General features: G+C 55.1%; 55 protein-coding genes (2 of these 55 only partly in view). 17 read left to right on the top strand and 38 right to left on the bottom strand.

The window, feature by feature from the left end; genetic code table 11:
• Window positions 1-2: a 2-nt sliver of a galactonate dehydratase gene (gene dgoD / locus K5Y32_RS20590; RefSeq protein WP_007893527.1), read on the bottom strand. 1147 nt of this gene lie to the left of the window's left edge; just 2 of its 1149 coding nucleotides fall inside the window; the start codon is cut by the window's left edge — 2 of its three bases fall inside, at window positions 1-2; its stop codon lies off the left edge, out of view.
• Window positions 1-616, bottom strand: partial view of a 2-dehydro-3-deoxy-6-phosphogalactonate aldolase gene (locus K5Y32_RS20585; protein ID WP_061719996.1) — the 5' portion only. Its footprint begins 2 nt before the window's first position; 616 of the gene's 618 nt are visible here — the first part of the coding sequence; it begins with the start codon at window positions 614-616; only part of the stop codon is in view: it crosses the left edge, with 1 base visible at window position 1. Before K5Y32_RS20585 ends, dgoD begins: the two co-directional genes overlap by 4 nt.
• Window positions 600-1478, bottom strand: coding sequence for a 2-dehydro-3-deoxygalactonokinase (locus K5Y32_RS20580; RefSeq protein ID WP_222185628.1), 879 nt, complete (start codon window positions 1476-1478; stop codon window positions 600-602). Before K5Y32_RS20580 ends, K5Y32_RS20585 begins: the two co-directional genes overlap by 17 nt.
• Entirely contained in the window at window positions 1475-2173 is a 699-nt protein-coding gene (locus K5Y32_RS20575; RefSeq protein ID WP_101763893.1) for a FadR/GntR family transcriptional regulator, read from the bottom strand. The genes K5Y32_RS20580 and K5Y32_RS20575 overlap by 4 nt, the downstream gene beginning before the upstream one ends.
• A gap of 287 nt (window positions 2174-2460) precedes the next feature.
• Window positions 2461-3270, bottom strand: a complete 810-nt coding sequence (yidA, locus tag K5Y32_RS20570; RefSeq protein ID WP_222185627.1) for a sugar-phosphatase — start codon at window positions 3268-3270, stop codon at window positions 2461-2463.
• Window positions 3271-3440: 170 nt separating this feature from the next.
• A complete protein-coding gene (gene gyrB / locus K5Y32_RS20565) occupies window positions 3441-5846 on the bottom strand; it encodes a DNA topoisomerase (ATP-hydrolyzing) subunit B (RefSeq protein ID WP_101763895.1) in 2406 nt (801 codons plus the stop codon).
• A gap of 17 nt (window positions 5847-5863) precedes the next feature.
• Window positions 5864-6949, bottom strand: a complete 1086-nt coding sequence (recF, locus tag K5Y32_RS20560) for a DNA replication/repair protein RecF (protein ID WP_222185626.1) — start codon at window positions 6947-6949, stop codon at window positions 5864-5866.
• A gap of 167 nt (window positions 6950-7116) precedes the next feature.
• On the bottom strand, window positions 7117-8217 hold the full coding sequence (gene dnaN / locus K5Y32_RS20555; protein ID WP_222185625.1) for a DNA polymerase III subunit beta: 1101 nt from the start codon (window positions 8215-8217) through the stop codon (window positions 7117-7119).
• Between the two features lie 5 nt (window positions 8218-8222).
• On the bottom strand, window positions 8223-9623 hold the full coding sequence (gene dnaA / locus K5Y32_RS20550) for a chromosomal replication initiator protein DnaA (protein ID WP_101763897.1): 1401 nt from the start codon (window positions 9621-9623) through the stop codon (window positions 8223-8225).
• A gap of 602 nt (window positions 9624-10225) precedes the next feature.
• Here dnaA and rpmH point away from each other — a divergent pair.
• From rpmH to K5Y32_RS20520, 6 genes are all read left to right on the top strand, one after another.
• Complete coding sequence (gene rpmH / locus K5Y32_RS20545; RefSeq protein WP_003849659.1) at window positions 10226-10366, top strand: 50S ribosomal protein L34; 141 nt, start codon at window positions 10226-10228, stop codon at window positions 10364-10366.
• Between the two features lie 14 nt (window positions 10367-10380).
• Window positions 10381-10740: a ribonuclease P protein component gene (gene rnpA / locus K5Y32_RS20540; protein ID WP_036648555.1), complete on the top strand. Its 360-nt coding sequence runs from the start codon at window positions 10381-10383 to the stop codon at window positions 10738-10740.
• Window positions 10704-10961 carry a membrane protein insertion efficiency factor YidD gene (gene yidD, locus K5Y32_RS20535; RefSeq protein ID WP_007893564.1) on the top strand — a complete coding sequence of 86 codons (258 nt, stop codon included), beginning with the start codon at window positions 10704-10706 and terminating at the stop codon, window positions 10959-10961. The genes rnpA and yidD overlap by 37 nt, the downstream gene beginning before the upstream one ends.
• Window positions 10962-10963: 2 nt before the next feature.
• On the top strand, window positions 10964-12610 hold the full coding sequence (gene yidC, locus K5Y32_RS20530) for a membrane protein insertase YidC (protein WP_101763898.1): 1647 nt from the start codon (window positions 10964-10966) through the stop codon (window positions 12608-12610).
• A 96-nt stretch (window positions 12611-12706) separates the two neighbouring features.
• A complete protein-coding gene (gene mnmE, locus K5Y32_RS20525; RefSeq protein WP_222185624.1) occupies window positions 12707-14071 on the top strand; it encodes a tRNA uridine-5-carboxymethylaminomethyl(34) synthesis GTPase MnmE in 1365 nt (454 codons plus the stop codon).
• Between the two features lie 192 nt (window positions 14072-14263).
• Complete coding sequence (locus K5Y32_RS20520) at window positions 14264-14854, top strand: malonic semialdehyde reductase (protein ID WP_222185623.1); 591 nt, start codon at window positions 14264-14266, stop codon at window positions 14852-14854.
• Window positions 14855-14900: 46 nt separating this feature from the next.
• On the opposite strand, the gene K5Y32_RS20515 is transcribed toward K5Y32_RS20520, so the two are convergent.
• Window positions 14901-15410 carry a flavin reductase family protein gene (locus K5Y32_RS20515; RefSeq protein WP_101763900.1) on the bottom strand — a complete coding sequence of 170 codons (510 nt, stop codon included), beginning with the start codon at window positions 15408-15410 and terminating at the stop codon, window positions 14901-14903.
• Between the two features lie 294 nt (window positions 15411-15704).
• On the opposite strand from K5Y32_RS20515, the gene K5Y32_RS20510 reads away from it, so the two are divergent.
• Complete coding sequence (locus tag K5Y32_RS20510; protein WP_222185622.1) at window positions 15705-16451, top strand: 4'-phosphopantetheinyl transferase superfamily protein; 747 nt, start codon at window positions 15705-15707, stop codon at window positions 16449-16451.
• Window positions 16452-16479: 28 nt separating this feature from the next.
• Here the strand turns inward: K5Y32_RS20510 and K5Y32_RS20505 are convergent, their stop codons facing one another.
• Window positions 16480-17793, bottom strand: coding sequence for an NCS2 family permease (locus K5Y32_RS20505; protein WP_101763902.1), 1314 nt, complete (start codon window positions 17791-17793; stop codon window positions 16480-16482).
• A 151-nt stretch (window positions 17794-17944) separates the two neighbouring features.
• Between K5Y32_RS20505 and yieH the strand changes: the two genes are divergently transcribed.
• Complete coding sequence (yieH, locus tag K5Y32_RS20500; protein ID WP_222185621.1) at window positions 17945-18607, top strand: 6-phosphogluconate phosphatase; 663 nt, start codon at window positions 17945-17947, stop codon at window positions 18605-18607.
• 172 nt (window positions 18608-18779) lie between these two features.
• Here the strand turns inward: yieH and K5Y32_RS20495 are convergent, their stop codons facing one another.
• From K5Y32_RS20495 to ravA, 24 genes are all read right to left on the bottom strand, one after another.
• The gene (locus K5Y32_RS20495; RefSeq protein ID WP_101763904.1) at window positions 18780-20018 is read right to left on the bottom strand and encodes an MFS transporter; all 1239 of its coding nucleotides are present in this window, start codon (window positions 20016-20018) and stop codon (window positions 18780-18782) included.
• A 119-nt stretch (window positions 20019-20137) separates the two neighbouring features.
• Window positions 20138-20872, bottom strand: a complete 735-nt coding sequence (gene phoU / locus K5Y32_RS20490; protein WP_007893583.1) for a phosphate signaling complex protein PhoU — start codon at window positions 20870-20872, stop codon at window positions 20138-20140.
• A gap of 14 nt (window positions 20873-20886) precedes the next feature.
• Window positions 20887-21660, bottom strand: coding sequence for a phosphate ABC transporter ATP-binding protein PstB (gene pstB / locus K5Y32_RS20485; protein ID WP_101763905.1), 774 nt, complete (start codon window positions 21658-21660; stop codon window positions 20887-20889).
• 43 nt (window positions 21661-21703) lie between these two features.
• Complete coding sequence (pstA, locus tag K5Y32_RS20480; RefSeq protein WP_101763906.1) at window positions 21704-22591, bottom strand: phosphate ABC transporter permease PstA; 888 nt, start codon at window positions 22589-22591, stop codon at window positions 21704-21706.
• Complete coding sequence (gene pstC, locus K5Y32_RS20475; RefSeq protein ID WP_101763907.1) at window positions 22588-23550, bottom strand: phosphate ABC transporter permease PstC; 963 nt, start codon at window positions 23548-23550, stop codon at window positions 22588-22590. Before pstC ends, pstA begins: the two co-directional genes overlap by 4 nt.
• An 89-nt stretch (window positions 23551-23639) precedes the next feature.
• Complete coding sequence (gene pstS / locus K5Y32_RS20470) at window positions 23640-24683, bottom strand: phosphate ABC transporter substrate-binding protein PstS (protein ID WP_049852409.1); 1044 nt, start codon at window positions 24681-24683, stop codon at window positions 23640-23642.
• A gap of 176 nt (window positions 24684-24859) precedes the next feature.
• On the bottom strand, window positions 24860-26689 hold the full coding sequence (glmS, locus tag K5Y32_RS20465) for a glutamine--fructose-6-phosphate transaminase (isomerizing) (protein ID WP_222185620.1): 1830 nt from the start codon (window positions 26687-26689) through the stop codon (window positions 24860-24862).
• A 130-nt stretch (window positions 26690-26819) separates the two neighbouring features.
• Entirely contained in the window at window positions 26820-28190 is a 1371-nt protein-coding gene (glmU, locus tag K5Y32_RS20460; protein WP_222185619.1) for a bifunctional UDP-N-acetylglucosamine diphosphorylase/glucosamine-1-phosphate N-acetyltransferase GlmU, read from the bottom strand.
• 163 nt (window positions 28191-28353) lie between these two features.
• On the bottom strand, window positions 28354-28773 hold the full coding sequence (locus K5Y32_RS20455; protein WP_008106717.1) for a F0F1 ATP synthase subunit epsilon: 420 nt from the start codon (window positions 28771-28773) through the stop codon (window positions 28354-28356).
• Window positions 28774-28797: 24 nt separating this feature from the next.
• The gene (gene atpD / locus K5Y32_RS20450; protein ID WP_008106718.1) at window positions 28798-30195 is read right to left on the bottom strand and encodes a F0F1 ATP synthase subunit beta; all 1398 of its coding nucleotides are present in this window, start codon (window positions 30193-30195) and stop codon (window positions 28798-28800) included.
• A gap of 63 nt (window positions 30196-30258) precedes the next feature.
• Window positions 30259-31125 carry a F0F1 ATP synthase subunit gamma gene (gene atpG, locus K5Y32_RS20445; protein WP_007893596.1) on the bottom strand — a complete coding sequence of 289 codons (867 nt, stop codon included), beginning with the start codon at window positions 31123-31125 and terminating at the stop codon, window positions 30259-30261.
• 52 nt (window positions 31126-31177) lie between these two features.
• Entirely contained in the window at window positions 31178-32719 is a 1542-nt protein-coding gene (gene atpA, locus K5Y32_RS20440) for a F0F1 ATP synthase subunit alpha (protein ID WP_008106721.1), read from the bottom strand.
• 14 nt (window positions 32720-32733) lie between these two features.
• Window positions 32734-33267, bottom strand: a complete 534-nt coding sequence (gene atpH, locus K5Y32_RS20435; RefSeq protein WP_222185618.1) for a F0F1 ATP synthase subunit delta — start codon at window positions 33265-33267, stop codon at window positions 32734-32736.
• 14 nt (window positions 33268-33281) lie between these two features.
• Window positions 33282-33752 (bottom strand): F0F1 ATP synthase subunit B, encoded by a 471-nt coding sequence (gene atpF, locus K5Y32_RS20430; RefSeq protein ID WP_007893603.1) that lies wholly within the window; start codon window positions 33750-33752, stop codon window positions 33282-33284.
• 107 nt (window positions 33753-33859) lie between these two features.
• Entirely contained in the window at window positions 33860-34099 is a 240-nt protein-coding gene (gene atpE, locus K5Y32_RS20425; protein WP_003849523.1) for a F0F1 ATP synthase subunit C, read from the bottom strand.
• A 49-nt stretch (window positions 34100-34148) separates the two neighbouring features.
• Window positions 34149-34967: a F0F1 ATP synthase subunit A gene (gene atpB, locus K5Y32_RS20420; RefSeq protein WP_007893608.1), complete on the bottom strand. Its 819-nt coding sequence runs from the start codon at window positions 34965-34967 to the stop codon at window positions 34149-34151.
• 8 nt (window positions 34968-34975) lie between these two features.
• Window positions 34976-35356 (bottom strand): F0F1 ATP synthase subunit I, encoded by a 381-nt coding sequence (gene atpI / locus K5Y32_RS20415; RefSeq protein WP_222185617.1) that lies wholly within the window; start codon window positions 35354-35356, stop codon window positions 34976-34978.
• Window positions 35357-36069: 713 nt separating this feature from the next.
• Window positions 36070-36687 carry a 16S rRNA (guanine(527)-N(7))-methyltransferase RsmG gene (gene rsmG, locus K5Y32_RS20410; RefSeq protein WP_110868235.1) on the bottom strand — a complete coding sequence of 206 codons (618 nt, stop codon included), beginning with the start codon at window positions 36685-36687 and terminating at the stop codon, window positions 36070-36072.
• Window positions 36688-36734: 47 nt separating this feature from the next.
• Window positions 36735-38624, bottom strand: coding sequence for a tRNA uridine-5-carboxymethylaminomethyl(34) synthesis enzyme MnmG (gene mnmG, locus K5Y32_RS20405; RefSeq protein WP_192236794.1), 1890 nt, complete (start codon window positions 38622-38624; stop codon window positions 36735-36737).
• A gap of 442 nt (window positions 38625-39066) precedes the next feature.
• Complete coding sequence (mioC, locus tag K5Y32_RS20400; RefSeq protein WP_222185616.1) at window positions 39067-39507, bottom strand: FMN-binding protein MioC; 441 nt, start codon at window positions 39505-39507, stop codon at window positions 39067-39069.
• A 154-nt stretch (window positions 39508-39661) separates the two neighbouring features.
• Window positions 39662-40123, bottom strand: a complete 462-nt coding sequence (gene asnC, locus K5Y32_RS20395) for a transcriptional regulator AsnC (RefSeq protein ID WP_008106733.1) — start codon at window positions 40121-40123, stop codon at window positions 39662-39664.
• 106 nt (window positions 40124-40229) lie between these two features.
• The gene (gene ovoA, locus K5Y32_RS20390) at window positions 40230-42356 is read right to left on the bottom strand and encodes a 5-histidylcysteine sulfoxide synthase (protein WP_222185615.1); all 2127 of its coding nucleotides are present in this window, start codon (window positions 42354-42356) and stop codon (window positions 40230-40232) included.
• A gap of 67 nt (window positions 42357-42423) precedes the next feature.
• Window positions 42424-43884, bottom strand: coding sequence for an ATPase RavA stimulator ViaA (viaA, locus tag K5Y32_RS20385; RefSeq protein ID WP_222185614.1), 1461 nt, complete (start codon window positions 43882-43884; stop codon window positions 42424-42426).
• The gene (ravA, locus tag K5Y32_RS20380) at window positions 43881-45377 is read right to left on the bottom strand and encodes an ATPase RavA (protein WP_101763937.1); all 1497 of its coding nucleotides are present in this window, start codon (window positions 45375-45377) and stop codon (window positions 43881-43883) included. The genes viaA and ravA overlap by 4 nt, the downstream gene beginning before the upstream one ends.
• A 297-nt stretch (window positions 45378-45674) precedes the next feature.
• Here ravA and kup point away from each other — a divergent pair, with 297 nt between their 5' ends.
• Entirely contained in the window at window positions 45675-47543 is a 1869-nt protein-coding gene (kup, locus tag K5Y32_RS20375) for a low affinity potassium transporter Kup (RefSeq protein WP_101763918.1), read from the top strand.
• Window positions 47544-47554: 11 nt separating this feature from the next.
• Here the strand turns inward: kup and qseC are convergent, their stop codons facing one another.
• Together qseC and qseB are read right to left on the bottom strand one after the other, a co-directional pair.
• A complete protein-coding gene (qseC, locus tag K5Y32_RS20370) occupies window positions 47555-48886 on the bottom strand; it encodes a quorum sensing histidine kinase QseC (RefSeq protein ID WP_222185613.1) in 1332 nt (443 codons plus the stop codon).
• Window positions 48883-49545, bottom strand: coding sequence for a quorum sensing response regulator transcription factor QseB (gene qseB, locus K5Y32_RS20365; protein ID WP_222185612.1), 663 nt, complete (start codon window positions 49543-49545; stop codon window positions 48883-48885). Before qseB ends, qseC begins: the two co-directional genes overlap by 4 nt.
• A 180-nt stretch (window positions 49546-49725) precedes the next feature.
• Between qseB and K5Y32_RS20360 the strand changes: the two genes are divergently transcribed.
• From K5Y32_RS20360 to rbsR, 7 genes are all read left to right on the top strand, one after another.
• Window positions 49726-50121: a YgiW/YdeI family stress tolerance OB fold protein gene (locus K5Y32_RS20360; RefSeq protein ID WP_176973313.1), complete on the top strand. Its 396-nt coding sequence runs from the start codon at window positions 49726-49728 to the stop codon at window positions 50119-50121.
• Window positions 50122-50293: 172 nt separating this feature from the next.
• Window positions 50294-50713, top strand: coding sequence for a D-ribose pyranase (gene rbsD, locus K5Y32_RS20355; RefSeq protein WP_008106751.1), 420 nt, complete (start codon window positions 50294-50296; stop codon window positions 50711-50713).
• Between the two features lie 7 nt (window positions 50714-50720).
• Complete coding sequence (rbsA, locus tag K5Y32_RS20350; protein ID WP_222185611.1) at window positions 50721-52229, top strand: ribose ABC transporter ATP-binding protein RbsA; 1509 nt, start codon at window positions 50721-50723, stop codon at window positions 52227-52229.
• Window positions 52226-53197, top strand: a complete 972-nt coding sequence (rbsC, locus tag K5Y32_RS20345) for a ribose ABC transporter permease (protein ID WP_008106756.1) — start codon at window positions 52226-52228, stop codon at window positions 53195-53197. The genes rbsA and rbsC overlap by 4 nt, the downstream gene beginning before the upstream one ends.
• A gap of 26 nt (window positions 53198-53223) precedes the next feature.
• On the top strand, window positions 53224-54099 hold the full coding sequence (gene rbsB / locus K5Y32_RS20340) for a ribose ABC transporter substrate-binding protein RbsB (RefSeq protein ID WP_008106759.1): 876 nt from the start codon (window positions 53224-53226) through the stop codon (window positions 54097-54099).
• A 64-nt stretch (window positions 54100-54163) separates the two neighbouring features.
• Complete coding sequence (gene rbsK, locus K5Y32_RS20335; protein ID WP_222185610.1) at window positions 54164-55093, top strand: ribokinase; 930 nt, start codon at window positions 54164-54166, stop codon at window positions 55091-55093.
• A gap of 4 nt (window positions 55094-55097) precedes the next feature.
• Window positions 55098-56090 carry a ribose operon transcriptional repressor RbsR gene (gene rbsR / locus K5Y32_RS20330; RefSeq protein WP_368734931.1) on the top strand — a complete coding sequence of 331 codons (993 nt, stop codon included), beginning with the start codon at window positions 55098-55100 and terminating at the stop codon, window positions 56088-56090.
• Here the strand turns inward: rbsR and mdtD are convergent.
• Window positions 56087-57490, bottom strand: a complete 1404-nt coding sequence (gene mdtD / locus K5Y32_RS20325; RefSeq protein ID WP_222185609.1) for a multidrug transporter subunit MdtD — start codon at window positions 57488-57490, stop codon at window positions 56087-56089. The genes rbsR and mdtD overlap by 4 nt on opposite strands.
• Here mdtD and K5Y32_RS20320 point away from each other — a divergent pair.
• Complete coding sequence (locus tag K5Y32_RS20320; RefSeq protein ID WP_222185735.1) at window positions 57429-57641, top strand: hypothetical protein; 213 nt, start codon at window positions 57429-57431, stop codon at window positions 57639-57641. The genes mdtD and K5Y32_RS20320 overlap by 62 nt on opposite strands.
• Window positions 57642-57671: the final 30 nt, after the last annotated feature.

Below are 57671 nucleotides of genomic sequence, written 5' to 3'. Positions count from 1 at the left end.
ATCGTACAGCGTCCTTATATGCAGCAATAAATGCGCGAGCTTGTTCCACAGTGCGTGACAGCGGTTGACCGGCGCGATAGAGATCGCTGCCTAAGCCCGCGCCAATGCAGCCTGCGGCCATAAATTCATGCAGGTTTTCCGGCGTCACGCCGCCCACGGCAAACACCGGCACCTCTGGCGGCAGCACCGCTTTCAGCGCTTTGATGTAGCCCGGACCAAAGGCTGACGATGGGAAAATTTTCAGCGCCTGCGCACCGGCCTGTAAGGCGGTGAACGCTTCTGTCGCGGTAGCGCAACCGGCGGCAACGATCATCCCTTTGGCGACCGCCTGGCGGATCACCGCAGCATCGGTATTCGGCGTGACGACCAATTTGCTGTTCAGCGTCGCCAGCTCATCAACCTGCGCCGGATTCAGCACCGTACCGGCGCCAATCAGCGCTTTATCGCCGAAGGTTTTCACCATCGCGCCGATGCTTTTCGCCCACTCCGGTGAGTTGAGCGGGATTTCAATCGCATCGAAACCCGCTTCAATCAGCGCACCAACGTGCGCTTCGGCTTCATCCGGCGTGATGCCGCGCAGAATGGCGATCAGCGGGACTTTAGTTTGCCAGGACATTCGCAATACTCCTTATTCCGTGCTGGAAAGCACGATCGCCTTCCAGCGTGACTGAATCCATACCGATAAACTGCAGCGCCTGCTGATAACGTTGCGCCAGCGCGCTACCGGCAATAATGGTGATCGGTTGGCTTGCGGCGTCGGCCTGCTGCGTCATCAGCGCCACTTCGTGACCAATCAGCAAGCCTGAAAGAAAGTCGCTGATATGGCGGCGATCGCGCGCGCCGAGTACGTGTGAAGCACGCACTTCAAACAGGCGCGCCAGAATCGAGGCATCGTTGCTGCCGACTTGCACACCTGCGCGGAAAGCCGCCGCGTTCTCTTGCTGTTCGGGTAAACCTGCGCCAACCAGCGACTGTTTGAGCAGCAGATGATGCAGTTCGCCGGTCATCACGGTGCGGAAATCCAGCACGCGATCCTGTTCCATCTGCACCCATTTGGCGTGCGTGCCTGGCATCACATAGAGCGGCGCAGGCTGCAGTTCCAGCGCGCCAAGCAGCTGCGTCTCTTCACCGCGCATCACGTTGTAGTTGTCGGCACGTTCGACGCTCAATCCCGGCACGATCCACGCTTTATCCTCGACGCGCGTCAGGCGGCTAGCGATGTCGCCCAGCGCCACCGGACAGGAGAGATAGGGCACCGACAGCCAGCCAGCATTGCTGCCTACCATGCCCGCCATCACCACCGGCACGTCATTGACTGGCCAACCTGCGGTGACACTGGCAAACACTTCGGCTGGCGTGCGATCGCCCAGGCGCGTGACGCCGGCTTCCGAACGACGCTCATCGATGCAAACGCCGGCTTGATAATGCCAGGCGCGCAGGTTGGTTGAGCCCCAATCAATCGCGATATAGCTGGTCACATAATCTCCTTGAGTCGCGCCGTTGAGCTGGCAATCATCGCTTTCGCCGCCTGCTCGGCAGCATCGCCATCCTGATGACGAATGGCATCAAACAGCGCTTTATGTTCGGCGAGCGTACGCGGCATGTTGCCTTCGTCCGCCATGTAGGTTTGCGCGAACACCGCTTTTTGCAGCTGGCTGATCGCCACATTGAGCTGCTGCAGCACCGGATTGTGTACCGAATTCAGCACCGCTTCGTGATAGCGGATATCCGCTTCATTAAAGGCATCACGATTGAGATGGTTGGCCACCATGTCGTTGTACGCCAGTTCAATCGCAGCCAGATCGCTTGAGGTGGCGCGCTCGGCAGACCAGCGTGCAATCTGCGGCTCGACCAGCACACGCACTTCGTTCATGGCGGCAATCAGACGCGGGTCCTGATCGTGCGCCAGCGCCCACTGCAATACGTCGCTATCCAGATAGTTCCAGTGATTGCGCGGCGTGACGAACGCGCCGCGATAGCGTTTCATCTCCATCAAGCGTTTCGCCATCAGCGAGCGAAACACTTCGCGGATGATATTGCGCGAGGTGCCGAAGCGTTCACACAGCTCAGCTTCCGCGGGTAACGCCGCGCCCGGCACAAACTTGCCGGCCACAATCTCTTCACCCAGCGTCAGGATGATGCGCTCTGTTTTGCTTAGTTGTTCTTGCGTCATGATGTTCCATTCAGTGAAAGGCAGGTACGCATCAGATTACTGCTTTCGCCTGGCGAAGCCTAACGGCCGCCCTGAGCTGCGCTGTCGATTGTAGTACCATCCTGATAAGTTGTACTACAATGTGGATCACAAAATAGACAAGTCATGTGCCATAATGCGATAAGGTCGCCATAAATGGCGACCCTACGAAGGCTTGGTGAGATTTATGGCGGCCAAAACACAGCGTCATATTTGTAGGGTCGCCATTTATGGTGACCCAATCACAGCAGGAGGCAGAATAAGAAGGGTTACAGCACCAGCTCTTCAATGGCGTGCGCTACGCCGTGTTCCATGTTGGTTTTGGTGATGAACTGCGCGATTTTCTTCACGGAATCAATCGCATTGCCCATTGCTACGCCGGTTCCTGCATACTCAATCATCGCCAGATCGTTTTCCTGATCGCCAATCGCCATCACCTCTTCACGCGCCAGGCCGAGCTTCTCAGCCAGCATTTTCACGCCTCGCCCTTTATTCACGCGGGCATCGAGGATTTCGAGATAATAAGGTGCGCTTTTGAGGATGGTGTAGTTGTCACGCGCCTGCTGCGGCAAGCGCTGAATGGCAGAATCCAGCAGATCGGGCTTATCGATCATCATCAGCTTAGGGAAACGCGTGGCGCGATCCATCTCTTCCACAGAACGATAGCGCACCGGAATGCCGGTCAGGCTCGCTTCGTGGATGGTGAACTCACTGATGTCTTTGTTCGGCGTATAGAGGAAAGATTTATCGAAGGCCTGGAAGTGGACACCAAGATCGCGCGCCAGCTGTTCGATATACAGATAGTCGTCAAAACCCAAGGTGATTTCCGCGACGCACTCGCCATCATTAGCGCGATGCACCAGCGCACCGTTATAGCTGATGCAATATTGGCCTTCATCAACCAGATTCAGCTCCATCAGATAGCGCTGAATGCCGACGAACGGACGGCCGGTGGTGAGCACCACCATCACACCTTTTTTATGCGCGCGTTCAATGGCCGATTTAACGGCAGGCGTGATCTCGTGCTGCGGATTGAGCAGCGTGCCGTCCATATCGATTGCAACCAGTTTTATAGCCATAACGTCCTCATTGAGTCAGGGTTTTGATCAATGCTAGCGCGATTCAGCTCACATTGACCAGTTTCGCGCCCCATTCAGATTTTTTACCGCAGCGGGCTTTGCGCGTTTTGCCGGGCGGAAAACAAAAAACCCTTCCACCAGGGAAGGGTTTTTACGTGTTGCCGTGTCGATCAGATATCGATGTTGGCGGCTTTCAGCGCATTCTCTTCGATGAAGGCGCGGCGCGGTTCTACCGCATCGCCCATCAAGGTGGTGAACAGCTGATCGGCAGCAATCGCATCCTTGATGGTCACGCGCAACATGCGGCGGCTATCGGGATCCATGGTGGTTTCCCATAGCTGCTCTGGGTTCATCTCACCCAAACCTTTATAACGCTGTACTGACAGACCGCGACGCGACTCTTTCACCAGCCACTCAATCGCCTGCTCGAAGCTGGTGACCGGCTGACGACGTTCGCCACGTTCGATATAGGCATCTTCTTCGATCAATCCGCGCAGCTGCTCGCCCAGCGCACAGATTTTGCGGTATTCCGGTCCATCGATGAATTCGCTATCCAGCGGATAATCGGTATCAACGCCGTGCGTGCGCACACGCAGCACCGGTTCAAACTTCTGCTCATGGTTGGCGCGGACATGGGCCAGATAGCTGCTGCCGTGCGCTTCACGCTCAGTCAGATACGCCACTAAACCGTCGATCCAGCCTTTTACAGCGGCTTCATCGCTGAGGTCGCTTAAGGTCGGATGGTAGATCAGGCCGCGCAGCAGAGCCGTAGGGAAACGGCGCTCCATACGTTTGATCATGCGCTGCGTGCCGTTGAAATCCGCCACCAGCGTTTCCAGCGGCTGGCCGCCTAACGCCGGTGCGCTGGCGTTGGTGTGCAGCGTTGCGCCATCGAGGGCGATGGAAATCTGATACTGATCCATCGCTTCGTCGTCTTTAATATACTGTTCTTGCTTGCCTTTCTTCACTTTGTACAGTGGCGGCTGCGCAATATAGACGTGACCACGTTCGACGATTTCAGGCATCTGACGGTAGAAGAAGGTCAACAGCAGCGTACGAATGTGCGAGCCGTCGACGTCCGCATCGGTCATGATGATGATGCTGTGATAACGCAGTTTGTCCGGATTGTATTCGTCACGACCGATACCACAGCCCAGCGCGGTGATCAGCGTGGCTACTTCCTGCGAAGCCAGCATCTTGTCGAAACGCGCTTTCTCCACGTTCAGGATTTTACCCTTCAGCGGCAGAATCGCCTGATTCTTACGGTTACGACCCTGTTTGGCTGATCCGCCTGCAGAGTCACCCTCCACCAGGTAGATTTCAGACAGCGCCGGATCGCGCTCCTGACAGTCAGCCAGTTTGCCCGGCAGACCGGCCAAGTCCAGCGCGCCTTTGCGGCGCGTCATTTCACGAGCACGACGGGCAGCTTCACGCGCACGCGCTGCATCGATAATTTTGCCGACCACGATTTTCGCGTCAGACGGATTTTCCAACAGGTATTCCGCCAGCAGTTCGTTCATCTGCTGCTCAACCGCCGATTTCACCTCTGAAGAGACCAGCTTATCTTTGGTCTGAGAAGAGAATTTCGGATCCGGCACTTTCACGGAAACCACAGCAATCAGGCCTTCACGCGCATCGTCACCGGTCGCGCTGACTTTGGCTTTTTTGCTGTAGCCCTCTTTATCCATGTAGGCATTCAGCGTACGCGTCATTGCCGCACGGAAGCCCGCCAGGTGCGTACCGCCGTCACGCTGTGGAATGTTGTTGGTGAAGCAGTAGATGTTTTCCTGGAAACCATCGTTCCACTGCAGCGCCACTTCCACGCCAATGCCATCTTTCTCAGTCGAGAAGTAGAACACCGTTGGGTGAATCGGGGTTTTGTTCTTGTTGAGATACTCAACGAACGCCTTGATGCCGCCTTCGTAGTGGAAGTGATCGTTCTTGCCGTCGCGTTTGTCTTCCAGACGAATCGAGACACCCGAGTTCAGGAACGACAGTTCACGCAGGCGTTTCGCCAGGATTTCGTACTCAAACTCAATCACATTGGTGAAGGTTTCATAGCTCGGCCAGAAACGCACGCGGGTACCGGTTGCATCGGTATCACCGGAAACCGCCAGCGGTGCCTGCGGCACGCCGTGCTGATAAACCTGCTGATGCACTTTGCCTTCACGGCGAATGGTCAGCTCCAGCTTCTGCGACAGGGCGTTTACGACAGAAACGCCAACGCCGTGCAGACCACCGGAAACTTTATACGAGTTATCATCAAATTTACCGCCTGCGTGCAGGACGGTCATGATCACTTCAGCAGCAGAGACGCCCTCTTCCGGGTGAATGCCGGTAGGAATACCACGGCCATCATCTTGCACTGAGACAGAGTTATCTGCATGAATAGTAACGGTAATATCACTACAGTGACCGGCGAGCGCTTCGTCGATTGCGTTATCCACGACTTCGAATACCATGTGATGCAGACCGGTGCCGTCATCCGTATCGCCGATGTACATACCCGGGCGTTTGCGTACCGCATCAAGCCCTTTCAGGACTTTGATACTTGAGGAGTCATAAGAATTCGACATCAACGTTTCTCGCTCATTTAATCTTCAGGTTGAACCACTATTTTACCCTGTTCCACGCGGAACATCTTGCCCTTTTCATCACTCATGTCGATTACATGCTCGACACCAATGGCGCTGACAAATACTTGAGCCTGCGTGGCTTTTAGGCGTTCAGCTAACAGCCGACGACGGGTGTCATCCAGCTCTGAGGCAAAGTCATCAATCAAATACAAACAGCGTCTTCCGCTGCTGCGCGTCAGGTATTCGCCCTGCGCTAAGCGCAGCGCACACATCAGCAGTTTTAACTGGCCGCGTGAGAGTAAATCTTCCACCGGCGTGCCCTCGGCACGAATGCGAAAATCGGCTTTGTGCGGGCCGCTGGCGGTGTAGGTGAGCGCGCGGTCGCGCTCGAAATTGCGTTCCAGCAGTTCGGCGTAGTCGCTCTCTTTATCCCAGCCGCGCTGGAAAGAGAACGCCAACTCAAACTCCGGTAAAAACTGGCCGCAGGTGGCGATGATCTCGCGGGAAATCGCCGCGCTGTATTCAGCGCGCCAGGCGCTGATCTGTTCGGCCAGCGGCACCAGTTCCTGATCCCATGGACGAATCTGGCTGTAGCGCGAAACCTGACGCAGCGCCGCATTGCGCTGTTTCAGCAGGCGACGCAAATTGCTCCAGGCATGGAAAAAACCAGGCGAGGCGTGAAAGCAGCCCCAATCGATGTAGGCACGACGATATTTTGGACCGCCATTGAGCAGGGTAAATCCTTCCGGCGTAATCAGCTGCATCGGCAGCAGCTGCGCCAACTCGGCGACTTTGTGACCATCGCTGCCATCAATACGCACTTTGCTGTCGCCAGCGCGATTCTTGGTCAGACCGACCGACATTTCACGTTCGCTGCCTTCAATGCGGCCGTGCAGCACAAAGGCGTCCTGATCGTGACGAATCACACGGCCCGCTTGCAAACTGCGAAATGCGCGACCGTGCCCCAACGTGTAAATCGCCTCCAGCACGCTGGTTTTACCGCTGCCGTTGGCACCGACAAGGAAATTAAACCCCGGCGCCAAAGCCAGATCGGCCTGCTCGATGTTGCGAAAATCTTTAATCAGGAGGCGGGTTAAAGCCATAACGAATCCAGCGAGAAGGGGATTTTACCTAACATTTGAGATCCAGGCCGTCGGCGGCGCAGCCAGTCTGGTTACGGCCAGCGCGCAGAACTTGGGAGCATACTGAAGTATGTGACCAAGGGCGAGCACTGCCCGGGACCAGAATGGCAAGTAAGCCAGGCCGATATTTATAAACGCATTGGCATCACGACGTAGGCTGCAGCCGGACTGGCCACATCCTCAATCTGCACGCTCGATACGCCATCGGTCAGCAGCAAACGCACGTTCTCGCACTTGAGCGCATTCAACACATCCAGCACGTAGCTGACGTTGAAGCCAATCTCCAGATCGGTGCCGTTGTAAGAGACATCCAGCATCTCTTCCGCTTCTTCCTGCTCTGGGTTATTCGCCGTGATTTTAAGCTGATTTTCGGTGATATAGATGCGAACACCGCGGAATTTCTCATTCGAGAGAATCGCCGCACGCGCAAACGCCTGTTTTAAAATATCACAGCCAGCTTCCAGCGCTTTGTCGGGATTCTTCGGCAATACGCGGCGATAATCCGGGAAACGGCCATCAACCAGCTTCGACGTAAAGATGAAGTCACCAACGTGTGCGCGGATATTGCTGCTGCCGATTTGCACCTGCAGCGGCGTTTCGCCACCGTCGAGCAAACGCATCAACTCAATCACCCCTTTACGCGGCACGATCACCGAATGGTTTGGCAGCGCCTGACCAATCGGCATGGAGCATACGGCAAGGCGGTGACCATCGGTAGCGACGGTACGCAACTCTTCGCCTTCGGTTTCGAACAGCATACCGTTGAGGTAATAACGCACATCCTGATGCGCCATTGAGAACTGCGTGGCTTCAATCAGACGTTTCAGCGTCGCCTGCGGCAAGGTGAATTCCACCTCGCTCTGCCAGTCATCCAGATTCGGGAAGTCGCTGGCGGGCAGCGTTGACAGCGAGAAACGGCTGCGGCCAGAACGCACCAGCATTCTGTCGCCTTCCAGCGTCAGGCTGATCTCAGCGCCTTCCGGCAAACCGCGGCAAATATCGAGGAATTTACGCGCGGGAACCGTGGTGGCGCCCGACTCGTGTGGCTGCGTCAGCGCAACACGGGCTACCATTTCCATTTCCAGATCGGTACCGGTCAAGCGCAGCGAGCCTTCGCTAACCTGCAGCAGTAAATTTCCCAGGATCGGCAGCGTCGGGCGTCCGCCAAGTGGACCGCTAACCTGTTGCAATGGCTTCAGTAACTGCTCACGTTCTACAATAAATTTCATATGCGTCAGGAAGATAGTGTTCGAATGAGGTTAGAGAAATCTTCTTTAATGTCGTGGCTCTCTTCACGCAGCTGCTCGATTTTACGGCAAGCGTGAAGCACGGTGGTATGGTCGCGACCACCAAACGCATCGCCAATCTCCGGCAAGCTGTGATTGGTGAGCTCTTTCGCCATCGCCATCGCCATCTGGCGCGGACGCGCTACCGAACGCGAACGGCGTTTCGACAGCAAATCCGCCACTTTAATTTTGTAATACTCGGCCACCGTTTTCTGAATATTATCGATGGTGACCAGCTTTTCCTGCAGCGCCAGCAGATCGCGCAGCGCTTCGCGCACGAAATCGATGGTAATCGCGCGACCGGTAAAGTTCGCGTTGGCAATCACGCGGTTCAGCGCGCCTTCCAGCTCGCGGACATTAGAACGCAAACGCTTAGCAATAAAGAAGGCGACTTCACCCGGCAGGCGAATATCGTTTTCATCGGCTTTCTTCATCAGGATCGCGACACGCGTTTCCAGTTCAGGCGGCTCGATCGCCACCGTTAATCCCCAACCAAAACGTGATTTCAGGCGATCTTCTACGCCGTTGATCTCTTTTGGATAGCGATCCGAGGTCAGGATGATCTGTTGATTGCCTTCCAGCAGCGCGTTGAAGGTATGGAAGAACTCTTCCTGCGAGCGCTCTTTATTAGCAAAGAATTGAATGTCATCGATCAGCAGCGCATCAACCGAGCGGTAGTAACGCTTAAACTCTTCAATGGCGTTGTTCTGCAAGGCTTTAACCATGTCCTGCACAAAACGCTCAGAGTGCATGTACACCACTTTGGCATTGGGCTTGCGCGCAATAATGCCGTTACCCACCGCGTGCAACAGGTGAGTTTTACCCAGGCCGGTGCCGCCATAAAGGAACAGTGGGTTATAAGCGCCGCCAGGATTATCCGCCACCTGACGTGCCGCCGCGCGCGCCAGCTGGTTCGATTTACCTTCGACGAAGTTGTCGAAGTTATGACGGTTATTCACATTGGAGCGGTAAGTCACATCGGCCGGTGCGGGAACGGAATCCCAACTTGGACGCAAAATTTGCGCGGGTGCCGGACGATTTTCGATCGGCGCGGGCGCATTGTAACTGGCCATAGCCGGTTGGTTAGTGGTGACCTGTGCTGCAGGGCGCGTACCGACTTCGAAACGCAGTAACGGCACATTTGCACCGCAGAATTCATTCAGCAGACCATTGATACTATTGAGATATTTATCTCTAACCCAGTCGAGTACAAACCGATTTGGTGCATACAAGGTCAGCGTATTGTCGTTTAATTCAGCTTGCAGCGGACGAATCCACATGCTGAATTCGGTGGCAGGAAGCTCATCCTGCAAACGGGCAAGACACTGTTGCCAAAGCGTAAGTGACACGGCGGACTCCACTCGTACAAAATCGATAAGAATTTTAGGCGCTAATAAATAGAAACGTAATTTTTAGACACAGACGGTTGGAAAGCGCCTGCGACCGCTATTCGCGGTAGTCTTCCCCGGCGATCGCAGCGAGGATCGTCAGCGGAAGGGCGGATCATAACGTAAAGCTGCACAGAGATCTTCCCTTTCTACACAGTTTTGATCCAATTTATCCACAGGCTACTGAAGCGATAATGAGTTTACGCTTTCTGCGAAAAAAGCCAGCGTTAATGTGGCTGAAAGCGTTAATTTTTCTGGCAAGCTCTCGTTTCCGCGCAGCAAATCTGCAAACTGATCGCAAGAAGATCCTGCGCGATCCTTGCGCTTTAACCCATAGCCCGTATAATTCCCCACCCGGCATTATTGCGTGAAGCCTTGATGCCCGGAATCAGCGGGCTGTATCTGGGTTTCCAGGTGCCGCGACCAGCGAAGTGAATTGACTCTGGACTGTACAATTATTACAATCCCGCCTCTTTATTAAAGACACATTGAGGCGTTGGTCGATTTACTGGCCCGAAAACGCGTCACCCAGTGAAAATTTTCAAGTTTAGGTAGAAATCGCCATGAAACGCACTTTTCAACCGTCCGTACTGAAGCGCAACCGTTCACACGGTTTCCGTGCTCGTATGGCAACAAAAAATGGTCGTCAGGTTCTGGCACGTCGTCGTGCTAAAGGCCGTTCTCGTCTGACCGTTTCTAAGTAATAAAGCTAACCCTCGTGGTTAAGCTCGCATTTCCCAGGGAGTTACGTTTGTTAACTCCCACTCATTTCACTTTCGTCTTCCAGCAGCCACAACGAGCCGGTACGCCGCAAATCACCATACTCGGCCGACTTAACGCGCTGGGGCATCCCCGCATCGGTCTCACCGTCGCAAAAAAACATGTAAAACGCGCCCATGAACGCAACCGGATCAAGCGATTGACCCGCGAAAGCTTTCGTCTGCGTCAACATGAGCTCCCTGCAATGGATTTTGTGATCGTGGCTAAAAAAGGGATTGCTGACCTGGATAACCGTGCGCTGACGGAAGCGTTGGAGAAACTATGGCGTCGTCACTGTCGCCTGGCTCGCGGCTCCTGATTGCCCTGATACGCGTTTATCAACGCGCCATCAGCCCACTGCTGGGACCTCATTGCCGGTTCCATCCCACCTGTTCGCAGTATGGGATTGAGGCCTTGCGCCGCTTTGGCGTTGTAAAAGGCAGTTGGTTGACGATAAAACGCGTATTAAAATGCCACCCTTTGAACCCGGGTGGTGACGATCCTGTGCCGCCAAAAACCTTTGATACCAGAGAACATTAACGATGGATTCGCAACGCAATCTCTTTCTCATCGCTTTTCTGTTCGTGTCTTTTATGATCTGGCAAGCCTGGCAGACGGACCACGCTCCGCAGCCACAGCAGACCCAGACCACGCAAAACACAAACAGCGCAGCGGGTGATGCCGCCACTTCCGGCGTGCCGGCTAGCGGACAGGGCAAAACGATCACCGTTAAGACAGATGTCCTGTCACTCAACATCAATACGCGTGGTGGCGATATTGAGCAGGCTCAGCTGCTGACTTACCCGGACAAACTGGGTTCAGATGCACCGTTCCAGCTGCTTGAAACTACACCGGCCTTCGTTTATCAGGCGCAGAGTGGCTTAACTGGCCGCAACGGCCCGGATAATCCGAACAATGGCGCACGTCCGCTGTATACCACTTCGCAAGATAGCTTCGTGATGGCAGATGGCCAGAGCGAACTGCGCGTACCGTTGACCTGGACCGGTGAAAACGGCGTGGTTTACACCAAGACTTTCGTCTTCAAGCGCGGTGAGTATGCGGTAAACGTTGACTACAACATCAACAACACCACTCAGCAGCCGCTGGAAGTGTCGATGTTTGGTCAGTTGAAGCAGACCATCGAGGTGCCTAAGCACCGCGATACCGGCAGCAACAACTTTGCTCTGCACACCTTCCGTGGCGCAGCGTACTCAACCAGCGATGCGAAATACGAAAAATATAAATTCGACACCATCGCGGATAACGAGAACCTGAACACCACCACCAGCAATGGTTGGGTGGCGATGCTGCAGCAGTACTTTGCTACCGCCTGGGTGCCGCGCACGCAGGGTAATAACACGCTGTACACCACTAACCTCGGCAATGGCGTAGCGGCAATTGGCTACAAATCTGCTCCTGTGACCGTTGGCGCAGGCGCACAGCAAGATCTCGGCGCAACGCTGTGGGTAGGCCCGGAAATTCAGGACCAGATGGCAGCCATCGCGCCTCACCTGGATCTGACCGTGGATTACGGATGGTTGTGGTTCATCTCGCAGCCGCTGTTTAAGCTGCTGAAGTTCATCCACAGCTTTATCGGTAACTGGGGCTTCTCCATTATCGTTATCACCTTCATCGTGCGTGGCATCATGTACCCGCTGACCAAAGCGCAGTACACCTCGATGGCGAAGATGCGTATGCTGCAGCCAAAGATTCAGGCGATGCGTGAACGTCTGGGCGATGATAAGCAGAAACAGAGCCAGGAAATGATGGCGCTGTATAAAGCGGAGAAAGTGAATCCGCTGGGCGGCTGTCTGCCACTGGTTATCCAGATGCCAATCTTCCTGGCCTTGTACTACATGCTGTCAGGCTCGGTTGAACTGCGTCATGCGCCGTTTATTCTGTGGATTCATGACCTGTCAGCGCAGGATCCGTACTACATTCTGCCGATCATCATGGGTATCACCATGTTCTTCATTCAGAAGATGTCACCGACCACCGTGACCGATCCGATGCAGCAGAAGATCATGACCTACATGCCGGTGATCTTTACCGTGTTCTTCCTGTGGTTCCCATCAGGTCTGGTGCTGTACTACATCGTCAGCAACCTGGTGACCATTCTCCAGCAGCAGCTGATTTATCGCGGCCTGGAAAAACGTGGTCTGCATAGCCGCGACAAGAAGAAAGCATAACGCCTGACTGCAACCAGCAGCAGCGTATAATCAAAGGGCGACATTTATGTCGCCCTATTTTTATTTATTAATACCCTAAAAGTTTAAGGTGGAATCATGAGCCACAGCGACACTATCGTTGCCCAGGCGACGCCTCCCGGCCGTGGCGGCGTTGGCATTCTGCGTATCTCTGGCACCAAAGCCGCTGAGGTGGCGCAAGCCGTGCTCGGCAAGCTGCCAAAACCGCGCTATGCCGACTATCTGCCCTTTACCGATGCCGATGGCAGCGTGCTCGATCAAGGCATTGCGCTGTGGTTTCCTGGCCCGAACTCCTTCACCGGTGAAGATGTGCTGGAGCTGCAAGGCCACGGCGGCCCGGTGATTCTCGACCTGCTGCTTAAGCGCATCGTGGCGCTGCCCGGCTTACGCATTGCGCAACCAGGTGAATTCTCCGAACGCGCCTTCCTTAACGACAAGCTCGATTTGGCGCAAGCCGAAGCGATTGCCGATCTGATCGATGCCAGCTCAGAGCAAGCCGCCCGCTCGGCGGTGAACTCGCTGCAAGGCGCGTTTTCCCTGCGCATCAATGCACTTGTGGAAGCACTTACTCACCTGCGCATCTATGTGGAAGCGGCCATCGACTTCCCGGATGAGGAGATCGATTTCCTTTCCGACGGCAAAATTGAAGCACAGCTGAATGTGGTGATCGGTGATCTCGACGGCGTGCGTGCCGAAGCGCGTCAGGGCAGCCTGCTGCGCGAAGGGATGAAAGTGGTGATTGCCGGTCGTCCTAATGCCGGAAAATCGAGCCTGCTGAATGCCTTAGCCGGGCGCGAAGCGGCGATTGTCACCGATATTGCTGGCACCACGCGCGACGTCCTGCGCGAGCACATCCATATCGACGGCATGCCGCTGCACATCATCGATACCGCCGGTTTACGTGAAGCCAGCGACGAAGTCGAGCGCATTGGTATTGAACGCGCGTGGCAGGAGATCGAGCAGGCCGACCGCGTGCTATTTATGGTCGATGGCACCACCACCGACGCGACTGAAGCCGCCGCCATCTGGCCAGATTTTGTTGCCCGTTTGCCGGAAGCGCTACCAATTACCGTGGTGCGTAACAAAGCGGATATGACCGGCGAAGTGCTGGGCCTCACTGAAGTGAACGGTCACTCACTGATTCGTCTCTCGGCGCGCACCGGTGAAGGTGTGGAAGCGCTGCGCGATCACCTGAAACAGAGCATGGGATTTGCCGGCAATATGGAAGGCGGATTCCTCGCCCGCCGCCGCCATCTGCAAGCACTGGAGTTAGCCGCAACGCACTTGCAGCAGGGCAAGCATCAGCTGTTAGGCGCGTGGGCCGGCGAATTACTGGCAGAAGAGTTACGTTTAGCGCAGCAAGCGCTGAGCGAAATCACCGGTGAATTCACCTCCGACGATTTGCTGGGCAGAATCTTCTCCAGTTTCTGTATTGGTAAGTAATGGCCTGCGGCGTTCTCATGTCGGGTGCGCATTCATGCGCATCTGGCGCCCGGTAGACATGCGTCTTTGTTATTTGGCTCTCCCACGCCTTTGCAGTATAACGATCATTGCCCGGCGAACAGGTCCTGCTGGGTACATTCATTATTCATGCTAAATATTGGGCGCAAGTTGCTGCCTGAACAGGAGAGAAACATGAGTACAACGCTCGACAGCGTGGCGCTGAACACGCTGTTCATTGAAGCCCGCACCCACAGCTATTGGCAGGACAAACCGGTTTCTCGTGAGGTGCTGGAGCAGCTCTATCATCTGACCGCGCTGGGCCCAACCTCGGCTAACTGCTCGCCGGGCCGTTTTGTGTTTGTGACCTCGCAGGAAGGCAAAGAGAAGCTGAAACCCGCGCTCTCCTCCGGCAACGTCGATAAAACCATGGCCGCACCGGTAACGGTAATCGTGGCGTGGGATCCTGAATTCTACGAAGCGCTGCCGAAGCTGTTCCCGCATGGTGATGCGCGCAGCTGGTTTACCAGCAGCCCGGATCTGGCGAAAGAGACCGCGTTCCGTAACAGCAGCTTGCAGGCAGGTTATTTGATTCTGGCCGCGCGTTCGCTGGGCCTGGATGCCGGCCCGATGTCCGGTTTCGATCCGACAAAAGTGAACGACGCCTTCTTTAGCGAGAGCAAATGGCAGGTGAACTTACTGATCAATCTCGGCTATGGCGAAGCCAGCAAACTGCACGCGCGTCTGCCACGTCTCGGCTTTGATGAAGCCAGCACCTTTGCCTGATTGAGAAAAGGCGTCGGGCTTAGCCCACGACGCCCGTTTCAAGCGGTTATCCCAGTGAATGGAAGCCGCTGTTGAAGTAGATCATCGGCTCTGCCGCTTCACCTGGCAGAGCAATGCCCACGATACGCGCCAGCAGCACGCTGTGCGTGTTCCACTCCACTACCTTCTCCAGCTGGCAATCAAAACTCACCAGCGCATCAGCCAGAATCGGCGCGCCGGTATTCAGCGTCTGCCACGTACCGTTTTGAAAACGCTCGGCGCGGCGTGAGGATTGGCTGAACTGGGCACATAAGTCGTCATGCTGCTCACGCAGCACGTTCACGGCAAAATGGCCGGCTGCGATAAAAGCATCATGACTGGACGCGCTACGATTCACGCACACCAGCAGGCTGGGTGGCTCAGCCGCCAGCGAACTGACCGACGTGGCAATCAGCCCAAGCTTTTCGCCCTGAAATTCGGTGGTAACCAGAGAAACACCCGCGGTTAAGCGACGCATGCCGTGACGAAACTCATCAAGCGAGATCGATTCCTGGCGAGAAATAGCGGTATCTGACATAAAAAACTCCGACGTGCCTGTTTTAACAATGCGCACAATGGGCAGATGAATGAAGAGTTAGCGCACTTTGATGTGCTGTTTTACTGCCCAAATCCTACACCACATCACACAGTTAGGCACTCAATCCGGCAGGTTTCTGCAAAAGCGTTCTATGAAAAGTTGCCAAATGGGATTGCCGCATGGCTTCGTCCTTATCTGAAATATCGCCTATTCCATCTTAAGCCGGATGCAAACCCATGAGAAAATTCTTACAATAGCACTGATGATTATTCGACCATTTTCATGGAGCGACAGATGGCTAGTCATTTTGTACGTTGGATAGGTAATCCGCCCTTTTCTTCTGAGAACATGCGGGTGCCACAAGAAGTAATCAACAGCGCTCAGCGCTTCGCTGACAAGCGTCGCGGACGCTTTCTCGCCGCACGCGAACTGCTGGCTCAGCTGATGTTACGCGTCTACGGTATCCGCGAACTTCCCGCGCTGACGACCACCAGCAGCGGACGTCCCTGTTTTGCCGATGCCAACCTGCCCGATTTCAGCATCTCCTACGCCGGAAACACTATCGGTGTGCTGCTGGCCGAAGAAGGCGGCCGCGCCGGACTGGATATGGAAATTGTGCGCGCACACAGTCGCCAAACACAGGATATGCTGACACAGGATCTCTCCTCCGGCGAAAAAGCATGGATTAACGCGCAGCAGGATTTCATGGAAGCGCTGACGCAAATCTGGACGCTGCGCCAAAGCATTCTCAAGCTCACCGGCGAAACCGATAGCGGTATTGATTCACTGCGTTTGCATCCTGCGGCCGGTCGGCTGCGTTCCACCGTGTTCCCCGATATTCAGGCGGTGTGTGATGCTGAGCCCACGCTGGTGTGGTCATGCGCGCTGTCGCCCGGCACCGAACGCTTACATCTGTGGGAGATTGATGGCGCGCAGCAGTGGCAAGCGCTGCGCGATGTCGAGATGAGTAAACCCAATATCGGGCCGCATACGCTGCGCCTGACCAGTTTGGTCACGCCGCATGAGATGGGACATCCGTAAAAAAGGCCGCATCAGCGGCCTTTACTGTTTAGTGGGCATCGATAAAGACGATTTTCAGCACGAACAGTAGCGCGACCACCACCACGCACGGGCTGATTTCACGCCAGCGGCCGGTTCCCAACTTCATCACGCAGTAAGAGATAAAGCCCAGCGCGATACCTTCGGTGATCGAGAAGCTGAACGGCATCATCGCCGCAGTAACAAACGCTGGCACCGCTTCGGTGAGATCGTCCCACTGCACGCGTGACAGCGACGCCGTCATCAATACGCCAACGTAAATCAGCGCACCCGCCGCCGCATAAGAGGGCACCATCGCCGCCAGCGGTGACAGGAACATCACCAGCAGGAACAGAATCCCGGTGATCACCGCCATCAGGCCGGTACGACCGCCGATCGCCACGCCGGACGAACTTTCAATGTAGGCGGTTACCGATGAGGTACCAATCAGCGAACCGGTCACCGAACTGATGCTATCAACGTACAGCGCCTGCTTCATGCGCGGGAAAGTGCCTTTCTCGTCAGTCAGCCCGGCTTTATCGGTCACGCCAATCAGCGTGCCGGAGGAATCGAACAGATTCACCAGCATAAAGGAGAAGATCACCCCGGCCATGCCGATGTTGAACGCGCCTTTGATATCAACCTGGCCCACAACAGAAGTGATCGCTGGCGGAGCGGCGAACACGCCGCTGAATTTCACATCGCCAATGATCAAGCCCAGCGCGGTCGTCACCACAATCGACACCAGCACCGCCGCATGGATATTGCGGGAAGCCAGAATTGCGATGATGAAGAAACCCAGCGCCCCAAGCAGCACGCTGTGCGAGGTCAGATTACCCACAGCCACAATGGTATCGGCGTTTGGCACGATAATTCCGGCGTTTTTCAGCCCCATCATGGCGATAAACAGACCAATACCAGCGGTGATGCCAACACGCAGGCTGAGCGGAATGTTGGCAATCATCCAGTAACGCACGCGCAGCAGCGTGAGGATCAGCAGACCCAGCGCGCCCCAGAAAATCGCGCCCATACCAATCTGCCACGAGTATCCCATGGCCCCGACCACCACAAAGGCGAAGAAGGCGTTCAGGCCCATCGCCGGTGCCAGAGCTACCGGCAGATTCGCCACCAGCCCCATCAGAATACTGCCGAACGCGGCAATCAAGCAGGTAGTAACAAATACTGCCTGCGTATCCATGCCCGCTACACCGAGAATTTGCGGGTTAACGAAAACGATGTACACCATCGTCAGGAAAGTCGTGCAACCGGCAATCACTTCGGTACGCACGGTGGTTCCGTGTTCCTGCAGTTTGAAGATGCGCTGCAAAAGGCCCTGATTAGTCATTCCACTGTTCCGCTAAAAAATTTATCGCCGCGTATCCTATAGAGTTTAGCGCGGCAAAACACTGATTATTCGCAACCGGTTGCTCAGGGTCGCTTTCTGCGCTCAGTGCGCTAGAGTGTCAGCTTATTGTTTAACAAAAGGATGATGTGCGATGTCGGTGGAATGTATTTTTTTTGATTGCGACGGCACGCTGGTCGACAGCGAAGTGATCTGTACGCAAGCTTACGTCAACACCTTTGCCCGCTACGGTATTGAACGCTCTCTGCAGCAGATGTTTGAGCAGTATAAAGGGGTAAAGCTCTACGACATCATCCGCGATGTGGCGGCCGAACATCAGGTTGAACTGCCGCTCGACGAGGTGGAAACCGCCTATCGCGCCGAAGTGGCTAGATTGTTTGATCTCGATTTGAAGCCAATTACCGGTGCCAAAGCGCTGGTGGAAAGTGTCAACGTGCCGATGTGTGTGGTTTCAAACGGCACGGTGAAGAAGATGCAGCATTCGCTGGGATTGACCGGCATGCTGCCGTATCTCGATGGCAAGCTGTACAGCGGGTATGACATTAACCACTGGAAGCCGGATCCGGAACTGATGTATCACGCCGCCGAGCAGATGCAGGTGCCGATTGAGAAGTGCATTCTGGTGGATGATTCCGAAGCGGGCGCGCGTGCCGGGATCGCGGCCGGGATTCCGGTGTTTTACTACTGCGCCGATGCGCACAATCCCGAACTCGATCATCCGCTGGTGACGCGCTTTGATGATATGGCGCAGTTGCCGGATTTGTGGCGCGCGCGTGGCTGGGATTTGGTGGGGTAGTGCTCGTTTTCCCCCTCCTCGGTTTGTGCTGGCTGTCCCCCTCCTCGGTCCTCCCCCATGAATGGGGGAGGAAGATGCTGCCATATGCCAGCTCAGAAGTTGCATGTGGCAGCATCTCCTTCCCCCATTCATGGGGGAAGGCCGGGATGGGGGACAGCCAGCACAACCCAAATCAGCCAATCGCCCCTAACGAATCCTCGTTGCTCTGCTTCTTCGGCAGCAGGAACAGCGTGGCGGCGATATCCAGCAGATAAATCAGCGCCAGCAGCGTGATCGCCGCGGTGAATGAGATATTGGTCGCCAGCAGGCCAATCACCAATGGACCAAACCCGCCCACGCCACGCCCCAAATTAAACAACACGTTCTGCGCTGTTGCGCGCGCCTGCGGTGGGAAAGTGTCGGAAATCAGCGCGCCGTAGCCGCCGATCATGCCGTTCACAAACATCCCCATCAGCGCGCCGGTAAACAGCATCACCGTAGGATCGCGCAGCTGCGCATACACCACCACCATCACCACCGCGCCGAACTGATACAGCAGGAAGATTTTCCAGCGCGCGAAACGATCGGCCAGCACGCCAAACAGCCAGATGCCGAACGTCATGCCCACCACCGTCACCGCGGTCCACAAGCCTGATTTGGTCAGGCTGAAACCGAAGCTGGACGACAGATAGCTCGGCATCCAGATCATCAATCCGTAGTAACCAAAGTTCTGCACCGAGCAGAGAATGAAAATCCCCAGGCTGGCTTTACTGGTGGCGCGATCGGCAAACAGCAATTTAAGACGTGCGCCAAAGGAGAGCTGCGGCGTTTTCTCCACGTGGCGGGTAAAGCTCTCCGGCTCGCCCATGCTGCGGCGAATCACAAAGGAGACCAGCGCCGGCAGCAAACCGACGAGGAACATGCCGCGCCAGCCAATCACGCTCAGCAGCGGCGGCGTGATAAAGGCCGCCAGCAGCACACCGAGCTGCCAGCCAATGCCCACCCACGCCGAGGCGCGGTTGCGCTTCTCTTTCGGCCAGGCTTCGGCAATCAGCGCCATGCCGATACCGAACTCGCCGCCCAATCCCACGCCCGCCAGCGTGCGGTACACCAGCAGATCCCAATAACCCTGCGCCACGGCGCACAGGCCGGTGAACACTGAGAACACCAGAATAGTAACGGTAAGGATACGGATGCGACCATAGCGATCGCTGAGATGGCCAAACACGATGCCGCCGATCACCGCGCCAATCAGTGTCCAGGTGACCAGCGAACCGGCCTGAGACGGATCGAGCGCCAGCGAGACGCTGATCGCCGGCAGCATAAAGCCAAGAATCAGCAGATCAAATCCGTCCATCGCGTAGCCGCTGATAGCCGCCACCATGGCTTTCGCCGGTGTAATGGCTTGTTTTTTAGGAGTTGGGGAAGACATGTAACAGCACCTGGCAGAAAAAAGTGCGCCAAGTATAAAGAGAGGGAATCGATGAGAACAGACAGAATTTAAGCAGGCAGCCCGTTAGCCACAGTGGCAACGGGCCGCCGACGCATCAATCAAGAGGGTTTATTGCTGCCGTCATCGCCCGACAGCAGTTCATCCAGCTTGTCACCGCCCACATGACGGAAATCCTGACCTTTGACGAAATAGAAGATAATTTCGCAAATGTTCTGGCAGCGATCACCGATACGCTCGATGGCGCGGGCGCAGAACAGCGCGGTCAGCACACTTGGGATAGTGCGCGGATCTTCCATCATGTAGGTCATCAGCTGACGCACGATGCCTTCGTACTCTTTATCCACCTTCTTATCTTCGCGGTAGATTTTGATGGCTTCGTTGAGATCCATGCGCGCGAACGCATCCAACACGTCGTGCAGCATCTGCACGGTGTGATGACCAAGCGCTTCAAGGCTCACCAGCAGCGGCAGATGCTGCTGGCTGAACTTCTCCAGCGCGGTGCGGCTGATTTTTTCTGCCACATCGCCAATGCGTTCCAGCTCAGAAATGGTCTTGATGATCGCCATTACCAGGCGCAAATCGCTGGCGGTCGGCTGGCGTTTGGCGATGATGCGCACGCAGGCTTCATCAATCTCCACTTCCATCATGTTGACCTTCTGGTCGCCGTCGATGACGTGACGCGCCAGTTCGCCATCCTGGTTGTGCATCGCGGTGATGGCGTCCATCAGCTGCTTCTCAACCATGCCGCCCATGATCATCACTTGCGTGCGAATGTGCTCCAGCTCCGCGTTGAACTGACCGGAGATGTGTTTGTTCAGATTTAAATTATCCATGTGCGTCTCCTGAATCAGCCGTAACGACCGGTGATGTAATCTTCGGTCTGCTTCTTTGCGGGCTTAGTGAACAAGGTATCGGTATCGCTGAACTCAATCAGCTCGCCCAGATACATAAAAGCGGTGTGGTCAGAACAACGCGCAGCCTGCTGCATGTTGTGAGTCACGATCACCACCGTGTAATCCTGCTTTAGTTCGGTGATCAGCTCTTCAATACGACCGGTTGAGATCGGATCCAGCGCGGAGCAAGGCTCATCCAGCAACAGCACTTCCGGGCGAATCGCGATGCCGCGGGCGATGCACAAACGCTGCTGCTGACCGCCGGAAAGACTGTAACCGCTCTGATGCAGCTTGTCTTTGGTTTCATTCCACAGCGCGGCTTTGGTCAGCGCCCACTGCACGCGCTCATCCATATCGGCACGCGACAGCTTCTCAAACAGCCGCACGCCGAAGGCGATGTTGTCATAAATCGACATCGGGAATGGCGTAGGCTTCTGGAACACCATACCGACGCGTGCGCGCAGCAGGGCGATATCCTGATTGGAAGCCAGAATGTTATCGCCATCCAGCAGGATGTCACCTTCAGCACGCTGCTCCGGATAGAGCGAGTACATTTTGTTGAAGGTGCGCAGCAAAGTGGATTTACCGCAGCCTGATGGGCCGATAAACGCGGTCACCTGGTTTTTGGTGATATCCAGATTGATGTTTTTCAGCGCGTGAAACTTACCGTAATAGAAGTTCAGATTACGGACCTGAATTTTACCGGCTGATGAAGTCACGTTACTCATTCTCGTCTCTCATAAGCAGCGCCGCCGAAGCCGCGCCGGGAAATTAGTGTTTGCCCTTGGCGAAAACCACACGCGCCACAATGTTCAGCAGCAGCACGCACACGGTAATAATCAGCACACCCGCCCACGCCAGGCTTTGCCACTCGGCAAACGGGCTCATGGCGAATTTAAAGATGGTGACCGGCAGGTTAGCGATCGGCTGCATCATGTCGGTGCTCCAGAACTGGTTCGACAGCGCAGTAAACAGCAGCGGTGCGGTTTCACCGGCGATACGCGCCACGGCCAACAGCACACCGGTGATGATGCCGGAAACCGAGGCTTTCAGCGTAATCGCCGAAATCATCTTCCACTTCGGCGTACCCAGCGCATAAGCCGCTTCACGCATGCTGTCGGGTACCAGACGCAGCATATTTTCGGAGGTACGAATCACAATCGGGATTTGCAGCAGCGCCAGCGCTACTACGCCCGCCCAACCGGAGAAGTGCTGCATCTGCGATACCACAATGGTGTAAACGAACAGGCCCACCACAATCGACGGTGCTGACAGCAGAATGTCGTTGATGAAGCGAATCACTTCCGCCAGCCAGTGTTTACGGCCATATTCCGCCAGATAAATCCCAGCCATGATGCCGAGCGGCGTTCCGATGATCGTTGACCAGAAAATCAGTAAACCGCTGCCGAGTAAGGCATTGGCTAAACCACCGCCTGCGGTGTTGGGCGGCGGTGTCGATTCGGTAAACAGCTCCCAGCTCAACCCATCAACGCCGCGCGTAACAGTGGTGAACAGAATCCACACCAGCCAGAACAGACCGAATGCCATGGTCATCAGCGACAGCGTCAGGGCAATTTTGTTTTTAGTACTGCGCCATGCCTGCATTTTGCGGCGCGATGCTTCCAGCTCAGCGCGAGCCTGAACTTCAATAGCGGTCATGAACGGGCTCCTTCACTCTTCGCCAGACGCAGGATCATCAGTTTGGAGATCGCCAGCACGATAAAGGTAATCACGAACAGAATCAGACCCAGCTCCATCAGAGCCGCGACGTGGACACCGGATTCCGCTTCGGCGAATTCGTTGGCCAGCGCGGAGGTGATGCTGTTGCCCGGCATAAACAGCGAGGCGCTGTCGAGCTGGTAGGTGTTACCGATGATAAAGGTCACCGCCATGGTTTCACCCAACGCGCGGCCCAGGCCAAGCATCACGCCGCCGATCACGCCATTTTTGGTGAACGGCAGCACGATGCGCCAGATCACTTCCCACGTGGTGCAGCCGATACCGTAAGCCGACTCTTTCATCATCACCGGCGTTTGTTCAAATACGTCGCGCATCACCGAGGCGATGTACGGGATGATCATGATGGCGAGAATCACACCCGCCGCCAGAATGCCGATACCAAATGCCGGGCCAGAGAATAGCGTGCCGACAATCGGGATATTCGCCATCACGTTGCCAACCGGCGTCTGGAAATATTCGGCGAACAGCGGCGCAAAAACAAACAGGCCCCACATGCCGTACACGATGCTGGGGATGGCCGCCAGCAGCTCAATGGCGGTGCCCAACGGGCGACGCAGCCAGCCTGGCGCCAGTTCGGTCAGGAACAGCGCGATGCCGAAGCTCACCGGCACGGCAATGATCAAGGCAATAATCGAGGTGACGAGGGTGCCGTAAATCGGTACCAGCGCACCAAATTGTTCGTTTGGCGCATCCCAGGTTTTGTTCCACAGGAAAGAGAAACCAAATTTTTGGATGCTTGGCCAGGAGGAGAAAATCAGGGAGACGATAATGCCGCCCATCAACAGCAACACGATAAGCGCGGATAGCTTCACCAGCGCGCCGAAAATCATGTCGCCTTGTTTACCGGGGGCTTTGAACGTCGGCTTAGTGGCAGCCATAGAATTCTCTGTTCTCAGGGGGATGTCAGGGCGGCACGCAGGCCGCCCATTGGGGTTGGCCAACCGTCTCGGCTGGCCGGGTCAATCTGTTACTGGTACAGCGCTTTACCGGAGCTATCTTTGATGTTCGCTTTCCACGCTGCACGAATCTGGTTAGCTACGCTTTCTGGCAGCGCGGCGTAATCCAGGTCGGTTGCGGTTTTGCTGCCACCTTTGTATGCCCAGTCGAAGAACTTCAGCACTTCGCTACCTTTCTCCGCATTCGCCTGATCTTTGTAAATCAGGATGAAGGTGGTTGAGGTGATCGGCCATGCATCGTTGCCTTTCTGGAAGGTCAGATCCTGAGCAAAGGTTTTGCTCCAGTCTGCGCCTTTCGCGGCGTTAGCAAAGCTCTCTTCGCTTGGTGCAACCGCTTTACCGTCGGCATCAACCAGTTTGGTGTAGGTCAGGTTGTTCTGCTTGGCGTAAGCGTATTCCACATAGCCAATTGAACCCGGCAGACGCTGTACAAACGCGGCCACGCCGTCGTTACCTTTACCGCCCAGACCGGTTGGCCAGTTAACGGTGTTACCTTTACCGATTTTGCTGTTCCACTCTTCGTTCACTTTTGCCAGGTAGCTGGTGAAGACGAAGGAAGTACCGGAACCGTCAGCGCGGCGAACCACGTTGATGTTGGAATCTGGCAGTTTCACGCCTGGGTTCAGTTTAGTGATCGCCGGGTCGTTCCACTTTTTGATGGTGCCGAGGTAGATGTCGCCCACGGTTTTACCGTCAAGAGTCAGTTCACCGGATTTCACACCTGGGATGTTAACCGCCAGCACCACACCACCGATGACGGTAGGGAACTGGAACAGGCCGTTTTTCTGCAGATCTTCTTCTTTCATTGGCGCATCAGACGCACCGAAATCGACGGTTTTCGCGATGATTTGCTTCACGCCGCCGGAAGAACCAATACCCTGATAGTTGATTTTGCTACCGGTGGCTTGCTGGTACTCGGCTGCCCACTTGGCATAAACCGGCGCCGGGAATGTCCCGCCTGCGCCCGTCAGATCGGTGGCTGCAAAAGCAGAAACCGCGCTTACTGCGAAGGTGGCGGCGAGGATTCGGGCTACGGTGCTACGCATCAGTGTCATGTTCCCTCCAGGGGATTCAAAAAAATCAGGCTCAATGCCTTTTTAGTAGGAGTCAGTGATTGCTGCTGGAGGGAAAATAGGACAGTTTGATGACAGTGAAATGTACGAAATGTGACAGTTATATGACAGCGAGCAGAAATGAAGCGGGCCCATTGCGGGCCCACTCTTGTTACTGATTATTCAACGGTAACCGATTTCGCCAGGTTACGCGGCTGGTCAACATCGGTACCTTTAATCAGCGCCACATGGTACGAGAGCAGCTGTAACGGCACGGTGTAGAAGATCGGTGCAATCACCTCTTCTACGTGCGGCAGGGAGATGATTTTCATGCCATCGCTGTCGCTGAAACCGGCATCCTGATCGGCAAACACATACAGCAAACCGCCGCGCGCGCGTACCTCTTCAATATTGGATTTCAGCTTCTCCAGCAGTTCGTTGTTGGGCGCGACCACGATCACTGGCATATCCGCATCAATCAGCGCCAGCGGGCCGTGCTTCAGCTCGCCCGCCGCATAGGCTTCGGCGTGGATATAGGAGATCTCTTTCAGCTTCAGCGCGCCTTCCATCGCGATCGGATACTGGTCGCCACGGCCAAGGAACAGCGCGTGATGCTTATCAGAGAAACCTTCCGCCAGGTTTTCGATCACTTTGTCCTGCGCCAGCATCTGTTCGATGCGGCTCGGCAAGGCCTGCAGCGCGTGCACAATCTCGTGCTCGGTTTCGGCTTTCATGCCGTGCAGACGACCGAGTTTCGCCACCAGCATCAGCAATACTGCCAGCTGCGTGGTGAAGGCTTTGGTGGATGCCACGCCAATTTCAGTGCCGGCTTTGGTCATCAGCGCTAAATCGGATTCACGCACCAGCGATGAACCGGCCACATTACAGATGGCCAGCGAACCGAGATAACCCAGCTCTTTCGACAGGCGCAGCGCCGCCAGCGTATCGGCGGTTTCACCCGATTGTGACAGCGTGATCAGCAGGCTATTTTTACGCACTGCAGATTTGCGATAACGGAATTCTGAAGCAATTTCCACATCACAAGGCAGGTTAGCCAGCGACTCAAACCAGTAACGCGAAACCATGCCGGAGTTGTATGACGTACCGCAGGCGATGATCTGAATATGTTCGACCTGGCTCAACAGCGTCTCAGCATCCGGGCCCAGCTCGCTAAGATCGACTTCGCCATGATTAAAACGACCGGTGATGGTGTTTTTGATCGCGTTCGGCTGCTCGTAAATCTCTTTCTGCATGTAATGACGATAGATGCCTTTGTCGCCTGCATCGTATTGCGCGGTCGATTCGATTTCAGCGCGCTTAGTGGTTTTACCGTCACGATCGATAATGGTGACTTCGCGGCGGGTGATCTCGGCAATGTCGCCCTCTTCCAGATAGATGAAGCGACGCGTCACCGGCAGCAGTGCCAGCTGATCGGAAGCGATAAAGTTTTCGCCCACGCCACGGCCAATCACCAGCGGACTGCCGGAGCGCGCCGCCACCAGCAGCGAAGGATCGCGGCTGTCCATGATCACCATGCCATACGCACCGCGCAGCTGCGGAATAACGCGCAGCACCACTTCACGCAGCGTGCCGCCTTGCTTCTGCTCCCAATGCACCAGATGCGCCACCACTTCGGTGTCGGTTTCTGAGGCAAAGTGATAGCCGCGCTCAAGCAACTGCGCGCGCAGCGGCTCATGGTTCTCAATGATGCCGTTGTGCACGATGATGATGTGCTCGGAAACGTGCGGATGCGCATTGGCCTCCGACGGTTCACCGTGTGTCGCCCAGCGCGTATGTGCGATACCGGTGCCGCCAATCAGCGGCTGCTGCTCTGCGGCTTCCGCCAGGTTCTGCACTTTACCCAGACGACGCAGGCGCGTCATATGGCCCTGACGATCGACGACGGCTAATCCCGCGGAGTCATAACCGCGATACTCAAGACGACGCAAACCTTCCAGCAGAATTTCTGCGATGTCACGCTGCGCTACTGCACCAACAATTCCACACATAGTAATTTCCTGACTTCATGGCTTTCGGCCATTGCGTTGTCATACGACCTGATTTCCCCGAGCCTTGTAGAGAGTGGGGATATTTTTTTATGGCACTGCTAACAGGCCGATCGTTGTCGGCCTTTAAAATTTATTTTTTCTTAACAGGACGCTGCCAGCCCGATTTTTGATTCTGTTCTTTACGGTTGTAGACCAGATCCGCAGCTAACACATCTTTCATTATCGTGGTGCCCGCGGCGATGGTCGCACCGCTCGCCACGCTGACTGGCGCCACCAGCTGGGTATCCGAACCGATAAACACGTTGTCGCCAATGATGGTTTTGGATTTGTTGGCGCCATCATAGTTACAGGTAATGGTACCCGCACCGATATTCACGCCCGCGCCAATTTCCGCATCGCCGAGATAAGAGAGATGACCGGCTTTGGAGCCTTTGCCGAGCGTGGCTTTCTTCATCTCTACAAAGTTGCCCACGTGCGCCGCTTCCGCCAACTCGCTGCCGGGACGCAGACGCGCAAAAGGCCCAACCGTACAAGCAGCGGCTAACGTGGCATCTTCGATCACCGAATAAGGGCTGATTTCACAGTCGTCAGCAATCACGCTGTTTTTAATGATGCAGCCGGCACCGATTTTTACGCGGTTGCCGAGCGTGACCTTGCCTTCGATGATCACGTTAGTGTCGATCTCCACATCGCGGCCGTGTTGCAACGAACCGCGCAGATCGAAACGCGCCGGATCGCGCAGCATCACACCTGCCAGCAGTAACTTTTCTGCCTGCTCGCTTTGGTAGACACGCTCAAGCGTTGCCAGCTGCAGGCGATTGTTGACGCCATCGGTTTCGCTGATGCGCGCCGGATGCACCGCATTGATCACGCGGCCTTCGTGGTGCGCCATGGCGATGATATCGGTGATATAGAATTCGCCCTGCGCATTGTTGTTGTTAAGTTGTGCCAGCCAGCGCTTGAGGTCGCCACCGTTGGCAATCAGGATGCCGGTGTTAATTTCCTGAATTTTTAGCTGTTCTGGCGAGGCATCTTTCTGCTCAATGATGCCGATCACCGTGCCGTTTTCACGCACGATACGACCGTAGCCGGTGGGGTTATCCAGAACCACGGTGAGTAAGCCAATGCCGCCCGCGGGTTTCGCGTCGCGCAGACGTTGCAAACTGGCCTGCGAGATCAGCGGCACGTCGCCGTACAGCATCAGAATATCTTCGTCATCGGCAAAGAAGGGTGCCGCCTGCTGCATCGCATGACCAGTACCCAGTTGCTCGGCCTGCAGCACCCAGTTGAGTGCGTTATGCGCTAACGTTGACTGCAGTAAATCTCCGCCGTGGCCGTAAACCAGATGGATCTGCTGGGCGCCCAAACCGGTTGCGGCATCAATAACGTGCTGAACCATTGGTTTACCTGCAAGGGTGTGCAGAACTTTGGGCAGGTCGGAATACATTCGGGTGCCTTTGCCAGCGGCTAAGATCACCACACTCATCGCGTTCGTAGACATAACTATCCTGATTCTCTTCAACTTTCGAAAGTGTAAGGTTTAACCCCGAGATTACTACATTTTTCTCGGGTCGAAATTAGCCGGGCTCAGCGCCAGGCGGCAAATTTTGGGCAAAAAAAATGCCAACCCAAAGGGCTGGCATTTCGTGACGCATAAAGCCTGATTACATCGCTTTTTTGGTCAGCTCGATGACACGCAGTTTCGCGATGGCTTTCGCCAGTTCCGCAGAAGCCTGAGCATAATCCACGTCGCCGTGGCTGCTGTTCATGTGCTCTTCCGCTTTACGTTTCGCTTCCAGCGCGCGCGCTTCGTCGAGGTCTTCACCGCGAATCGCGGTGTCGGCCAGAACGGTGGTGCTGCCAGGCTGAACTTCCAGCACGCCGCCAGAGAGGTAAATAAACTCCTCTTCGCCGTGCTGTTTCACGATGTGAATCATACCAGGCTTGATGGCTGTCAGCAGCGGGGCGTGGCCAGGACGAATCCCCAGCTCACCTTCGCTACCTGACACCTGGATACGCTCGACCAGACCGGAGAACATTTGTTGCTCCGCGCTGACCACGTCCAGATGATAAGTCATAGCCATACCATTCCTCCTGGGAAACCTAAATTACAGTTTCTTCGCTTTTTCTACGGCTTCTTCGATAGCGCCGACCATGTAGAACGCCTGCTCTGGCAGGTGGTCGAATTCGCCTTCCATGATGCCTTTGAAGCCACGGATGGTGTCTTTCAGGGTCACGTACTTACCTGGAGAACCGGTGAAGACTTCAGCAACGAAGAACGGCTGAGACAGGAAGCGCTGAATCTTACGCGCACGTGCCACCAGCAGCTTGTCTTCTTCAGACAGCTCGTCCATACCCAGGATGGCGATGATGTCTTTCAGTTCCTGGTAACGCTGCAGCAGAGACTGCACGCCACGCGCAACGTCATAGTGCTCCTGACCCACGATCAGTGGATCCAGCTGACGGCTGGTAGAATCCAGCGGGTCAACGGCTGGGTAGATACCCAGAGAGGCGATCTGACGGCTCAGCGTAACGGTTGAGTCTAAGTGAGCAAAGGTGGTTGCTGGTGACGGGTCAGTCAAGTCATCCGCAGGAACGTAAACGGCCTGTACAGAGGTGATTGAACCAGTCTTCGTGGAGGTAATACGCTCCTGCAACACACCCATCTCTTCTGCCAGCGTTGGCTGATAGCCTACCGCAGATGGCATACGACCCAGCAGTGCTGATACTTCAGTACCGGCCAGGGTGTAACGATAGATGTTGTCGATGAACAGCAGAACGTCACGGCCTTCATCACGGAATTTTTCCGCCATGGTCAAACCGGTCAGTGCTACGCGCAGACGGTTACCCGGCGGCTCGTTCATCTGGCCATACACCAGCGCTACTTTATCGATAACGTTGGAGTCAGTCATTTCGTGGTAGAAGTCGTTACCCTCACGAGTGCGCTCACCCACGCCAGCAAATACCGAATAACCTGAGTGCTCAGCCGCGATGTTACGTATCAGCTCCATCATGTTTACGGTTTTACCTACACCCGCACCACCGAACAGACCGACTTTACCGCCCTTAGCGAACGGACACATCAGGTCGATAACCTTGATGCCGGTTTCCAGCAGTTCCTGCGAGTTAGACTGATCTTCATACGAAGGTGCTGCACGGTGAATAGAGGAAACCTCTACTACAGTGCCGTCGTCATTCTGCAGGTCGCCTTTCATGTCGATTGGCTCACCCAATACGTTCATGATACGGCCGAGGGTTGCTTTACCAACCGGAACCTGGATAGGTTTTTTCAGGTCGGTAACTTCCAGACCGCGCTTCAGGCCGTCAGAAGTACCCATGGCGATGGTACGAACCACGCCACCACCCAGCTGCTGCTGAACTTCCAGCACCAGACGAGCATCACCATTTTTCACCTCGAGAGCGCTGTATACCTGCGGTACCGCGTCCTGAGGGAATTCGACGTCAACTACGGCGCCGATAATCTGGACAATCTTTCCAGCTGCCATCTTGAATCCTCTACCTAATACGAAAATACCCAGCCGCGCTCGCGCGACAGGATATATGCCTGGTTAAACCGCGGAGGCTCCCGAGACGATCTCGGTAAGTTCCTGGGTGATGCTGGCCTGACGAGCTTTGTTGTAAACCAACTGCAGCTCTTTGATCAGGTTTCCGCCGTTATCGGTTGCAGCTTTCATCGCAACCATACGTGCGGCCTGCTCACTGGCCAGGTTTTCCACCACACCCTGATAAACCTGCGATTCGACGTAACGGCGCAGCAGGGTATCCAGCAGCGCTTTCGGATCGGGTTCGTACAGGTAATCCCAGGTCTTCGCCTTCATCTCTTCTTCACCTTCCGCTGGCGGTAACGGCAGCAGTTGGGTAATGGTCGGAGTCTGAGACATGGTGTTATTAAACTTGTTGGCAACGATATACAGCTTGTCGATGCGACCTTCATCATAGGCCTGCAACATCACTTTTACCGGGCCGATCAAATCAGACAGTGCAGGCTTATCGCCCATACCGGTGACCTGTGCCACGATGTTGCCACCTACAGAGCCGAAGAATGAATTGCCTTTCGAACCGATAACGGCCAGATCGCTCTGTACGCCTTTATCCGCCCAGCCTTTCATATCTGCCAGCAATTTTTTGAACAGGTTAATGTTCAAACCACCACAAAGCCCGCGGTCAGTCGAAACGACCAGGTAGCCGACGCGCTTAACGTCACGCTCATCCAGGTAAGGGTGCTTGTATTCCAGATTACCCAAAGCAAGGTGACCAATCACTTTGCGCATGGTATCTGCATACGGACGGCTGGCCGCCATGCGTTCCTGCGTTTTACGCATTTTGGAGGCGGCGACCATTTCCATCGCTTTGGTGATCTTCTGCGTATTTTTTACGCTTCCGATCTTACTACGTATTTCTTTTGCGCCGGCCATTAGCTTCTCCTCAAAGCCTTGCGGCCTGCCTTTTCAGACAAGCCGCCAGACATTACCAGGACTGGGTTGCTTTAAACGTTTCGAGGAGGCCTTTCAGCTTCTCTTCGATTTCGTTATTGAAGTTACCCGCTTGGTTGATTTCAGCCATCAGCTCAGCGTGATCGCGATCCGCGAACGCCAGCAGAGCGGCTTCGAAGCTGCCGACTTTCGCCAGTTCAACATCGTTCAGATAGCCGCGCTCAGCAGCAAACAGCACCAGACCCTGTTGCGCGACTGACATCGGCGCATACTGTTTCTGTTTCAGCAGCTCGGTCACTTTCTGACCGTGGCTCAGCTGTTTACGCGTTGCATCGTCCAGATCGGAAGCGAACTGAGAGAACGCAGCCAGTTCACGATACTGTGCCAGCGCGGTACGAATACCACCGGACAGTTTCTTGATGATCTTAGTCTGTGCAGCACCACCAACACGGGATACCGAAATACCCGGGTTAACGGCTGGACGAATACCGGAGTTGAACAGGTTAGATTCCAGGAAGATCTGACCATCAGTAATGGAGATTACGTTGGTCGGAACGAACGCAGAAACGTCACCCGCCTGAGTTTCGATGATTGGCAGTGCGGTCAGAGAACCGGTCTGGCCTTTCACTTCACCGTTGGTGAAGCGCTCAACGTAGTCAGCGCTAACGCGTGATGCACGCTCCAGCAGACGAGAGTGGAGATAGAACACGTCGCCAGGGAATGCTTCACGACCTGGTGGACGGCGCAGCAGCAGAGAAATCTGACGGTAAGCAACAGCCTGCTTAGACAGGTCATCGTACACGATCAGTGCATCTTCACCGCGGTCACGGAAGTACTCACCCATCGCACAACCGGCGTAAGGTGACAGGTACTGCAGTGCTGCAGATTCAGAAGCAGAAGCGACAACCACGATGGTGTTAGCCAGCGCGCCGTGCTCTTCCAGTTTGCGAACTACGTTAGAAATGGTTGACGCTTTCTGGCCAATCGCAACGTAGACACACTTGATGCCTGAATCGCGCTGGTTGATGATGGCGTCGATTGCCATTGCAGTTTTACCGGTCTGACGGTCACCGATGATCAGCTCACGCTGGCCACGGCCGATTGGAATCATCGCATCGACAGATTTGTAACCGGTCTGAACAGGCTGGTCTACTGACTGACGGTCGATAACGCCCGGTGCAATCACTTCAACAGGCGAGAAGCCGTCGTTTTCAATTGCGCCTTTACCGTCGATCGGTGCACCCAGGGTGTTCACCACACGGCCCAGCAGGCCACGGCCAACTGGAACTTCTAAAATACGACCCGTACATTTAACTTTCATGCCTTCCGCGAGGTCAGCATACGGGCCCATCACTACTGCACCAACCGAGTCACGCTCGAGGTTCAGTGCGATAGCGTAACGGTTGCCCGGCAGGGCAATCATCTCACCCTGCATGACATCGGCCAGGCCGTGTACGCGGATGATACCGTCACTTACAGAAACAATAGTACCTTCGTTGTGAGCTTCACTCACGACATTGAACTGAGCAATGCGCTGCTTGATCAGTTCGCTGATTTCGGTGGAATTCAGTTGCATATGCTCCAGTCCCCTTAAGACTGCAAGACGTCTGCCAGACGATCAAGACGGCCGCGTACGCTGCCATCAATGACCAGGTCACCCGCACGGATAACCACACCTGCCATTACAGACTTATCAATTTTGCAATTCAGCTTAACTTTACGTGACAGACGTTTTTCCATCGCGGCGCTGATTTTAGTCAGCTGACTGTCACTCAGCGAGCTGGCAGAAATCACATCAACTTCGGCTGTCGCTTCATAAGCGTCACGCAGTTGAATGTATTGAGCCAGTACTGCTGGAAGCGCTGTCAAACGTCCGTTTTCGGCCATTACCTTAATCAGGTTCTGGGCGTTTTCATCAAGTTGATCGCCACAAACTGCAATGAAAGAAGCAGACAAAGCTTCCGGTGCGAGCGCACCGGAAAGAAGATCTGCGATCTGTTCGTTGCGAGCCACTTCTGCGGCAAACGCCAGCATTGATTGCCAGCGATCGATGCTTTGATGCTCAACAGCAAAGTCAAAAGCTGCTTTGGCGTAGGGGCGAGCTACAGTAATCAGATCAGACATCAGCCCCTCCCTCCTTACAGTTCAGCGACCAGTTTATCAACGATGTCGCTGTTAGCAGCTTCATCCACGGAACGTTCGATGATTTTCTCGGCGCCAGCTAATGCCAGCAACGCGACTTGCTTACGCAGCTCTTCACGGGCACGCGAACGCTCGGCATCAATTTCTGCCTGCGCCTGCGCCACGATGCGGTTACGTTCAGTCTCAGCTTCGGTTTTCGCTTCGTCCAGAATCTGGGCGCGGCGTTTGTTCGCCTGCTCGATAATGACCTGAGCGTCTTCTTTCGCTTTTTTCAGCTGGTCGGTCGCATTGGCCTGCGCGAGATCTAAATCTTTCTTCGCGCGCTCAGCAGAAGCAAGGCCTTCAGCAATTTCTTTCTGGCGCTTTTCGATGGCAGCCATAATCGGCGGCCATACGTACTTCATGCAGAACGCGACAAACAGAATGAACGCGATGGCCTGGCCGAGGATTGTTGCATTAATGTTCACAGCACAATGCCTCTTATTAAGTTAACTTGCTCTGCCGCTATCAGAGATAAACGGCAGAATCCGTCCCTCATCACACCAGGTGCCATGAGTGAACAAGGCTACCAGGTTTAAGCGACAGCAAACATCACGTAGAGACCCAGACCTACAGCGATCATCGGGATTGCATCCACCAGACCCATTACAACAAAGAACTGCGTACGCAGCAGAGGGATCAGATCCGGTTGACGCGCGGCGCCTTCCAGGAATTTACCTCCGAGGATGCCGATACCGATCGCAGCACCGATTGCCGCCAGGCCCATCATCACAGCGGCAGCCATGTACAGCAGATCCATATTCAGGTTTTCCATGACAGTCTCCAGTTTGTTTCAGTTAAAAGCTTAAGTGTTGAGATAAAAATCAATGTTCTTCAGATGCCATCGACAGATAGACGATCGTGAGGACCATGAAAATGAAAGCCTGCAGCGAAATGATCAGGATGTGGAAAATGGCCCAAGGCACATTCAACAACCACTGCGACCACCACGGCAGCAAGCCGGCAATCAGGATAAAGATCAACTCACCCGCATACATGTTGCCGAACAGTCGCAGACCCAGTGAAACAGGCTTGGACAGCAGGCTAACACCTTCAAGAATCAGGTTAATGGGGATGAAGATCGGGTGATTAAAAGGCTGCAGCGTCAACTCTTTGGTGAAGCCGCCAATGCCTTTCATTTTGATGCTGTAGAACAGAATCAAAATAAATACGCCCAGCGCCATAGACAGCGTGATGTTCACGTCTGCAGACGGCACGACGCGCAGCGCCGGCAGGCCTAAATAGTGCTCGCCGATAAACGGCAGCAAATCGATAGGCAGCAGATCCATGAAGTTCATCAGGAAGACCCAGACGAAAATCGTCAGAGCCAGCGGGGCGATAAGTTTGCTTTTACCGTGGTACATGTCGCGCACGTTGTTATCAACGAAGCCGACAACCAGTTCGATAGCCGCTTGTAATTTCCCTGGAACACCGCTGGTAGCGCTTTTCGCCACTTTGCGGAACAACACCAGGAAAATCAGTCCCAGCACCACAGAGAAAAACATGGAATCGATATTTAATACCCAGAACGTCGCGGGAGCGTCGTGCGGATTCACCAACTCGAAAGTACGCAGGTCCAACTGAAGGTTATTCAGGTGGTGACCTATGTATTCTTGCGGAGTAGAGATTTCTCCAGCAGCCATGATGCCTCTTACCCTTTGTTGTTAATTACAGCCGGAGCGACGATCTGCACCACCAGCACCGATAACCACGTGATTGCGAGTGGCCAGAAGACCGCTCCAAACACACCCAACGCCACCGCGAGGAAAATGACGGTTGTGAACACCTTCAACACTTCACCGAGGGCGAAGCTCCAGGCAACACGTCCTTTCGCAGGCGTTTGATCCTGCAGGCGCCAGGCCAAAAACATAAACAACACGTTCGGCAGCCAGGCTGCCACGCCACCCGCGATGGCGGAGGCGCCCCAGGTAACCTCTTTCAGGGTAAAGAGCGCACCGATGGTGACAAAGGTCACCAGCTGAATGATCAGCACGGCCCGGGCTAATTTCACACTGTAAAGAGACACTGACATGACGCTGAACTCTCCTGCCCCGAACGGGGTATGTCGCGTGTCGTATAAGACTGCCTTTACTCATTTGAGTCAAGCAGCAAAAGCCGTGCAAATTATACGGGCGCCACCTGCGATTTCAATCGGTAAGTAGCGAAAAGGTGAACAATTATTTAAATTTCTTTCTGAAGGGCTATTTTTCAAAACATCGTCTTCAGGCAATGTCTGACTTTAAGTCTGAAAATGCCCGACCGACTTGCTTTTAAAGCGTGCTTTAGATCACATAATAAACAAGGAATGCCTGACTGAATTTGTTTCAGACAAGATTTATAGAATTTCAAAATCGACTAAAACACTAATAAATCAGAGATTTAGATTTTTTATTTAACTGTCGCACTTCGATTTTCGAGAAAAACACTCTATTGACATCATGCGCTGCAATAAAAACGCAAAACTGATATTACGTACGCCAATTTATTGCAAAGTTATATTTTCACCAGTGATTATTTGGTTGGGTAAATACACCCAAAAAAGTGATCTCTGTGATAATGGAATGTGAATTATTCGTTAAATGTAACAGAGATTTTCGGATAATTTCCGCCGGGGATGTTAACTCGCGCGCCCTGCCCTGCGAAATAAAAGCTTTTACCTAAAAGTGTTCAATCGCTGCTTTTTCGTTCAGGGCAATAACTAAGACAAACGGCATGAAGCAGCTTAAATCCATACCGTTTAAAAGGCTATTGGCGGGTAATCACCACCAGATGACGTTCACCATCCAGCTCGGGTACCTGCAGAGGTTGAATTTTTTCCACCGTAAAGCCAGCGGGTAATGCAGCAATCTCATCATCCGGACGCACACCTTTCAGGGCATAAAAGCGACCTTCAGGACCCGGCAGATGATGACACCAGGTCAGCATATCCTCGAGTGAAGCAAATGCACGACTGATAACACCGTCGAATGGCGGCTCAGACGGGTACTCTTCAACGCGGCTCTGCACCGGCGTGACGTTAGTAAGTCCTAACTCATGTTGTACCTGACGCAGGAATCGCACGCGTTTGCCGAGGCTATCCAGCAAGGTGAAATGCGATTGCGGGCGCACAATGGCCAGCGGAATGCCTGGTAAGCCCGGACCGGTGCCGACATCAATAAAGCGTTCGCCCTGCAAATGTGGCTCAACCACCACGCTGTCGAGAATATGGCGTACCAGCATCTGCTGCGGGTCGCGCACTGATGTCAGGTTATAGGCCTTATTCCACTTATGTAACAACTCAACATAGCCAACCAACTGCTGTTTTTGTTGATCGGTAAGGGAAATGTTTGCCGCTTTTAGCAGCGAGGAGAGTTTGTTGATCACAACGAGAATTCCATTAACGGGGGCGAGTTGCCTCGCCCCAAAGTCGATCAGGCGCTTTTACGCAGCAGGCCCTGTTTTTTCAGGTAAATCAGCAGAATTGAGATGGCCGCAGGCGTGATGCCTGAAATACGAGAAGCCTGGCCGATGGAGGTTGGTTTGTGATCGTTGAGTTTGGCGATCACTTCATTCGACAAGCCATTTACCTGACGATAGTCGAGCTCGACAGGCAACAAGGTGTTTTCATTGCGCAGCTGGCGATCAATCTCTTCCTGCTGACGCGCAATGTACCCTTCGTATTTCACCTGAATCTCCACCTGCTCAGCAGCTTGCTCATCTGACAGTGCCGGACCGTAGCTGGCGAGTGACGTCAGCAGTGGATAGGTCATCTCTGGACGACGCAGCAGATCTTCACCGCTGGCTTCTTTGGTAAGCGGCGCGCTGATCACAGCGTTCACTTCTGCCACGTTATCCGATTTCGGATGCACCCACAGATCGCGCAGACGTTGACGCTCCTGCTCAATCGCCTCCAGTTTCTGGTTGTAGCGCGCCCAGCGAGCATCATCAACCAGACCGAGTTCGCGACCCGCTTCGGTCAAACGCAGATCGGCGTTATCTTCGCGCAGCATCAAGCGGTACTCCGCGCGCGATGTAAACATGCGGTACGGCTCTTTCGTGCCCAAAGTGCAGAGATCGTCAACCAGCACACCAAGGTAAGCCTGATCGCGACGTGGCGCCCAGCCCTCTTTATCGGCGGAAGCGCGTGCTGCGTTGAGGCCGGCCAGCAAACCTTGCGCTGCCGCTTCTTCGTAGCCAGTGGTGCCGTTGATCTGGCCGGCAAAGAACAGGCCGTGGATAAATTTGCTTTCCAGCGTCGGCTTGAGATCGCGTGGATCGAAGAAATCATACTCAATGGCATAACCCGGACGGATGATCTTCGCGTTTTCCAGTCCTTTCATCGAACGTACGATCTGCATCTGTACGTCAAACGGCAGGCTGGTGGAGATACCATTCGGATAGATCTCGTTGCTGGTCAGGCCTTCCGGCTCCAGGAAAATCTGGTGCGCATTACGATCGGCAAAGCGCATCACTTTGTCTTCGATCGACGGGCAGTAACGTGGACCAATACCTTCGATGATCCCGGCATACATCGGGCTGCGATCGAGGTTATTGCGGATCACGTCATGCGTCTGTTCATTGGTGTAGGTGATCCAGCACGGCACTTGTTGTGGATGCTGTGAAACCTTGCCCATGAACGAGAACACCGGCATCGGATTATCACCGTGCTGCGGTGTCAGCACCGAAAAATCAATCGAGCGTGCGTCGATACGTGGCGGCGTACCGGTTTTCAGACGGTTTACGCGCAGCGGCAGTGCACGCAGGCGTTTTGCCAATGGGATTGATGGCGGATCGCCTGCACGGCCACCGCTGTAGTTATCCAGCCCGATGTGGATTTTGCCATCGAGGAAGGTCCCGACGGTCAGCACCACGGTTTTGGCGCGGAACTTCAGGCCCATTTGCGTCACAGCACCGACGACACGATCGTTTTCCACAATCAGATCGTCAACCGCCTGCTGGAAGATCATCAGGTTTGGCTGGTTCTCTAATGCGGTGCGTACCGCCTGGCGATACAGTACACGGTCAGCCTGAGCACGTGTGGCGCGAACAGCGGGGCCTTTACTCGCGTTTAGTATCCTAAACTGGATGCCTGCCTGGTCAATTGCCGTGGCCATCAAACCGCCTAAGGCATCCACTTCCTTCACCAGATGTCCTTTCCCGATGCCACCGATCGCCGGGTTACAGGACATTTGTCCAAGCGTATCAATGTTATGGGTGAGTAACAGGGTTTGCTGACCCATTCGGGCTGCGGCCATCGCGGCCTCTGTGCCCGCATGACCACCACCGATTACGATGACGTCAAAAGGATCTGGATAAAACATGAAGTGGGTCCTCGTTAGTGTTTCGGACAGGGATCGTTGCCCTGGGCGGTGGATTCTACTGAAATAATGTCGGCGGCGAAAGTCGCGGGATCCTGAGGTTTAAAAGAAAGGATCTTAAGTCTTTTATATGATCTCTCTGTTAGATCTACTATTAGGATCGCACCAGGCTGTTGATAACCCCCAAAAACGCAGGCTAAACAGCAAATTAGCGAGGATCACTAGCTGTGAATGATCGGTGATCCTGATCCGTATAAGCTGGGATCAAAATGGCTACTTATACACAGCCTAAAAAAGAAACAACCGTTGTTCTTTGGATAACTACTGGTTATACGCATGAAACAGGCCATGTTATCCACAGTCGATCGCGGGTTTAAGGTAAAAAAACAGCGCAATCAACTGGGGATCATTCTATTTTCCCGATCCCCAGCCACTGAAGATCGTTTTAAATTTGCGTTTTCCATGTGTCGACCCACACTTCGGCCGCGTCTTCCGGGATCTCATGCTCCAGCACGTCGATCTCCAGGCGATCGCCAATGCGTTTGGCGCCCAACTGGCTCAATTGCTCTTCCAGCAGTTTGATCGCGCCGCAGAAAAGATCGTATTCATGATTACCAATGCCGACTGCGCCATAACGTAAGCCAGAGAGGTCCGGTTTTGTTTCCTGCAATGCTTCATATAAAGGAAGCAAATTATCAGGCAGTTCACCGGCACCGTGCGTGGAGGTAACGATCAGCCAAATCCCTTCCGGTTGCAGCTCATCCAGCTCTGGGCCATGCAGCACCTCGGTTGAGAAGCCCGCTTCCTGCAGTTTTTCTTCCAGATGTTCAGCAACATATTCGGCGCTGCCAAGGGTACTTCCACTGATTAACGTAATATCGGCCATGATGCTCTCCCGCACTAAAGGCGAGCATTGTACGCTGTGATCAAGCCGTGATCCACCTGTGGAAAACAGGGTTAATAGTAGAAAGCATCAGGCGGCAAGTCGCGCCATACGCGCGATCTGCCGGGGATAAGTTTGTGCACAGATTAGAGAGGGGTTACGGCTTAATGGTGCGCATGATCGGGTTTTGCAGGGAGATCAGGGTTTCGGTGGACTGAATTTCGTCGATGGTCTGGATCTTGTTGATCAACACCTGTTGCAAGGCATCGATTGATCGGCACATCACTTTGATAAAGATGCTGTAGTGGCCGGTGGTATACCAGGCTTCCACCACTTCATCCAGCGCATCGAGTTTGCTCAGAGCCGCCGGATAATCGCGCGCGCTTTTAAGGATAATGCCGATAAAGCAGCACACATCGAAGCCGAGCTGACGCGGATCGATCTCCACGCGCGTGCCCAAAATAATGCCCGCCTGACGCATCTTCTCCACCCGCACATGAATGGTGCCGGGGCTGACGTTGAACTGCTTGGCGAGCTCGGCATAGGCGGTACGCGCATTCTGTAGCAGCGCATTCAGAATGCCGCGATCCAGGTTATCCAGCTGAAGGTGTTCCGCCATTGTCCATCCTCGTTGAGTTCTTCTTCTATGAATAGAGGAGAATGTGCAGCAAATTAGCGGTGCAGGCAAGGTGCAGACAACAGCCATGCCGTTGTCTGCCTGCTTTTTAGCGCTTACGCCAGAAGGTCACTTGCGCCTGCGTGTGCTGGAATTTGCGCGCCGTTTCGCGGATCACAAAGGGTACATCCTGCGGCGGTGCCACTTCGTCAAACGCATCACGCAACAGACGCTGCAGCGCCTGATAGGTCGTCAGCGCTTCGCCATTTTCGCGAACACCGCCCAGCCAGTTCTCTTTCGGCGTGAAATCTTCCAGCCAGGTGTACGGCGATGACAGCACCAGCAGACCGCCGGCGCGGATCATCGGGGTAATGTCCTGCAGGAAGCGCTTCGGCTGACGCAGACGATCAATCAGGTTGGAGGCCAGCACCAGATCGTAACGGTCCGGCTGCGGCTTCAGGTTACAGGCATCGCCCTGCACAAACTGAATACGCTGCGCTTGCTCAGCTTCCAGACCAAACTCTTTCAGCCGCACCTGACGATACTCCACCAGATCGCCCTCTTCGGGCACCACATAGCGGAAATCCTCACCGGAGGTCAGCTGCAGCGCAACATCAATAAAGCGCGCCGAGTAATCCATGCCCGTTACTGCCTCGAAGTGTCGCGCCAGTTCAAAGCTGGCCCGCCCGGTGGCACAGCCGATATCCAGCGCCTGACCCCGCGCAGTACAGTGCGGCAGCAGTTTTTCCACCAGCGCAGCCGCGTAGTTGGGTACGTTGTAGTAGCTCGGTCCGTACTGGAAATCGAGATACTGCGACACCATGCTGTCGGTTTCATAAGGATTGAGCGTCATGCTCTCTTCATGGGAAGAAACGACATAGCGGAAACCGGCGTGCTGGAAGAAGTGACGACGGAAAGCGTAGCGCGCAGATTTCAGCGCTTCATTGCCGGTGGAAATCCAGCTGCCACCTTTGATCAGCGCATGTTTGCCATCAAAGGTTGGTGTGGAGAAATCGTCGTAGAGCGGATGCACCTTAAAGCCTTCGAAACCGTTGGTTGGCGTCGTGGTCCACTGCCAGACGTTGCCGACGATGTCGTAAAACTCACCTTGTGCGAAGCGATCGACCGGGCTGGAGGAAGCCCAATATGCCAGATTGATGTTGCCCGGCGCTTCAGTCCAGTCCGGCTGATCGCCGCCAACTTGCTCACGCAGCTGCGCCCATTCGGCTTCGCAGGGAAGCTGAACAGATTTACCGGTTTCTTCCGCCAGCCAGCGACAAAACGCGGCGGCTTCCAGTTGATTCACTTCCGCCGGCCAATCCCACGGCATCGCCACCTCTTCGGCCAGCACGCGCAGTTTTAGCTGATCGGGCAGCTTTTCGTCACCGACCCAGAATGTCGGCATCTGCGCACCGGAAAATTCACGCCAGCCCCAACCTTCGTCATCCCACCAGCGGCGATCGTTATAACCGTCCGCCGCAATAAAACGATAAAACTCGGCATTGCTGACCAGCATTTTACTGGCCTTAAACGGCTTCAGTTCGGTTTGCTGGCTACCGTATTCGTTATCCCAGCCATAAGTGTCGTCGGTTTTGCCCTGCTGCACACGGCCGCCGGGCATCGCGATCAGAGAATTTTCCGGTACCGATTGACGATCGTGACGCGCCTGCGGGCAAACTGGCCAGTGCGGCTGCGGCTTAACCCATTCAATCGGCAACTGGCGCATCAGCACGCTGGAGGTTTCCAGATGAATACGTTCGTGTTCGATGCCCATCAAAACCACCCACGCCGGGCTGTCCCAGTCGATCGGCAGTTCCAGCGGCATGGTGCGAATAAACTCACTCACCAGGCTTTTCACTTTGCCACGATAGTCGCGCACTTCTGCGATGGTCGGCCAGTCGTAATGGCTGTCGTTGAGATCGTCCCAACTCATCTCATCCACGCCGATCGCCATCATCGCCTCAATACGATCGTCAATGCGTTGATCGAGGTAGCGGCCCGCCATCAGCTTATTAATGTAGAAGGTTGCGGTGTGACCAAAATAGAAGATCAGCGGATGGCGCAGCGAAATGGCTTTGTTAAACCAGGCGCGCTCGTCCGCCAGGCAATCAAACAAGCTTTCATACAGTTCCCAGGTTTGGGTGAAGTACGCCAGCAGCTCGGCCCGTTTTTGTTCGGAGTGTTGGCCGGAAAGTTTCAGCGTGCGGGTCGGTGCGGGAAGTTGGGCGGTCGTCACAAGGTGCTCCAGTTTGCTAAATGCTCGAACTTATCAATATAGCAAATTAGCATTTCCGCCAGATGAATTAGCGCTGCCAGCGGCGCAGCAGACGGCTTTTCAGGCCGGTATCGAAGCGCCAGATGTGATCGAAGATGCGCAGAATGCCGGGTTTGCCATGCAGCGACATTGCTACCGCGTGGAAGCGCTGTTGATGTTGGCGCTGACGCTGCTTAATGGTGCTGACGATGTCGTCCGGCAAACGCTGGGCAATAAAATCCGAAACGATCACCGCATCCGCTTCCTGCCACGTGCTGCCTTCCATGCGTTTCACCACCGCCGCAAGGCAGGCAGCGAGATCGGTACCGCCGCGAAAACGCTGGCTGAGGAAACGGATCGCCTGCTCAATGCCGTTATCGGCGGTGAGTTCATAACCGATCACTTCATGAGCGAACAGCATGATGTAGCAGCGGCGCTTATCCGCCAGCGCCACTTTCAGCAGCGCCAGGCAAAAGGCTTTGGCGCATCGTTCGTTGAAACCGCCCATCGAACCTGACGTATCAACGCAGACGATGAACGGGCCGCGCGGTTGCTCTTCATGCTGCTGGTGGCTGACCGGACTCATGGTGATTTTTTCGTGCCACGCATCGCCCTGCAGACGATAAGTCAGCAAGCGTTTCTCGACTAAACGCCGATAAAACTCCAGCTCTAACTCGCTTATGCTCAATGCCGCCAGCTCAGGTGGCAACAGACGCAGCACATCATCGCTTTGATGAATGCCGCTGACTTCTTCCGGTACGTTATCCGGTTCGCGCACCAGCTGGTGAAACGCTTCCAGCGGCGCATCCTGCGACGGCACCGATCTGGCCTCGCGGCTGCGACCCAGCTGCTGCGCCAGCTTCATCAGCTCCGGCTGCTGGGCGAGGAAATCACCGTACTGCACGATCAGTTCGTAATCGTCGTGCTGCAGCGGCGCTTTGCTCAAATCCCACAGGCGTCCGGCTGCGGCTTCATCATCATCGGTAAGAATCGGCGCCAGCTGACCGCTGATCGCCATGCGCTGCTGCAGCTCGGCCATCAGGCGTTCGCGCTGCTCTTCCAGAATGGTTTCATTCAGCGTCAGCGTTTGCAGCGTCAGGCTGAGACGCCAGCGTTGCAGGAACAAGGTGTGTTGCGCGTTGCTGAGCTGGTCGCTTTCGGCATTGAGCAGCAGTTTGCTGGCTTCTTCGATGAACGGTGACGGCAGGCTTTTCAACTGCGTCATGATGTTGGGTAACTGCTGGGTGAAATGTTGCGTGCTGAGCAGCTGCATCTGCTGAAACAGCTGAAACTCCTGCGCCAGCACTTCTGGCACCGGCGTGACCTTGATCTGCTCGGCGATCTCCGATCGCCAGCGCGGCAGATCGCGCATCATGGCTTGTTTCAGGCGGGGAAACTTCTCAAAGAACAGCGCCAGCTGTGGCGAGGCGAGCAGCGCGATAATCAGCTCTTCGATTAACTCGGTTTCGCCAATCGACAACAGCGCACTCAGCGTCTCCAGTGAGATCATTTTCTCGCCTGTTTCAGCTGTTCCGCGACATCCTGCAGGCTGGTTTCGATGCGAGCCAGCCAGTCATCGCTAATGAACAGACAGCGCTGATGCTGGCTGAACAGCGTGCGCTGCGCGCGCAGCTGGGTTTCCAGCGCGTCATATTCATCAGCGATCTCCTGCGGCATCTCGCTGCTGCTGCTGGCGCCCGGCAGCGTCAGACGCGTGGATTGCAGGCTGACATCGCGCAGCGTCAAACAGTGATGGGTATCCACCAGCATATCCAGCGTCTGACCAAAGCCGATGCCGTTCAGCTTGCCACGGATTTCACCGCCCTTCAGCAGCCACTGATCCAGCGCTTCGCGGCCAATCAGAATGTGCGTCACCTGCATGTCGTGCAGCATCAACGGTTGTTGCAGCATTAGCGTCAGTTGATCATCGGTGATGGCGGCGGGTAATTCGTAGTGCGGTTTGCGGCTGAACATGCCGCTGTGTTTCTCCAGCGTCAGCGCTTGCGCCACGCTTTGCTGCTGTTGCAGCGCCAGCCGGCGGCTTTTGATCTGCTGCAGCTTGTGTAGCAGCGCCTGTTGCTGCCACGCGTGTTGCGACATCAGCGTATCGATTTCGCGATCCAGCATTTTCATCGACGCCACGTCATGCCACAGGCAATCTTTCAGCAGCACTAAATCGATGGGCGCGATGGCCACGCGGCCGCTGTAAAAGGCGCTAGCCTGCAACAGGTGAATGGCTTTCTTCCAGCGACGATCGGAAATGTACGGCGCGTCCGGCAGCGTTTCTAACTGCTGACGAAGCTGATAAATCAGTTCAAACACATGATCCGGCAAACTGACCTGGCTGATGCCTTTCTGCCACTGCTCATACTCTTCGTCGCTGATGCGCAACGATTCCGCCACCGGATTGTCGTTTTCATCCTGCTGGTGGGTGAGCATGCTGCGGAAGTTCTGCTTCTCATGCACGTTATCCAGCCACAGGCGAATCAACATGCGGTCATACAGCGCTTCCAGGCCACTATCGGCTTCCGGCAATTCATTGGAAGCGGTAACCAGCAGGCGCATTGGGATTTTTTCTTCGCTGTCGCCATTGCGGAAGCGGCGTTCGTTGATGGCGGTCAACAAGGTATTAAGAATCGCCGGGCCGGCTTTCCAGATTTCGTCGAGGAAGACAATTTCGGCATCCGGCAGATAACCTTTGGTCAGACGCTGATAACGCCCTTCATCTTTCAATGCCTGAATCGACAGCGGGCCAAACACCTCTTCGGGGGTGGAAAAACGGGTCATCAGGTATTCAAATGCGCGGGCGTGCTGGAAGGCATATTTCAATCGGCGGGCAATCAGACTTTTGGCGATGCCCGGCGGCCCGAGCAGAAACACGCTTTCGCCACTTAAGGCAGCCAGCAAACAGAGGCGGATCGCATGATGGCGTTCATACAGCCCTTTTTCCAGGGCGTTGCTCAGGCGAGAAATTCTTTCTGCCAAAAGATGGGGTTGAGCCATAATCACATCATTATCCTTTTGATCCTGGTGCCGTCATAGTCTGGCGAGCGCAATACTCTACTGATTATCATGCGCGATTGCGTTGATAGCCGTCAGCTTTTTTGTTTCAGAAGGTTGATGCGAGAAAACTCGCCGCTTCCAACGGTTTTTTGGCGCTATTTTCGGCGAAAAACCGCGTCACCGACGCGATGGTGACACTTTGTAAGAGTAGGTTTTTTTGGGAATATGTGCATACTGTGCGCTTTTTGATGGCTTGAGCGGAAGGCAAGCGCCTCCGGCTCCAACAAAAGACAACTTATGAGCTCGGATAAGAAACAGTCCCTTGGGGCAGTCACGCTGGCGGCAATTGGCGTGGTGTATGGCGATATCGGTACCAGCCCACTCTATACATTGCGTGAATGCCTCTCTGGTCAGTTTGGATTTGGCGTGGAGCGCGAAGCGGTTTTTGGCTTCCTGTCGCTGATTTTCTGGCTGCTGATTCTGGTGGTGTCGCTGAAGTACATCAGCTACGTGATGCGTGCAGATAACGCCGGTGAAGGCGGGATTTTAACGCTGATGTCACTGGCCGGACGAAACACCGGCGCCAGAGCCACCGCGATATTGGTGATCATGGGCCTGATCGGCGGCAGCTTCTTCTACGGGGAAGTGGTGATCACGCCGGCGGTGTCGGTGCTATCGGCGATAGAAGGTCTGGAAATTGCCGCGCCGAGCCTCGATACCTACATCGTGCCGTTGGCGATTGCGGTGCTGACCTTGCTGTTTGTCATCCAGAAGCACGGCACCGGCATTGTCGGTAAGCTGTTCGCGCCGGTGATGCTGCTGTGGTTTATCATCCTCGCCGTATTGGGCGCGCGTAGCATCATTAATAATCCTGACGTGCTACACGCCATGAATCCTTACTGGGCTCTGCACTTCTTTATTCAATACAAAAGTGTCTCTTTCTTCGCGCTGGGCGCGGTGGTGCTGGCGATTACCGGCGTGGAAGCGCTGTATGCCGATATGGGCCACTTCGGTAAATTCCCGATTCGTCTCGCCTGGTTTATCGTGGTGCTGCCTTCACTGGTGCTCAACTACTTTGGTCAGGGCGCGCTGCTGCTCAAACATCCTGAAGCGATCAAAAACCCGTTCTTCCTGCTTGCGCCGGATTGGATGCTGATCCCGATGTTGATTCTCGCCACGTTAGCCACAGTGATCGCCTCGCAAGCGGTGATTTCCGGCGTGTTCTCATTAACGCGTCAGGCGGTGCGTCTCGGCTATTTGCCGCCGATGCGCATTGTGCACACCTCAGAAGAGGAGTCCGGGCAGATCTACATTCCGGTGATTAACTGGCTGCTCTACTTCTCGGTGGTGATTGTGATTGTCGGCTTCGAACACTCCAGCAATCTGGCGGCGGCTTATGGCATCGCGGTCACCGGCACCATGGTGCTGACCGCCATTCTCTGTTCTACCGTGGCGATTCAAAACTGGCACTGGAACCGCTATCTGGTGGTGCTGATTCTGATTGCCATGCTGATCATCGACGTGTCGCTGTTCTCCGCCAACCTGATCAAGGTGTTCTCCGGTGGTTGGCTGCCGCTGACGCTGGCGCTGATGATGTTCATCATCATGACCACCTGGAAAAGCGAGCGTTTCCGTCTGCTGCGTCGTATGCATGAGCACGGCAATTCACTGGAAGCGATGATTGCGTCGCTGGAGAAATCGCCGCCGGTACGCGTGCCGGGCACCGCGGTGTATATGTCGCGTGCGCTGAATGTGATTCCGTTTGCCATGCTGCATAACCTCAAGCACAACAAAGTGTTGCACGAGCGCGTGGTGCTGCTGACGCTGCGTACCGAAGATGCGCCTTACGTGCACAACGTCCGTCGCGTGACCATCGAACAGTTGTCGCCGACCTTCTGGCGCGTGGTGGCGAGTTACGGCTGGCGCGAAACGCCAAACGTCGAAGAGATTTTCCACCGCTGCGGTCTTGAAGGACTGAACTGCCGCATGATGGAAACCTCCTTCTTTATGTCGCATGAATCGCTGATTATCGGCGATCGTCCGTGGTATCTGCGCCTGCGCGGCAAGCTGTTCCTCGCGCTGCAACGCAATGCGCTGCGCGCGCCCGATCAGTTTGAAATCCCACCGAACCGCGTGATCGAGCTGGGAACCCAGGTCGAGATTTAACGCTGTGCGCGTCACCAACTTAAGGTGACGCGCAATCCTCCGCTGGCGCGCTGGCTGAACTGCAAGCGGATGCCGTGCAGCTGGGCAATGTTCTTCACGATGGAAAGCCCTAATCCGCTGCCGGTTTGTGCCTGTCCCGGCGGTCGCCAGAAGCGTTCACCCAACCTTATCAACTGCTCATCGCTGACGCCTGGTCCGTTATCATCAACGGTAATGGCGCGGGCATTGAGCTGCACATCAACAGTGCTGCCCGACGGCGAATAGCGCAGCGCGTTATCCAGCAGATTGCGCACCATCAACCCCAGCAACAGCGGATGACCGTTCATCACCGGTTCGGCATGGCTGGTGAACTGCAAAGCGGTGTTTTGTTGTTCTGCCTGCGGGAAGTGCTCCGCCAGCAGGTTTTGCAGCAGCGGCGCCAGCGCCACCGGTTGAAACTCGCTGCGCAGATCGTCGGCTTCCACGCGTGACAGCGTTAAGAGCTGATCCACCAGACGCGTGGCGCGCACGATGCCGCTATCCAGTTGCTGAATGGCGCGTTTGCGCATCGCCTCATCATCATCAGCCAACTGTATCACTTCACTCTGCACGCGCAGCGCCGCCAGCGGGCTGCGCAGTTCATGGGCGGCATCGGAGGTAAAACGACGTTCGCGCTGCACCAGATGCGCCATACGACTGAACAAGCCGTTTAGCGCCACCACCAGCGGCTTCACCTCTTTAGGCAAGCGCGTGTCCGGCAATGGCGTGGCATCATCCGGCGCACGCTGATGCAGGGAAAGCGTGAGGCGTTTCAACGGGCGCAGCTCGAACCACACCAGCGCCAGCAGCAGCAGCAACATAAAGGGCATGGCAATCAGCCACGGCAGCAGGCTGCTGAGCGCCAGATCGCGCGTCATATCTTCGCGGTATTCCCATTCTTGCCCGACCACCACGCGATAGCGCTTATCCTCGGAGGCGAGCCACACCAGGCGCCAGCTGTCTTTATCGCCGCGCAGTCGTCCATCAACAAAGCCATCGCGCTGATGATCGAATTGCAGATCGCGGCCGTTTTCGCCGTCGTTCAACAATGGTTGGCCTGCCGCGCTGAAAATGGCAAATGCCAGCGCATCATCATCCTGATCGCCGCGATGATGGCGCAGGATCGCTTTGGTTTTCGGCAACGTCACGTCCTGCAGTGAGGTGGGATCAAGCGCTATCAGCCGTTTGGCGAACAGCATTTGCTGAGTATCAAACAGCTCGTTCACCGTATCGCGGGTTTGATGCCAGGCGCTGAGGCCGGCCAGGCCGCCGCACACTATAATCAGCAGCACAAAGCCGATGGCGAGGCGCAGAAACAGACTCATTCCGCCGCTCCCAGCGTATAACCGACGCCGTGTACGGTACGAATAAACTGGCTGCCGAGTTTCTTGCGCAGATGATGAATGTGCACTTCCACCGCATTGCTGGAGACATCTTCATCCCAGCTGTAGAGCTTCTCCTCCAGCTGACTGCGCGTCAGCACGCGGCCAGGATTAAGCAGAAACAGTTCCAGCAGCGCCAGTTCGCGGCTTTTCAGGCTAACGGCTTCGCCATCGCACAGCACGCTGTGGCTGCCGGGCGCCATTACCACGTTGCCGTGTTTAAGTTCCGGCTGCAGTTGCCCATGACGGCGACGGATCAACGCCTGCAAGCGTGCCGCCACTTCAGTTAACGCAAACGGCTTACACAGGTAATCGTCGGCGCCGAGTTGTAATCCCTGGACGCGCTGATCGAGCGCATCGCGCGCGGTGAGAATCAGCACCGGCACATCGTGCCCTTGTTGGCGCCACTGACGCAGGATATCCAGACCATCGCGTTCGGGCAGCGACAGATCCAGCACCACCGCGTCCCAGGGCGCGGTGGTCAACGCCTGAAATCCGGCTTCGCCGGAGACAAACCAATCCACGCTGAAACCGAGTTTGGTCAACCCGACTTTCAAACCGTCGCCAATCAGCGTGTCATCTTCAATCAGTAAAATACGCATTAACTCTCCTTCTGTTAAGCGGAGTTATACGAAGCACAATTGCTCTTGTACAGCGAAAATCCCGTCAAATAGACTATTTTTCATGAATGTTAGCCAAACGGATTCTCTTAAGATCCTGTTAAGAACCTTATGGTGAAATAGCTCCCGTAAACCGACACATTCATGGAAAAGAGGTGAATTATGAAAAAGTCTGCAGCTCTGTTAGCGATTGTCGCCCTGGCCGCCACGCCGGTTCTTGCCGCTCAGCAAGGTGGCTTTGTTGATCCCAATGCGCCATCCGCGCAGGTGAAGTCCGGTGGGTTCAAAGCCGATAACACCAGCGTTGTCACGGTGAAACAGGCCGAAGAGATGAAGGACGATAGCTGGATTACCGTGCGCGGTACGCTTGAGAAGCAAATCGGTGATGAGGATTATCAGTTCCGTGATGCCACCGGCACCATGAAAGTTGAAATCGATCATAAACGCTGGAACGGTTTGACCATCACGCCGAAGGATCAGGTAGAACTGACCGGCGAACTGGATAAAGATTTCAACTCCATCGAACTGGACGTGAAACAGGTACGTAAACTGCCGTAATCCCATCTTCGGGGCCGCAGCAGCGGCTCCAAAATCCCACCAAACTCAAATTCTCTCTGGCACAAGCGAAACGTTTCGATGGCGATCACATTTCCGTGATGCTGTCATTGAGTTGCCGTGCGCATTTTATACACTCCCGATCAGCGAAACGTTTCGCTGTGGAGTGGAATAAATGAAAAAAGGTCGCTTGTTAAACGCTGAAGTCTCACATGTGATTGCTCGCCTGGGGCACACCGATACGCTGACGATTGCAGATGCAGGCTTGCCGATTCCGGCCGGTCCACAGCGCATCGATCTGGCGTTAACGCCGGGTACGCCCGAATTTCTACAGGTAGTTGAGGTTGTCACGCAGGAGATGCAGGTCGAAAGCGCCCTGATGGCGGAGGAGATTAAGCAGCACAATCCGCAGCTCCACAGCGCACTGCTCGCCGTGCTCGAAGCCTTGCAACAGCACCAGGGGAATGTCATCACCATCCGTTACACCAGCCATGAACAATTCAAACAGCAAACGCAGCGTAGTCAGGCGGTCATTCGCAGCGGAGAGTGTTCTCCGTATGCGAATGTCATCCTGAGCGCCGGCGTGACCTTCTGAGGCCGCTATGCAACCGTTATTGCAACTCAAAGGGATTGAAAAGTCGTTTCCTGGCGTGAAGGCGCTGAATGGCGCATCGCTCGCCGTTTATCCGGGACGCGTTATGGCGCTGGTGGGGGAAAACGGCGCGGGCAAATCCACCATGATGAAAGTGCTGACCGGCATTTACAGCATGGATGCCGGTTCCCTGCAGTGGCTCGGTAAGGATGTGGCGTTCTCTGGCCCGAAAGCGTCGCAGGAAGCCGGCATTGGCATTATCCATCAGGAACTGAACCTGATTCCGCAACTGACCGTCGCCGAGAATATCTTCCTTGGCCGCGAATGTGTTAACCGCTTTGGCCGCATCGAATGGAAAAAGATGTATGCCGAGGCGGATGCGCTATTAAAGCGCCTCAATCTGCGTTTCAACAGCCACAAGCTGGTGGGCGATTTATCGATTGGCGATCAGCAGATGGTCGAGATCGCCAAAGTGCTCAGCTTCGAGTCGAAAGTCATCATTATGGATGAACCGACCGATGCGCTGACCGATACCGAAACGCTGTCGCTGTTCCGCGTCATTAATGAACTGAAAGCGCAGGGTTGCGGCATTGTCTATATCTCGCACCGCATGAAAGAGATCTTCGAGATTTGCGATGACGTCACCGTGTTCCGCGATGGGCAGTTTATTGCCGAACGCGCGGTATGCGATCTCAGCGAAGAGAGCCTGATCGAGATGATGGTCGGCCGCAAATTGGAAGATCAATATCCGCGTATCGATCAACAGCCGGGTGAGATCCGCTTAAAAGTCGAAAACCTCAGCGGTCCGGGCGTTGATAACGTCAGCTTTACGCTGCGCAAAGGGGAAATCCTTGGCGTGTCGGGCCTGATGGGCGCGGGACGTACCGAACTGATGAAAGTGCTGTACGGCGCAATGCCGCGCAGCAAAGGCAAAGTGACGCTGAACGGCCGCGAGATCGTGACGCGCTCTCCGCAGGATGGCCTCGCCAACGGCATCGTGTATATCTCGGAAGACCGCAAGCGCGATGGCCTGGTGCTCGGCATGTCGGTGAAAGAGAACATGTCATTGACCGCGCTGCGCTATTTCAGCACCGGCGCGGGCAACCTGCGTCACAGCGACGAGCAGCTGGCGGTGGGCGATTTTATCCGCCTGTTCAACGTTAAAACCCCGTCAATGGAGCAGCCGATTGGCCTGCTGTCCGGCGGTAATCAGCAAAAAGTGGCGATTGCGCGTGGCCTGATGACGCGCCCTGATGTGCTGATTCTTGATGAGCCGACACGCGGCGTCGATGTCGGGGCAAAAAAAGAAATTTATCAGTTAATTAACCAGTTTAAAGCCGAAGGGCTGAGCATCATTTTGGTGTCGTCGGAAATGCCCGAAGTGCTGGGCATGAGCGACCGCATCGTGGTGATGCATGAAGGCCATCTGAGTGGCGAATTTTCCCGTGAGCAAGCTACCCAGGAATCCCTGATGGCGGCGGCAGTCGGTAAGCAACACAGCGAGGAGTTAGTTGTATGAGCACCCAAACCTTACCCGCCAGCCGTCGTTGGTTCAGCAAAGCCTGGCTGCTGGAGCAGAAATCACTGATTGCATTGATCGTGCTGATCGCCGTGGTTGCCAGCCAGAGCCCGAACTTCTTCACGCTGGCCAACATGTTCAACATTCTGCAGCAGACGTCGGTCAACGCCATCATGGCGGTCGGCATGACGCTGGTGATTCTGACCTCGGGCATTGATCTGTCGGTGGGATCGCTGCTGGCGCTCACCGGCGCGGTGGCGGCATCGATTGTCGGATTAGAAGTGAATGCGCTGGTGGCCGTTGCGGCTTCGCTGGCGCTGGGGGCGGCGATTGGCGGTATTACTGGCGTGATTGTAGCGCGCGGCAAGGTGCAGGCTTTCATCGCCACGCTGGTGATGATGTTGCTGCTGCGCGGCGTCACCATGGTTTACACCAACGGCAGCCCAATCAATACCGGTTTTAACGATAACGCCGATCTGTTCGGCTGGTTCGGTATCGGTCGCCCGTTGGGCATTCCAACGCCGGTGTGGCTGATGGTCGCGGTGTTCGGGCTGGCGTGGTACATGCTGCATCACACGCGCCTTGGTCGTTACATCTATGCGCTGGGTGGCAACGAAGCGGCCACGCGTTTGTCGGGCATCAACGTTAATCGCGTTAAAATCATCGTCTATTCGCTGTGCGGCCTGCTGGCGGCATTGGCGGGCACCATCGAAGTGGCGCGTCTCTCTTCCGCACAACCTACAGCGGGCACCGGTTATGAACTGGATGCGATTGCTGCGGTGGTGCTGGGCGGTACCAGCCTGGCGGGCGGTAAAGGTCGCATCATGGGCACGCTGATTGGTGCGTTGATCCTCGGTTTCCTGAATAACGGCCTGAATCTGATGGGCGTATCGTCTTACTACCAAATGATTGTTAAAGCCGTCGTCATTCTGCTAGCGGTGCTGGTGGATAACAAAAGCAGTAAATAACTCTGACCTTCACACAGGATTTAAAAATGAAAAAGTTAACTGCATTGGCCGTCATTCTTGGCGCCACCCTCAGTGCTGGCGCGATGGCAAAGGACACCATTGCTCTGGTGGTATCTACGCTGAATAATCCGTTCTTTGTGTCACTGAAAGATGGCGCACAGAAAGAAGCTGACCAACTGGGTTATAACCTCGTGGTGCTGGATTCGCAGAACAACCCGGCGAAAGAGCTGGCGAACGTGCAGGATCTGACGGTGCGCGGCACCAAGCTGCTGCTGATCAACCCAACTGATTCTGATGCGGTGGGTAACGCCGTGAAGATGGCGAACCAGGCAAATATTCCGGTGATCACGCTGGACCGCGTAGCAGCACAAGGCACCGTGGTGAGCCACGTAGCTTCTGACAACCGCTTCGGCGGCAAAATGGCGGGTGACTTCATCGCCAAAAAACTGGGCGATGGCGCGAAAATTATTGAGCTGCAAGGCATTGCCGGTACCTCTGCGGCGCGTGAGCGCGGCGAAGGCTTCAAACAGGCAGCCGATGCCCACAAATTCAACATCCTGGCGAGCCAGCCTGCGGACTTCGACCGTACTAAAGGTCTGAACGTCATGCAGAACCTGCTGCAGGGACATCCGGATGTGCAGGCCGTCTTCGCTCAGAACGATGAAATGGCGCTGGGCGCGCTGCGTGCGCTGCAAACCGCGGGTAAAACCGACGTGCTGGTGGTGGGTTTTGACGGCACCGCTGACGGTGTGAAAGCCGTTGAATCGGGTAAACTGACCGCCACTGTGGCTCAGATGCCAGACAAGATTGGTGTGATTGGCGTGCAGACTGCCGATAAAGTATTGAAAGGTGAGAAGGTGCAGGCGGTTAATCCGGTTGACCTGAAGCTGGTGACCAAATAATAAGTAAAGAAAAGCAGGGCAACGCGCCACCGTCCTGGTGGCGCATCTTTCTGGATGAATCCCAATGACCACAAGCGCAAAACTGGCCGTTCTCGGCAGCATCAATGCCGATCACATCCTTAACCTCGCCCATTTTCCACGTCCGGGCGAAACGGTGATCGGGAAACAGTATCAAATTGCTTTTGGCGGCAAAGGGGCCAATCAGGCGGTGGCTGCGGGCCGTGCCGGTGCAGACATTGCTTTTATTGCCTGCGTAGGCGCTGATGATATTGGCGAGCGTATTCGTCAGCAGTTGCAGCAAGACCGCATTGATACCGCACCGGTTGAAACCGTCGCAGATGAATCGACCGGTGTAGCGATGATCTTCGTGAATGGCGAAGGCGAAAATAATATCGGCATCTATTCCGGTGCCAATGCCGCGCTGACGCCGGCTCGCGTTGCGCAGCATCAGCAGGTGATTGCCGATGCCGATGCGTTGCTGATGCAGCTGGAATCTCCGCTGGAAAGCGTTCTGGCCGCCGCAAAGATTGCGCGCGCGCAGCAGACGCAATTGATCCTGAATCCCGCGCCGGCCACTGCGCTCTCTGATGAGCTGCTCGCGCTTATCGACATCATCACGCCAAATGAAACCGAAGCTGAAATTCTCACCGGCATTGCGGTAAAGAGCGATGAAGATGCCGCGCGTGCTGCTGCGGCATTGCATGCGAAAGGTATTGCTACCGTGTTAATTACGCTGGGCCGTCGCGGTGTGTGGCTGAGTGAGCAAGGCAATGGCGTGCGCATTCCGGGCTTCAGCGTGCAGGCCATCGATACTATCGCAGCGGGCGATACCTTCAACGGGGCATTTATTACCGCACGTCTGGAAGGTGTGGCGATGCATGATGCTGTACGTTTCGCCCATGCCGCCGCTGCGATTGCAGTGACGCGTCCGGGCGCGCAGCCCTCAGTGCCGTGGCGCACTGAGATTGACGCCTTCCTGCAACAACAGGGCTAAGCGCTTGGCTACCATGAAAGATGTCGCCCGCCTGGCGGGCGTCTCTACCTCCACCGTTTCACACGTCATCAATAACAATCGCTTTGTCAGCGAGCAGGTGCGTGAAAAGGTGGAACAGGCAATTCGTGAGCTGAACTATGCGCCGTCCGCGCTGGCACGCAGCCTGAAGATCAAACAAACCCGCACCATCGGCATGCTGCTGACCGCCAGCAGTAACCCATTCTATTCCGAAGTGGTGCGCGGCGTAGAAAACAGCTGCTACGAGCGCGGCTACAGCCTGATTCTGTGTAATACCGAAGGCGATGAAGAGCGTATGAATCGCAGCCTCGAAACGCTGATGCAAAAGCGCGTCGATGGTTTACTGATGATGTGCACCGAAACCCATCTGCCGTCGGCGGAGATCCTCAATCGTTATCCCTCGGTACCGATGGTGATGATGGACTGGGCGCCATTTGAAGGACGCGGCGACATTATTCAGGACAACGCGCTGCTCGGCGGCGAACTGGCAACCCAGCATCTGATTGATCGTGGCTACACGCGCATTGCCTGTATTGCCGGGCCGCAGGATAAAACCCCCGCGCGTTTGCGTCTTGAAGGTTTCCATAAAGCGATGGCCAACAGCGGATTATCGGTTCTGCCGGGTTTTGTGGTTGATGGTGATTTCGAGTTTCAGGGCGGCTTCAACGCCATGAATCAACTGCTGACGCTGGATACGCTGCCAGAAGCGATATTTACCAGCAACGATGCGATGGCGGTTGGCGTCTATCACGCCTTGTTCCAGGCCGGATTGCGCGTGCCGCAGGATATTGCGGTGATGGGCTATGACAACATTGAGCTGGCGCGTTACCTGACTCCGCCGCTTAGTACCATCCATCAGCCGAAAGATGAGTTAGGTGAACTGGCGATTGATACCTTGATTCATCGTATGGGCGATCCCGACGCCAGTCAGCAAACGCTGGTGCTGACGCCGGAGCTGGTGGAGCGCGGTTCGGTCTAAGTCGCTTTCTTCTTTTTCTCGCGGTTGGCGATCAGATTACGCCCATCGCTCGGACGTAACATCATAAAGGTAAAGGCAGACAACACCGTGACGACGCCCATCGTCAGGAAGGTGGCGTGGAATTGCGCGACGGTTGTGGCCTCGACATCCTGATAGAAACGCAGCACTGCGGCACTCACCGCCACGCCAAAGCTGATCGACAGCTGCTGCGTTACCGCTAGCACACTGTTCCCGCCGCTGGCGTTCTCATCATTTAAATCTGCCAGCGTGATGGTGTTCATCGCGGTGAACTGCGTTGACATCGCCATCCCCAGAATCAACAGTGCCGCCAGCAACATCACCACGCTGCCACCCGGCGATTGCAGTGAGAAGGTGGCGATCAATATGCCAATAATAATGGTGATACCTACCAGCGTATGGCGATAACCAAAGCGGCGTAGCACTTGCGTCACCGTGGATTTCGCCAGCAGCGCGCCAATCGCCGTTGGACCCATCATGCAACCGGCAATCAGTGCGGGATAACCAAAGCCCACCTGCAACATCAGCGGCATCAGGAACGGAATGCAACCGGTTCCCAGGCGCGAAGCTATGTTGCCAATGATGCCGACCGAGAAGGTGCGGGTTTTAAACATTGGCAGATTAATCAGCGGTGCCGGATGGCGACGCGCGTGCACTATATAGAGAAGAAGTAACGCAATGCCGCTAAACAGCACCAACAACGCTTGCCACGGCAACACCACGCGCTCGCCAAACAACTCGATACCGACCGAGATCAGCACCAGACCCAAACCAAACAGCAGGAAGCCTGAAAAGTCGAAGCGGCGTTTTGGGGTAGTGAAGTCCGGCATATATTTGCGTGCGTAGAAGATGCCGGCGATACCGATGGGAATGTTGAGGAGGAATATCCAGTGCCAGCTGGCGTAGGTCACTAACAATCCGCCCAGCATGGGGCCCAGAATCGGACCCACTAAACCCGGCATGGTAACGAAGTTCAGCACCGGCAGCAGTTCACTGCGTGGATAAGCGCGTAACAGCGCCAGGCGCGCGACGGGCATCATCATCGCCCCGCCAATCCCCTGCACCACGCGCGAGACCACCAACATGCTCAGCGAGCCGGATAAGGCGCAGGCCAGCGAACCCAGCGTAAATAGCGATACCGCAAGAATGAAGATTTTGCGTGTGCCGTAGCGATCGGCTAACCAGCCACTCACCGGAATCAGCATCGCTACCGTTAGCGTGTAACTGATGATGGCGGATTGCATGGCAAGAGGGGAACGTTCAAGGCTGGTGGCGATAGCAGGAAGCGCAGTATTCAGGATGGTGGCATCAAGTGCTTGCATGAAAAACGCCATGGCGGCGATCCAGGGCAAGCCGGCCATGCTGCGCGCGGAGCGAATCATTGAAAGTCCTTCTCGAATAATTGTCAGCCTGCGACAAAGAAATTACGTTTGGTTAAAGAGAATAGCATTGGTGTTTAAGGTGATGGCGCTGATTTATGCCGATGAAGCGGCGATTTTGACTGATTCTTCGCTGGGAAATGTCCGTTTTTAACGCGTTCGTTTAAAAAAGAGGCGCTCAGTC

The organism is Pantoea sp. DY-15 (assembly GCF_019795935.1).
Lineage (GTDB): Bacteria > Pseudomonadota > Gammaproteobacteria > Enterobacterales > Enterobacteriaceae > Pantoea > Pantoea leporis.
The sequence above is the reverse complement of the archived record's forward strand: the minus strand, read 5'-3'. Positions and strand labels throughout refer to the sequence as shown.

Coding starts and splice junctions, on each gene's coding strand:
- qseC (WP_222185613.1), bottom strand. CDS start 48,886: ATGAGTCTGTTTCTGCGCCTCGCCATCGGCTTTGTGCTGCTGATTATA.
- K5Y32_RS20520 (WP_222185623.1), top strand. CDS start 14,264: ATGAGTACAACGCTCGACAGCGTGGCGCTGAACACGCTGTTCATTGAA.
- recF (WP_222185626.1), bottom strand. CDS start 6,949: ATGGCTTTAACCCGCCTCCTGATTAAAGATTTTCGCAACATCGAGCAG.
- kup (WP_101763918.1), top strand. CDS start 45,675: ATGAGCTCGGATAAGAAACAGTCCCTTGGGGCAGTCACGCTGGCGGCA.
- phoU (WP_007893583.1), bottom strand. CDS start 20,872: ATGGATAATTTAAATCTGAACAAACACATCTCCGGTCAGTTCAACGCG.
- rpmH (WP_003849659.1), top strand. CDS start 10,226: ATGAAACGCACTTTTCAACCGTCCGTACTGAAGCGCAACCGTTCACAC.
- atpI (WP_222185617.1), bottom strand. CDS start 35,356: ATGTCAGTGTCTCTTTACAGTGTGAAATTAGCCCGGGCCGTGCTGATC.
- yidC (WP_101763898.1), top strand. CDS start 10,964: ATGGATTCGCAACGCAATCTCTTTCTCATCGCTTTTCTGTTCGTGTCT.
- ravA (WP_101763937.1), bottom strand. CDS start 45,377: ATGGCTCAACCCCATCTTTTGGCAGAAAGAATTTCTCGCCTGAGCAAC.
- mnmE (WP_222185624.1), top strand. CDS start 12,707: ATGAGCCACAGCGACACTATCGTTGCCCAGGCGACGCCTCCCGGCCGT.
- K5Y32_RS20510 (WP_222185622.1), top strand. CDS start 15,705: ATGGCTAGTCATTTTGTACGTTGGATAGGTAATCCGCCCTTTTCTTCT.
- yieH (WP_222185621.1), top strand. CDS start 17,945: ATGTCGGTGGAATGTATTTTTTTTGATTGCGACGGCACGCTGGTCGAC.
- atpB (WP_007893608.1), bottom strand. CDS start 34,967: ATGGCTGCTGGAGAAATCTCTACTCCGCAAGAATACATAGGTCACCAC.
- K5Y32_RS20515 (WP_101763900.1), bottom strand. CDS start 15,410: ATGTCAGATACCGCTATTTCTCGCCAGGAATCGATCTCGCTTGATGAG.
- mioC (WP_222185616.1), bottom strand. CDS start 39,507: ATGGCCGATATTACGTTAATCAGTGGAAGTACCCTTGGCAGCGCCGAA.
- K5Y32_RS20575 (WP_101763893.1), bottom strand. CDS start 2,173: ATGACGCAAGAACAACTAAGCAAAACAGAGCGCATCATCCTGACGCTG.
- qseB (WP_222185612.1), bottom strand. CDS start 49,545: ATGCGTATTTTACTGATTGAAGATGACACGCTGATTGGCGACGGTTTG.
- rbsD (WP_008106751.1), top strand. CDS start 50,294: ATGAAAAAAGGTCGCTTGTTAAACGCTGAAGTCTCACATGTGATTGCT.
- rbsB (WP_008106759.1), top strand. CDS start 53,224: ATGAAAAAGTTAACTGCATTGGCCGTCATTCTTGGCGCCACCCTCAGT.
- K5Y32_RS20495 (WP_101763904.1), bottom strand. CDS start 20,018: ATGTCTTCCCCAACTCCTAAAAAACAAGCCATTACACCGGCGAAAGCC.
- pstB (WP_101763905.1), bottom strand. CDS start 21,660: ATGAGTAACGTGACTTCATCAGCCGGTAAAATTCAGGTCCGTAATCTG.
- atpD (WP_008106718.1), bottom strand. CDS start 30,195: ATGGCAGCTGGAAAGATTGTCCAGATTATCGGCGCCGTAGTTGACGTC.
- gyrB (WP_101763895.1), bottom strand. CDS start 5,846: ATGTCGAATTCTTATGACTCCTCAAGTATCAAAGTCCTGAAAGGGCTT.
- rbsC (WP_008106756.1), top strand. CDS start 52,226: ATGAGCACCCAAACCTTACCCGCCAGCCGTCGTTGGTTCAGCAAAGCC.
- mdtD (WP_222185609.1), bottom strand. CDS start 57,490: ATGATTCGCTCCGCGCGCAGCATGGCCGGCTTGCCCTGGATCGCCGCC.
- mnmG (WP_192236794.1), bottom strand. CDS start 38,624: ATGTTTTATCCAGATCCTTTTGACGTCATCGTAATCGGTGGTGGTCAT.
- glmU (WP_222185619.1), bottom strand. CDS start 28,190: ATGTCTACGAACGCGATGAGTGTGGTGATCTTAGCCGCTGGCAAAGGC.
- K5Y32_RS20455 (WP_008106717.1), bottom strand. CDS start 28,773: ATGGCTATGACTTATCATCTGGACGTGGTCAGCGCGGAGCAACAAATG.
- atpG (WP_007893596.1), bottom strand. CDS start 31,125: ATGGCCGGCGCAAAAGAAATACGTAGTAAGATCGGAAGCGTAAAAAAT.
- atpH (WP_222185618.1), bottom strand. CDS start 33,267: ATGTCTGATCTGATTACTGTAGCTCGCCCCTACGCCAAAGCAGCTTTT.
- rbsA (WP_222185611.1), top strand. CDS start 50,721: ATGCAACCGTTATTGCAACTCAAAGGGATTGAAAAGTCGTTTCCTGGC.
- K5Y32_RS20505 (WP_101763902.1), bottom strand. CDS start 17,793: ATGACTAATCAGGGCCTTTTGCAGCGCATCTTCAAACTGCAGGAACAC.
- atpA (WP_008106721.1), bottom strand. CDS start 32,719: ATGCAACTGAATTCCACCGAAATCAGCGAACTGATCAAGCAGCGCATT.
- rbsK (WP_222185610.1), top strand. CDS start 54,164: ATGACCACAAGCGCAAAACTGGCCGTTCTCGGCAGCATCAATGCCGAT.
- K5Y32_RS20320 (WP_222185735.1), top strand. CDS start 57,429: ATGAAAAACGCCATGGCGGCGATCCAGGGCAAGCCGGCCATGCTGCGC.
- K5Y32_RS20360 (WP_176973313.1), top strand. CDS start 49,726: ATGAAAAAGTCTGCAGCTCTGTTAGCGATTGTCGCCCTGGCCGCCACG.
- asnC (WP_008106733.1), bottom strand. CDS start 40,123: ATGGCGGAACACCTTCAGCTGGATAACCTGGATCGCGGCATTCTGAAT.
- pstA (WP_101763906.1), bottom strand. CDS start 22,591: ATGACCGCTATTGAAGTTCAGGCTCGCGCTGAGCTGGAAGCATCGCGC.
- viaA (WP_222185614.1), bottom strand. CDS start 43,884: ATGATCTCACTGGAGACGCTGAGTGCGCTGTTGTCGATTGGCGAAACC.
- yidD (WP_007893564.1), top strand. CDS start 10,704: ATGGCGTCGTCACTGTCGCCTGGCTCGCGGCTCCTGATTGCCCTGATA.
- atpE (WP_003849523.1), bottom strand. CDS start 34,099: ATGGAAAACCTGAATATGGATCTGCTGTACATGGCTGCCGCTGTGATG.
- glmS (WP_222185620.1), bottom strand. CDS start 26,689: ATGTGTGGAATTGTTGGTGCAGTAGCGCAGCGTGACATCGCAGAAATT.
- yidA (WP_222185627.1), bottom strand. CDS start 3,270: ATGGCTATAAAACTGGTTGCAATCGATATGGACGGCACGCTGCTCAAT.
- pstS (WP_049852409.1), bottom strand. CDS start 24,683: ATGACACTGATGCGTAGCACCGTAGCCCGAATCCTCGCCGCCACCTTC.
- dnaN (WP_222185625.1), bottom strand. CDS start 8,217: ATGAAATTTATTGTAGAACGTGAGCAGTTACTGAAGCCATTGCAACAG.
- pstC (WP_101763907.1), bottom strand. CDS start 23,550: ATGGCTGCCACTAAGCCGACGTTCAAAGCCCCCGGTAAACAAGGCGAC.